Origin of the sequence: Halomonas dongshanensis (assembly GCF_024790395.1) — a bacterium.
Classification (GTDB): domain Bacteria; phylum Pseudomonadota; class Gammaproteobacteria; order Pseudomonadales; family Halomonadaceae; genus Vreelandella; species Vreelandella dongshanensis.
Genome location: NZ_JAJISC010000001.1, coordinates 682,229 through 739,093 on the forward strand (window position 1 = coordinate 682,229; position 56,865 = coordinate 739,093).

The following is a 56,865-nucleotide window of genomic DNA, read 5'->3' on the forward strand; positions in this document are numbered from 1 at the left end:
CCGATCGGCAAGCTCTCCGGCGGCAACCAGCAGAAGGTGATTCTCGCTCGCTGGCTCTCTGAAAAGATCGACCTGTTCGTCATGGATGAGCCGACCCGGGGCATCGACGTGGGCGCGCGGCGTGACATCTACGGCCTGCTCTACGACCTCGCCGAGCAAGGCAAGAGCGTGGTGGTGATCTCGAGCGACCTGGCCGAGGTGAGCTCGATTTGCGACCGCATCGCGGTGATGCGCGATGGCGCGCTGGTCGAGGTGGTGGAGCGCGCTGAGGCGACACCGGAGCGCCTGCTGGGGCTGGCGCTGCCGGCCTGAACCGATTCTTTCAAAGGGTTTGACGATGACAACGAACAAGGCCACCCCTTATCAAGAAGACGTCAGGGCGCCGGCGCGCCCCGCCGGCCGCCAGGGTTTGATCAAGCCGCTGCGCACGCTGCTGGATACCTCGGGACTGATCGCCATCTTTCTGTTGCTGTTCGTAGCGCTGGCAGTGTTCATTCCGGACTTCCTCACCGGGCGCAACATGGTCGGGCTTTTGCTCTCGATCACCCTGATCGGCAGCCTCGCCACCACCATGATGCTGGTACTGGCGCTGGGAGAAGTCGATCTTTCTGTAGCCTCCACCGTAGCCTTCGCAGGCGTGGTGGCGGCGGTGGTCACTTCCAGTACAGGTAGCGTTTTTATCGGCGTGATCGGTGGCATCGTGGCCGGTGGCGCTGTGGGCGCTTTCAATGGGTTGGTGATCGCTCGCTTCGGCATCAACTCGCTGATCGCCACGCTAGCAGCCATGGAGTTCGTACGCGGCCTGGCCTACATCACCTCCGGTGGTGATGCGGTGATGATCACCGTGCCGGGTTTTTTCGACCTGGGTAGCGCTTCGTTTCTGGGTCTGACGCTACCAGTCTGGACTATGCTGGCCTGCTTCGTGATTTTTGGCGTGGTGCTCAACATGACCGCGTTTGGGCGCAACGTGCTCGCCACCGGCGGTAATTCGGAGGCGGCGGCCCTGGCCGGAGTCAACGTGCGACGCCTCAAGATCATCGTCTTCGGTCTGCAGGGCGTGGTCGCAGGCGTCGTCGGGGTGCTGCTCGCCTCGCGCATGGGCTTGGGCGACCCCAACACCTCCATGGGGCTCGAGCTTGCGGTCATCTCCGCCTGCGTACTGGGCGGCGTCGCGCTCTCCGGCGGGGTGGCGACGATCACCGGCGTCGTGGTGGGGGTTTTGATCATGGGCTGCGTGCAGAACGCCATGGGGCTTCTCAACGTGCCCACCTTTTACCAGTACCTGGTACGTGGCGCGATCCTGCTGCTGGCCGTCATGTTCGACCGCTGGAAGCAGACCCGCCGACAGCGCGCCTAACACCGTTTTTCTTTCTACGACCGTTCCGGAGAGCCCTCATGTCCGATCAACAAAAAAAAGCCCCCCTACGCTCGGCTCAGTGGTTCGGCACCGCCGACAAGAACGGCTTCATGTATCGAAGCTGGATGAAGAATCAGGGCATTCCTGATCATGAATTCCAGGGCAAGCCGATCATCGGTATCTGCAACACCTGGTCGGAGCTGACCCCTTGCAACGCCCACTTTCGCAAGCTCGCCGAGCACGTGAAAAAAGGCGTGCTCGAGGCCGGCGGCTACCCGGTCGAGTTTCCGGTCTTCTCCAACGGCGAGTCCAATCTTCGCCCCACGGCGATGTTCACTCGCAACCTCGCGAGCATGGATGTGGAAGAAGCGATTCGCGGCAACCCGATCGATGCGGTGGTGCTATTGGTGGGCTGCGACAAGACCACCCCAGCGCTGCTGATGGGTGCGGCGAGCTGTGATATTCCGACCATCGTGGTCACCGGCGGGCCGATGCTCAACGGCAAGCACGAGGGCCGGGACATCGGCTCCGGCACTGTGGTCTGGAAGCTCTCCGAGCAGGTCAAGGCCGGCGAAATCTCGCTGCACGACTTCATGGCCGCCGAGGCGGGCATGTCGCGCTCGACGGGCACCTGCAACACCATGGGCACCGCCTCGACCATGGCCTGCATGGCGGAGTCACTCGGCGTGTCGCTGCCCCATAACGCGGCGATTCCGGCGGTGGATTCGCGCCGCTACGTGCTGGCGCATCTTTCGGGCAACCGCATCGTCGAGATGGTCCATGAGGATCTCAGACTCTCGAAGGTGCTCACGAAGGAAGCCTTCGACAACGCGATTCGTACCAACGCGGCGATCGGCGGTTCTACCAACGCGGTGATTCACCTCAAAGCCATTGCCGGACGTATCGGCGTGGATCTCACGCTCGATGACTGGAGCCGGGTCGGGCGTGGCACGCCCACGCTGGTCGACCTGCAGCCCTCCGGACGCTTTCTAATGGAAGAGTTCTACTACGCTGGGGGGCTGCCTGCGGTTCTCCGACGCCTGGGCGAAGCCGACCGGCTGCCGTTCAGGGACGCGCTCACCGTCAACGGCAAAACGCTCTGGGAGAACGTGCAGGACGCACCGCTCTACAACGACGCGGTGATCCGCCCGCTGGACAACCCGCTCACTGCGGACGGCGGCATCTGCATCCTGCGCGGCAACCTTGCCCCTAACGGTGCGGTGCTCAAGCCATCGGCGGCGACGCCCGCACTGATGCAGCACCGCGGCCGGGCGGTGGTGTTCGAGGACTTCGACGACTACAAGGCGCGGATCAACGACCCGGGTCTGGACGTCGAGGCGAGCGACATTCTGGTCATGAAGCACTGCGGCCCGCGTGGGTACCACGGCATGGCGGAGGTGGGCAATATGGGCCTACCGCCCAAGATTTTGGCGCAGGGCGTGACGGATATGGTGCGTATTTCGGATGCGCGCATGAGCGGGACGGCCTACGGCACGGTAGTGCTGCACGTGGCGCCGGAAGCGGCCGCCGGTGGCCCACTGGCCGCGGTACAAAACGGCGACTGGATCGAGCTCGACTGCCAGAGCGGGCGGCTGCATCTGGACGTGAGTGATGAGCAAATTGCCACGCGGCTGGCGAAGTGTGACGCCACGGCGGCATCGACGCTGATCGCCCGTCAGGGCGGCTACCGCCAGCTCTACATCGAGCGGGTGCTGCAGGCCGATGAAGGCTGTGACTTCGATTTTCTGGTGGGGTGTCGGGGCGCAGAGGTGCCGCGCCACTCGCATTGAGTCAACAAACGCCCCGCTGACACGGCCAGCGGGGCCCATGTGTCAAAGCGAAACAATAATGACTTCTGTTGAGCGTGCTGCGCGAACTGCGTTGGCACGCTTTTTATTTATTTAAGTTTCTGTTTTTATATGTTTTTTAATTTTTATGGCACGGCGTGGCATGGCCGGTGCAGTGTTCAGGGCAAGAACGCACAGGTAGGACAACCTTGACGTTCTTACTCCAGAAGTTGAAGTGTTAGTAGGACTTAAGCTTTAAACCGCTTTAAACGTAGTAAGAAAGTGAAGCCAATTAGGAGGCACGATCATGATGAAGAAGGACTCTCTCAAAAAGCTCGGTATCCTCGGCGTATCTTTCGGCCTGATGGCCAGCCCGCTCGCCTTCGCTGAAATGGAAGGTGGCACCGCGCCGCAAGAGCCGGCGCCTTACGATGAACCGCAAGATGATCAGGGCTCTTTCAACACCTACGAAACCGATGAAAACGTAGGCACCGAGTACGAAGAGGAAGAGCAAGAATACACCTACGAGGAAGAGGAAGAAGAGCAGGAGTGGGGCACCGCTGAAGAGGAAGACGACGCCCAGTGGTAAGACCCACGCAAAGGAACTGACCTCTTTCCGGCTCAAGGATGAGCCCCAAGATGCCCCGCTACCGGCGGGGCATCTTGCTGTGTGCGCTATCAACGGCACGTCTGTGGCTTCAACGCTATGTTAGGAGTAACTAACGCTACTCTTCGCCGACAAGGACGTGCCTATGGCATCTTTACTGATGCAGACTCCCCAGTTGCCCAAGGCCGAAGGCCGCATTGATGCTATCGACTTGGCCCGCGGTACCGCCATTGCCTTGATGATCGTAAGCCACGCCGTGAGCGGGCTTTTGGGTATACGCAACGTGCCCGATTGGGGCATGGTGCCTGTTCATTTTCTCACCAAGTTCTCCTCGTCGTTGTTCATTCTGGTGTTCGGTATTGCCTTGGCCGTCGCGTTCTTATCGCACACCCAAGATGAGGACTGGCCCCGGCGGCGGCTGAAGCTATGGCTGCGCGCGCTGGAAGTGTGGTTTTGGTACAAGGTGCTGGTGGTCGTCGAGATGCTGCCGTTCAACGCCCCCAGCGACATCGTCGATACCCTGATGTACCGCAACTACGCCATCTGGGTGGAGATTCTCGGCTTCTACGCCGTGGCTCTTTTGTGGGTACCGCTGCTGTTGCCTTTGTGGGCGCGCGCGCCGCTATGGAGCCGCGTGGCGATCATCATCGCGTTGGTGGGGCTATCTGCGTGGCTGCAAACCCTCACCTTTGGCGGCAATAATTTACTCAAGGCGTTTTTAGTCGACCATGAAGACTATTACGCCTGGGGGCAGATCAGCCGAGCCCCCTTGGTGCTGGTGGGGCTTTTGATCGGCGAAGCCGTTCTGCGCTGTTACTTCGATGCTAAACGCCGTTGGCAGCTGGTGGGTACGCTATTGGGCGTGGGGCTTTTGATGGTGGCGGCCTTCTTCGTCATGGCAGCGATCAAAGGTGACGTCGATGCCGCTATGATGGCGGTGGCCCAGAATGCAGGTAAACATCCGCCGGAGCTCATGTTCATGCTGTATAGCCTGGGTGGCGCCTTGGCGCTATTGGCGCTTGCGCTGGCGGGCGGTGCATTGGCCGCCAAGGCGCTCTTGCCCTTGACGCTGGTGGGCACGGACGCGTTAAAAGCCTTCATTTTCCATATCGTGGCCATCTTTCTGGTGCTGCGTTTTCTGCTCGAAGGCGAGGGCGCCTATACCTATCCACAGGCGCTTGGCGTCGGCGGGCTGTTGATACTGGGCGCGGCGCTATGGATCGTGGTGACCCGCTGGATGGCGGCGCGACGGTGAACGAGCGCTCTTCGCCGTAGTCTAGACCCTCGACTCTCAGACAGCGACATACCTCTTGAGAGCGACATACCTTGAGAACGTATATCTCGAGAAAGGAGCGGTCAGTCTTGAAGACGTGGTGTAGCGGTATGCGGACAGAAAGCAGTGCAAGCGTTAGAAACGTGATGGCGTTGATGGTTCTGGCGCTCTCCCTGATGCTGGCCTTGCCCGCCCATGCCGACTGGTATCGAGAGGTGGATAAGCAGAGCGCCTGGCAGGGAGACCTTCGCGCGCGGGTGGCGGCCATCGAGGAGGTGTTCGGCGGTACGCTGGGGCTTTACGTGTACGACATTGACGGCGGCGAAGCCTTCTCCTGGCGCGCCGATGATCCTTGGTACCTCGCTTCCTTGGTGAAGGTGCCGATTGCAGCCGAGGTGTTCGCCGAGCGCGATCAAGAGGAGTTGAGCCTGGATGAGCGCCTGGTGCTGCGCGATGAGGACTTCGTCGACGGCGCCGGGCCGACCATCTGGCACGACCCCGGAACGCCCATCTCGATTAACTACCTGCTCGAGCAGATGATCACCGTAAGCGACAACACCGCCTCCGACATGTTGATTCATCGCGTTGGGCTGGAAGCCGTCAACCGCCGCGCCCAGGCGCTGGTGACTGCAGGTGGCGGTGATGCGTCAACGCTTGGGCCGATCACTCGGCTGGTCGGCGTGCGCCAAGGCGTTTACGCCCAGATGCATCCCGAGGCGCGAGCGCTGACGGGGCGCGACTTCATCGCCCTGCGACAGCACCGCGTGGCTGACCGTCCTGGCGCGCTTGTCAGGCGGCTCGGCGTTAGCCCGAGTAGCTTCGATGCGCCCGACTATGACAGCGCCTTCGATGCCTATGAGGCCAGCGGTGAAAACAGCGCGCCGCTGCGCACCTACGGCGATTTGCTCGCGGGGCTACGTCAGGAAGCGCGCTTTGCCCCCGTCCTTTCGCTCATGCAGCACACCACATCGGGCGAGGGGCGGCTCAAGGCCGGGCTTGCCCTCTCGGCCGGAGCGGCGCGTTTTGCCCACAAGACCGGCACCCAGCACCGGCGTACCTGCGATGCAGGGATCGTCACGCGGGGCACTGCCGAAAGCGCGCGTGACGTCGTCGTGGTCGCCTGCAGCCGTGGGCCGGTTGCGCGCGGGCCGCACGAAAATGCGCTGGCGCGCGTCGGTGAAGCACTGCGTCGCAGTGGAGCGCTCGGCGAGCCGTGGTAAACTGTGCGGCTTGATTGTCCCCTTACTTGCTCGATTATTTTGGAGTTCTCTATGGCACGCGCAACCGCCCGCCACATTCTCGTCAACAGCGAAGAACAGTGTCTCGCGCTCAAGCAGGAAATCGAAAACGGCCGTGATTTCGCCGAGGTCGCCAAGCAGCACTCAAGTTGCCCCTCCGGCCGCCAGGGCGGTGATCTGGGCAGCTTTGGCCCGGGACAGATGGTGCCTGAGTTCGACAAGGTCGTGTTCAGCGGCGAGCTCAACCAGGTGCACGGCCCCGTGCGTACCCAGTTCGGCTACCACCTGCTCGAAATCACCAGCCGCAGCTAGCCGCCGCCAGCTCGCACCATGAACGACTCGACGCATCCGCCTGGGTGCGTCGAGGCCTTTCAGGAGTTCGTCTTGAACGACCCCATCATCGCCATCGACGGCGTCAAGAAAACCTTCGACGGTGGTTTTCACGCGCTAAAGCAGGTCGATCTACATATCCAGCGCGGCGAAATCTTTGCCCTGCTCGGCCCCAACGGGGCGGGCAAGACCACCTTGATCAGCATCGTCTGCGGGCTGGTCAGCGCCAGTGAAGGGCGCGTTACGGTCGATGGTTTCGATAACGTCAGCGACTACCGCAAAGCGCGCGAGCGTATTGGCCTCGTGCCTCAAGAGCTCACCAACGAAGCGTTCGAAACCGTTTGGAACACGGTCACTTTCAGTCGTGGTCTGTTCGGCAAGCCGCCGAATCCTGGGCACATTGAAAAGGTGCTCAAGGCGCTCTCGCTGTGGGAAAAACGCCATAATCGTTTGATGACGCTCTCCGGCGGCATGAAGCGGCGCGTGCTGATCGCCAAGGCGCTCTCCCACGAGCCCCGCGTGCTGTTTCTCGACGAACCCACCGCTGGGGTCGACGTGGAGCTTCGCCGCGACATGTGGAACGTGGTGCGCAGGCTTCGCGACGACGGCGTGACCATCATTCTCACCACCCACTACATCGAAGAAGCCGAGGAGATGGCCGACCGCATTGGCGTGATCAATCACGGCGAAATCGTACTGGTGGAGGAGAAGCACGCGCTGATGAAAAAGCTTGGCAGCAAGCAGCTCACCTTGCAGCTACACCGCCCGCTTGCCGCCATTCCCAACGCGCTGGGTGCGTACGATCTCACCTTGGCCGCCGAAGGCAGCGAGCTGGTCTACACCTACGATGGCCGCCAAGTGCCCGAAGGCCCCGGTATTTCGACGCTGCTCAACGCGCTGAACGCCGAAGGCATTAGCTACAAAGATTTGCACACCCGGCAGAGCTCTCTCGAGGATATCTTCGTCGATTTGGTCAAGGAGCGCGCATGAACCTCTACCCCATCCGAGCCATCTACATGGCTGAAATGGCGCGTATTCGGCGCACGCTGCTACAAAGCATCGTCTCGCCGGTGATCTCCACGTCGCTCTATTTCGTGGTGTTCGGCGCAGCGATTGGTTCGCGCATCACCGAAATAGAGGGCGTGAGCTACGGCGCCTTCATCGTGCCGGGCCTGATCATGCTGATGCTGCTCACCCAGAGCGTCTCCAACGCCTCGTTCGGCATCTTTTTTCCTAAGTTTTCCGGCAGCATCTACGAGCTGTTATCGGCGCCGATCTCCTATCTGGAAATTGTTATTGGCTATGTGGGCGCGGCGGCCTCCAAATCGATTCTGCTCGGGCTTATCATCCTGGGGACGGCGAGTCTTTTCGTGCCGCTACACATCGAGCACCCGCTGTGGATGCTGGTGTTTTTGGTGCTGACGGCCATCACCTTTAGCCTACTTGGGTTCATCATCGGCATCTGGGCCGATGGCTTCGACAAGCTCCAACTGGTGCCGCTTTTGGTCATCACCCCGCTGACCTTTCTGGGTGGAAGCTTCTACTCCATCGAGATGCTGCCGCCGTTTTGGCAAGGTGTGACGCTGTTCAATCCCGTGGTCTATTTGGTCAGCGGCTTTCGCTGGAGCTTCTATGGCATCAGCGACGTTAGCGTCGTGGCCAGCGTGGCCATGATTCTGGTGTTCTTGAGCCTGTGCCTGGCTGCCGTTGCCTGGATCTTTCGCACCGGCTACCGCTTAAAGCCGTAACCCCTCTCGTTTTAGGATGACGCCTTGCCATGCCGCTAGTGAATAGCCTCGTACACCGCCTGGACCCCACACTCGACGGGGAGCGCTTGCAGCTTACGCTCTCCCCCAGCCCCGCCTCGAGCGATGCCAGCATGAGTCAGTTGGTCAATGCGCTCAACGATACCTACAACACCAAGCCCAAGGGGTGGGGGCGCTTTGTCGAGGAGGGCGACGCGGCGGGGCCCTTCGCCGTATGGCTGCACGAATATCAGGACAGCACGCGCGACTTTGCCGCGTTGACCAGTGCTATGGCCGAGCGCCTGATCGCCACGCTGGGCGAGCAGCTTTCAGTCGGTGGTTATCTCGTCTTTGGCCACCTGCGCCAGGGCGACACCGATACCCTGTTCATGGCGCTGGCACATCAGCGCGAAGGGATCGGCATCGATGAAGGGCATCAGGCCGCGCCTGCAGTGCTGCTCAATACCAGCCAACTGACGCTGGCGCTACGCATCAACCTGAGCCAGTGGCAGGAAGGCGGCGCCAGCACCCAATACGTCTCGTTCTTGAAAGACCGGGGTGGCAAGAAGCTAGGCGAGGCGATGGCCGACTTTCTCGGCATGCAGGAGGGGATCGATGCCCCCGCCGAGACGCGCACGCTGCTCAAGGCGTTCAGCGATTACGTCGAAAAAGAGGAGTTCGACGAAGCCGCTAGCCGCGAGAAGACCGATACCCTCGTGGATTACGCCAGCGAGCAGCTCAAACGCGGTGAGCCCATCACCCTGGAAACGCTCTCCGAACTGGTCGATGAGAGCGCACCCAAGGCGTTCTATGACCACATCCGCAACCTCGACTACGGCCTTTCGCCGGAGATTCCGCCAGACAAAAAAACGCTCAGCCAGTTTCGCCGCTTCACCGGCCGCGCCGGAGGGGTGTCGATCAGCTTCGACTCGCACCTGCTCGGTTCGAGCATCGAGTACGACGAAAACCAGGACCGCTTGATCATCAAGCAGGTGCCCAAGCAGCTCAAAGAGCAGTTGGTGAAGCGCAAGTCGTAAAGGTTTCTTCTGGGGAAGCGTAGGGTTTAAAACAGGCGGTCTAGACGCGCTAGGCGCGGTCAGGGCACCAAGTGAAAAAAATGTAGTCCGACTATTTGACTACCCTTGATTCACTTGAGGAGAGCGACCGTGCTGGATACCATTGCCGATTTTTTTCATCGTACCCTGGCCGAGCCGCAGCGCCGCCCGCAGCCAGAACTGACCTTGGAACTGGCCGCAGCGGCGCTGTTATGCGAAGTGATGCGCGCCGATTACGACGTCTCCACCGCCGAGCGCCAAGCCGTTTGCGCGATGCTCACCAAGCGTTATTCGCTATCCCAAGGCGAGGTCGAGGAGCTGATCGCCCTGGCCGAAGAGGAAGTCGACCAAGCGGTGGGCTACTACCCCTTCGTCAGCCTAATCAACGCCCACTATGACTACCCCCAGCGCTGCGAACTCGTCACTCTCATGTGGCACCTCGCCTGGGCCGACGGCAGCCTCGACCCCCTGGAAGAGCACCGCATCCGCCGTCTCGCCAGCCTGCTCCACGTTAGCCACAGCGACTTCATTCATGCCAAGTTGAAGGTGGAGGGTGAGGAAGCGACGCTGAAGGCAGAATAGAGCCGCTAGTGCTCAGTGGCTTCTTTATCCAATAGCGCACTCACTAGCCGATGTAGCTCATGCTGAAACTGCCCACCGGGGGAGGGCGGGTTAGGGTCGGCCGTGATGGCGATCGTCAGCGCCCGCTCGGGAATCACGTAGAGTGCTTGGCCGCCAAAGCCTCGGCCGTAGTAGACGTCTTCGCCCGCCAAACGGGTAACGAACCAGCCATACCCATAGCCATCGCCGGTCCAGGGCGAGCGGCCCCTGGGTTGCCAGGAAGCCTCGACCCAGCCCTGTGGTAGCAGGCGCTCACCGTCAATCACGCCATCGTTACGATAGAGCTCTCCGATTTGGATCAACGCGCGTGGCGAAAGCTGCATGTCGTTACCGCCGAAGTAAATCCCCTGCGGGTCGCGAGGCCAAGCGGGTAGAGAGATATCAAGCGGCTCTGCCAGTAAACGCCGTGCCAGGGCTAACGTGCTCTCACCACTTGCCTGGGTCAAGAGTGCCGAAAGAATATGACTGCTACCCGTGGAGTAGAGCATTCGTCCGCCAGGTTCATCGACAAAAGGGCGCGCAAGGGCATCCTCCACCCAATTGTTGCTGGCAACCCAGGCGGCGTAATGGCTTCCTGAAGTGCGCTCGAGTCCCGCCTGCATCGAGAGCAAATTGCCAATGGTGAGTTCTTCGATGCGTGGGTCGGTTTGGTGCGCGGGAATGGGCAAAATAGACACCACACGCTGCTCGGGTGACTCAATGACCCCCGCCTGCACGGCCGCTCCCGCCAAGGCCGCCAGCACGGTCTTGGAGAGCGACTTGACGTTGGCTGGCACAGCTAGCCCCGGCCCGCCTTGATGTCGTTCGAAAACGATTTCACCCTCGTGGGCTACGACCACGCTATGTAGTCGCTCCAGTGCGCCAATATCCTCTCCCCACGCCTGTAGTGTGGAGGTCGAAATGGAGTGCGCATGGGCAGTGGAGTGAACGAAAAAGAACGCAGACAGCAAAAGAAAGCGAAGAGCGCGCATAATGGCTTCCGATGAGATGAAGGAGTCGGGTGCTTTCAGCCTAGGCGCTGGGAGGGTGAGGAGCGAATGGGAAGCGCATCTCAATGAAGCACCATTGCCACAATAAGCATTTTCGTTACAACTAAGAACGCAAAATTACGCAAAGCTGGTGAGCCCCTGCTAGGCTGAAGGTGTCGCATCGAAGGGAGCAACCCTTTGATTTCAAAAAAACGCCAAGTAACCTTCAAACCGCAACACGCAGAAAGCAAGGAGTGCCATCATGCGTAGCATCATCTATATCGTGGGTCTGGTCGTCGTGGTTCTGTTCATCCTCTCCATGCTTGGCCTGCGCTAAGCGCTGTCCTCGCCGCTTAAGCCGCCCCTAAAAAGCGCCGCCCGCCTCTGGTAGTAATATACCTGAGGCGGGCGGCGCTTTTATTGGATGTCTTTTCTCTTAAATATCTTTTCTCTTAAATAGAAAGGTCGCTAGCGAGTGTTTGGTTGGACATGCACCTAGGCACAGTCCGCCGCCCCCTCGCCGAGCATCTCGAACATTAGCTCGCGCCCCAAACCGGTTAGCACTAAGCGCTCCTCGGCGTTATAGGTTGCGGCACCACTCTCTTCCAGCACACGCTGGCAGCTTACCCACACCGCATTGGCTCGCAAGCCGCGCAAATCGCGACCGCTCAACCCTCGGCGCGAAAGCGTTAGGCTTTCGGGCACCAGCCCGTGTGCGTAAAGCAGCTCGGCAGCCGTCAACAAGCACTGGCGCAGGCTGCGTTGCATGGGGGCGGCGGCATCGGCGGGCATGAGGGCTCCTGCGGTAAAACGTAGGTGTTGGGTCTAATTACTGCGCTGCAGTATAGACGAAAGTATAGGGTCTTTGTAACTGATTATTTATACACTTTTTCACAGGAAATCGTTATTAATTCATATGTCTGTCGCATTTTTCTATTACGGTAAATTATGTGGTGATATATAAATGTGAGTAAAAATAGTTGAAAGTATGACAATTGAATGCTGTTATGCCGAAGTATCGTTTTCTATAAAAATTAACATAAGTTACGAAAAGTAATGCTGGTGTAATCTAATGTGAGTTTTTTTAAAACAAACAAGAAAAGCCAGTAGTGGCGTTGTGGGAACGACTTGGGGGGAAGTCTTCAACCACCTGATATATAAGATGCATTAGTAGGGGAGCATAAAGATATGAAGGGAACGAATAACCCATCTAAGCAACGCTCAACTAGCGCTGCCTGGGTTAACGACGATATCAGCCCGTGTAGCACGGCTCGCCGATACCTTGGGCTGGACGACAAACGAATGCCCAATCATAGCCAAAAGACGCTGCACGGCAGTGTCTCTCTAAGAAAAACACCTACCGTCGTGTCGCTTCAGTGGCAATATGAGCAGCTTAAGGCGCTGGAAACGTTAATGGAGCAGGTGAGCGGATATCTGGAAAGCCAGCGTAGCGGCCCATTTTGGTAGGAAAAATGGAGGCACCTGTAAAGAGGGCGTGCCTGCATCGAGATACTTTTTGACGCTGGCTGTATGGTCGGCGTGTCTCTGTCGTAGGGCTAAAGTTACTGGCAACGCTGCCGATAAGCCTGGAAATGGCTACTTTTCTTGAAGGTGAAGGATATGGCATCGATCTCCGCATTGGGTGTTGGCTCAGGGCTGGATTTATCCGGCTTAGTAGATCAACTTCGGGCTGCTGAGCGCCAAAAGCTTGTACCCGTTCTTGAGCAGCAAAGCGCTCAAAAAACCAAAATATCTGCTTATGGTCGTCTTCAATCTGCTATGGAGCGAGTACAGACAGCAGTTTCTTCGCTGAACGATACTGCAACATTCAAGCAGCAAAAAAGTACTGTTACGGGCGACGGTGTGTTGGCCAATGCAAGTCAGACAGCCAACCCAGGCCGTTACGAAATCAGTGTTACGCAGTTGGCTCGTGGCAGCAGTGTTGCCTCTCAAAGTGTTGCTTTGAATGACGAGTTGAGCGCAACTCCCACTACCTTGAAGCTCGAGTTTGCCTCTGGCAGTGCTATCGACATCGATATCGCAGCAGGTAGTACACTGTCCGATGTTCGCGACCAGATCAATGCAACAAAAGAGTCTGGAGTTACTGCGTCATTGATCAATGATGGCACGGGCTATCGATTGGCGCTCAGTTCAAAGGAGACCGGTAAAGAGGCTTCTTTAACCAAATTTTCTGGCCTCAACTCGCTTGAGATGGATGCCACCACCTTACGGGCTGGACAAGACGCTGAACTTGACGTCAACGGCATCTCTATAACCAGTAAAACTAATAGGGTTGAGGAAGCTATTCAAGGAGTTACTCTTGACCTTACTGAGGCGTCGGACAAGCCCGTGACGCTAGTCATCGAACGCGACCAGGAAGCTTTGCGCGGCGCCATCGATGAGTTCGTCAAGAACTATAACGAGATGAAGTCGACTGTAGGGCGCATGACGAAATTCAACGGAGAGGGTGAAATCTCCGGTGAGCTTATTGGTGATCGTACGGTGCGCACCATAGAGAACCGTCTTCGACAAGATGTGACTAGTGATCTTGGCGAAGGCGATATTCAGCGGCTCTCGCAGATCGGCATTTCTTTGGATAAGCAAGGGCGCCTGGAAGTCGACGACGATAAGCTGAATGAAGCGATCGCTAGTGACCCCGCGGCGTTGTCTGGTTTTTTTGCAGGCGATACCAAGGATGCTGGCTTTGCAGGCAGGTTGAATACGACCCTTGAGGCGATTACCAAAGAGGATGGCTTGATCCAGAGCTCCGTTGGGAGTGCTGAGTTGCGCGTCGATAGCCTTGAGCAGCGTAAGCTGCGCATGGAGAGTAGCATTGAGCGTAGCATGGAGCGCTATCGCAAGCAGTTCAGCCAGTTGGATGGAATGATCGCGCAGATGAATTCTATGAGCAGCTATCTGGGCCAGCAGTTCGACTTGCTGAGCAATATGCAGAAAGCCAAGTAGGCTGTTACATTATTTTACACAAAGGATGCGATTTTTCCTCAAGATTCTGGTCATCAGGCCGTTAATTAAAATAACGGCGACAAAAGCGCCGCCAAGCAGGCCAAAGGGCCGGTTAATCTTTCAGGAGAACTACCATGTCTGTCATCAACACCAACATCACTTCCATGATCGGCCAGAACAACCTGCGTTCTTCCCAGAGCATGCTGGCTCAAGCGCAAGAACGTCTTTCTTCTGGTCTACGCATCAATAGCGCTTCCGACGACGCTGCCGGTCAGGCCATCGCCAATAAGATGACTGCCCAGATCAAGGGTATGGACCAGGCGAGCCGCAACGCCAGCGACGGCATCTCTCTGGTACAAACCATGGAAGGCGGTCTGGATCAGATCAACGACAACCTGCAGCGCATTCGTGAACTGGCGGTACAGGGTGCCAGCGATACCAACACTGCTGAAGACCGCGCCGCGATCACTACCGAGATCAACGAGCGTATCGCCGAAATCGACCGTGTGGCGGGCAGCAACAACTTCAACGGTACCAACCTGCTGGCCAGTGGTGCTAGCACCGCGCTGAACATTCAGGTTGGCGCGAATATCACGGATAACGACACCATTATCGTGAATACCTTTGATGCGACCAGTAGCGCATTGGGTGTCAGTGGTTCTGCGGCGGCTCTGTCTGGTGCTGGTGCGACCAATGCTGCCTTCCAGACACTGATCGACAACGTTGATACTGCGTTGGAATCGCTGGACACTCAGCGTGCAACCCTGGGTGCCACTCTGAACCGTTTCGACTCGGTAATCGACAACCTGGCGACCACCACCACCAACCTGTCTGAAGCGCGCTCGCGCATCGAGGATGCCGACTACGCTGTGGAAGTCTCCAACATGACCCGTGCGAACATCTTGCAGCAGGCGGGTACTTCCATGCTGGCACAGGCCAACCAGACCCCGCAGTCCGTTCTTTCTCTGCTGGGCTAATACGTCGTATCGTCCTTGGACGAACGACGCTAGAGACGGGGCCGAAGGGCTCCGTTTTTTTGGTCGAAAGAATAATATTCCGCGTTGCCAAGCTTACGAGCGATCCCTTGATCCTGTCATCCAATCGCTACGTCATTGCCAGAATACCTGCTCAAACATGAGCGCATTCACCCCTTTAGTCTTCGAGTCGACACAGTAAACTAACGGCATGATTATTGTCGCTACGTGAGTCGTTTAATGGCTAAGCAAAAAGCGGTACCGGTGATCGAGAAACGCAAACCTCGTTTGCTGTGGGCAAACCCCTTCTGTCTGCTGGATACATCGAGCGGTGCCAGCATGAGCGTACGACAGATGCTGCGGCAACTGGCGGCCAACGGGTACGAAGTACAGATACTGGGGGCGACGATTTTCGATAACCCCAAAGGCGCTGGGCTGCTCAAAGAGCAGTTTCCCGACTTGAATCAACGCCTGCACCAGCTCATCGAGGCCAACGATGGACCGCTGATGCATCAAATGATCGTCAGTAACAGCTTCAACCGTAACCATTTAACGAGCCACGAAGAGAGTCTATGGTACAGCCAGTACCTTTACATGCTCGATTCGTTCAAGCCCGACGTCGTATGGTTCTACGGAGGTCAGACGCTGGATCTTCTGATCGCCGATGAAGCGCGGGATCGAGGTATCGCCGTCGCGTTTTACCTAGCCAATGGAAGCTATCAGTCGCCACGCTGGTGTCGCGACGTGGATCTGATCGTCACCGACAGTCAGGCCACGGCAAAAATGTATCAAGACAAGATCGGCTTCGTCTCGAAGCCAGTAGGCAAGTTCATCGATTCTACTCATTTCGTTGCCGAGCACCATGAACGGCGTCGAGTGCTCTTCGTCAATCCTAGCTGGCAAAAAGGAGTGAGCATCTTCGTTCAGCTCGCGGAGAAACTCGAGCGAGAGAGGCCGGATATCGAGCTCGAGGTCGTGGAAGCTCGAGCGGACTGGTCTGCGGTGCTGCGGGAAACGACTCAGCGCATGGGGCAGCAGCGCAGATCGCTTAAAAACGTTACGGTCACCGGCAATACCAGCGACATGCGGGGGCCCTACAGCCGTGCCCGCGTTCTGGTCGCTCCCAGCCTCTGGTGGGAGAGCTCCGGCCGTGTGCTGGCCGAGGCTATGCTCAACGGCATACCGGCGCTTATCACCAACCGGGGCGGAATGCCTGAAATGGTGGGCGATGCGGGCATTGCCTTCGATTTCCCGACTTCCTGCTATGAAGAGCCTTACCAGCACTTTCTCGATGACAAAGAGCTTCAGCCGCTGTTCGATGCGGTGGTGGCGTTTTACGACGACGACGCGCTTTATCAGCAGTATGTAGCGCGTGCCTTCCAGGTCGGCGAACAGAAACACCATATCGACCGCGCGACGGAAAGGTTGCTCAACGCCTTTGCCCCCTTAGTGCGTGAGCGCGCCGGCAACAAGGACTTTTCGATCAGCCAGAAGAAGCGTCATCGGCAGCGTCTTCCGAGCAGGGCAACGCGGCCTGAGCTGAAGGTGGATCGCTCCCTGGAACAGTTGATCAATGGCAAGAGCAAAGGCGTGCTGGGTAGCGATACTCAGACAACTACGCTGCACTTGGCCGAGAACTTTACCTGGCAGCTCAAGGGCAAGATCATCGTGCTGGATAACCGCGCCAGCCTGATCAAGCGCGGCCTGGCCGATCAGATGGCCGCAACCGGCGCCTTCGGCATCGTCGCTTTCGATCCAGCTAGCGAAATCAAGACGCCCAAGCAGTACGAAGGCAGCGATACGATCCAGCTTTTCCAGCATGCGCTGCTGGGCGACGGCCAGCCGACCACGCTTCATGCCTGTGTGGCGCCCGAGATGAGCAGCACACTGGCGCCGCTACCGGCAGAGCAACTGCCCGGGCGCTATCATTTAGGCACCCAGGAGATCGCCGAGCTTCCAATCAATACGGTAGCGCTGGACAGCATCACGGGGCTTGAAAGCCTCGATTGGCTCATTCTGGATGAGTTGAGCGATGCCATGGCGGTGCTGGAAAACGGCAAACAGTATCTTGAACAGACACTGCTGATTCAGGCACGCGTACCGTTTCAATTGACTCACGACAAACAGCCGAGCCTTGCCGAGTTGCAGTACTGGGCGAGCCGTAATGGATTCCGCTTCTATCGTTTTCACAACATCAGCCACTACAGTCATCTGCCCGAAAAGGTGAACGAGCGTTCGCCTTGCGCCAGCGAACAGGAAAGCGCAGATATACTGCTTTTGCCCGATGCAGAGCGCCTGGGAACCATCAGTAAAGAAAGAAAGGTCAAGCTGGCCTTCATCTTGAGCAGTGTGTTTGCTGCCCACGATATAGCCTTCGAACTGTTATCCGAGGTGGACCAGGATAAAGCCCTGGCCTTTCTGGAAGCCCGATCTCTTCTTCCCAGACTACCTGAGCAGCGTAACGTCAAATCCGTCATGCCCCCGGCAGGCCCTGTCGTCCTTCCGGAAGAGCATCACAATGGTAAACCCTTGGTCAGTGTCTTTTGTGCGACTTACAACCACGTAGATTTTCTAGAGGAGGCCATCCAAGGGATCATTGCCCAAAGAACTCGTTTTCCATTTGAAGTGATCATTCACGACGATGCTTCGACTGATGGCACGCAGGAGATCATCAGAAAATACGCATCCCAGTACCCCGACTTGATTAAGCCTGTCTATCAGGAGAAGAATTTATTCCGACAAGGTATAAAAGCGACGGATTTCTGCTTTCCCAGACTGCAAGGGAAGTACGTTGCGCTATGTGAAGGGGACGACTACTGGACGGATCCCGAAAAACTCCAGAAACAGTTCGACTTCATGGAAAGTAATGAAGAGGTAGTCATGTGTCATCATGACGCTTTCATCTTTGACAAGAATGGAGAAGTGGCTCCATCGAAATTGAGAGATGACTTCAAGAGAAGCTATACTCAGGAAGAAATGCTACGTAACAACTGTTTCATTTTAACGTTGAGCATGTTTTTCAGAAAGAAGTTTACTCATTTTCCTGAAGAAAAATCTTATGTCGGTAATGGGGACAGCTTCCTGATCGCTTTGCTGGGGCAGTACGGTAAAAGTCACTACATGGAGGATATAACGCCTGCAGCCTACAGGCTCCATGGCAATTCGATATGGTCGAGCAAAAGCGTAAAGGAAAAGAATAAGATGCAGGCCAATACGTTCAAGTGGATGTCGCGGTACTACAAGCGGATGAAGAAGAAGGATCTCGCGGATTATTATGCTTGGCAGGAAAGTAATTTCTTGAAAGAGAGCTAAAAGCTGCCTTTACAGTTCGTGAAAGCCCCCGCCGAATGGCGGGGCGCATTCATATATAGTGGGTGAAATGCTTGTGGATACTGGCGAGTACCTCAGACTGCAAGAAGGGAGCCGTTTTCTCACCACGACCCAGGAAGTAGTGATCGCCGGCTACCTTTTCGATCGAGATCGCAAGGGATGATAGCGCCTGACGATTCTTGTTGGTCATCATCGGGAACCCACTTGCTAGCCTCTCGGTTCTATGAAAGACGATCGATGTACTGGGATGGATAAAGCCAAGTGTGCACAAGTCTGCCAGATAGGTGCGTACATCCTTGTCATCGATGGGCGTTTGATCGTTTCTCAAGACTTCGATCGAAATTCTCGTGTCATCGGCCGCATTCAGTATTCGGGAGTAGTTGGTGACACGAAAAAAGTGATCAGGGCGATCGAGATTGTAAAAAAAGGCGAGTTCCGAGATCGGGGCATGGCTGAGTACCATATGAATGACATGGTGCTCGAGAGGGCGATCAAAACGAGATGTTTGTATATCGATGTTGAGCAAGTTTGCCGTTGCGAACGTGCTGGTGGCAAATGCCAGGGTATCGAACTCGAGCGTGTGGTTGTTTCCCCCGTGACGGACATCGATTCGATGATCATTGATCGTCATGATATTCGTGTTCATCCAGATCTTGACGCCTCTTTCCTGCAATCGACGAGCAATTCCATCGACGACAGAAAATGTACCTTTCTCCTTGGAATAAAATCTTCTTCTTGGATTCTTCAGTGTGTCCGGCATTTTGCGTTGATCAGGAAAAGCGACTAGAGAGGTGGCATTGGAAGCTTGTCGCCACTCTTTCTGGTCGAACGATAGAACACGATCTTGACCGATGATACTCAAAGCATTGAAACTCAATTCACATGCTTTTTTCTGAAAAATAGCTTCAGCCATTGGTATCGATATATGGTCTGAGTATGATGGTCCAAAAACACTTCGGCAATAGGTGCTCAAATTCGACATATCATGATCTGAAGATGCATTCTTCAGATATTGAACGGTTTCCTGTCTTACTTGAGCATTCTGAACTAGAGGGTAATGAGAATTTTCCTGTAATTTACCATTAAATACACATCCCGAATAGCCGTGGTCGGGAAGGTAGTAAAGAGCGCTCTCTGGCGGTACATGGGTCATGAAAGAGTCTATGTCGGCTATTCCACATTCACGAAATAAATGGGTTCCCTTATCAAAATAATAATCTTCGGGATAATGGTGGCCGTACAAAAGCCCCCCTACGTGGTCAGCTTTCTCGATGACTGTTATATCACGTTCAGGATCGGCCTTTAGCGCCATATGAGCCATGAAAAGGCCTGATATTCCACCGCCAATGATGACCAGGCTCATTCAAAGCTCCTTCACACGCGCGATGCAAAGCAATCGTTCACTTCGATGAAGTGCCAGCTTGCCAGAAATCTTGAAGCAAAGTTTCATCAGTACAGGATGCGCCATATCTTTCTTGATCAACCAATCTTCCCAGTGCCTCTTTTGCTTGCCTACGGGTATAATCTTGACATTGAGTCCGTGAGCTTCGAAGAGGGACTGAATTTCACGTTTCTTGAAGAACGTAATATCAAAAAGAGGATCTTCCTTCTTCTTCTCTTCGAAATAGTTCGAAAATTGCTCATTATGGCCATTATGCACGGTAAGAACGACGTATTCCTTTGTCACTCTAATCTGCTCACGAATCAAGGAGTGAATCGTTATTTCGTCGAACAAGCCGATGAAGCCATTGCTAAAAGAAATATCAAATGACTTGTCTGCAAATTCGAGATCGAGCGCGTTCATTCGATGAAACCGATCTTTTATATCGGGAAATTCCATTTTTGCCAAAGAAACCGACTCATCTGAAAAATCTATTCCATGACAAATATAACCAGCTCTATTGAGAAATGCGGTATCACGAAAACTGCCTGCGCCTATCTCGAGTATGGAAGCTTTTTTACTTGCGAAAATTGACTTGATGTAGTATCCGTGTCTCAAATCGTGTTGATAGTTTTTGAAAAGCAATTTCCACTGCTCGTCCCATGAGGTGCTGGTGCCCAGTACAGCGTTCTTCTTCATGATACGACTCTTTGATAAATGGTTTTATACGTTTTCGAAGAGTAATCTAAACGATGAGGTATTTCTTTATGTTGGAAGCATTGAAGATGGTACTTGGGTATATCGATGCCGGAAAGTACGGAAAACTCGATACCTGCCGAAGGACGTGGGTTTATATCCATCGCATAGTAAATACCATCTGATTCGAGATACTCTATGTTGATGGCTCCATGGATATCCAACTCATTCATTATTCTTTCGGTGATTTGTTCGAGCTGTTCATTGTATGCAACGGTGACTGCTAGGCCCGCACCGTTGCTCGTCCTAGTTATTTCTTCTCTACATACCGTAATGCAGTTGCCATAGAGGTCTCTAACAGCATCGACAACGTAGTGCTTTCCAATGATAAAAGGTTGAAAAACGTAGTTTTCATAGCGTTTGCTATGGCTAACCGAAAGGCGTGTTTCAGGATCCTTTATTATTAATAAACCTTGGCTGCTTCTTCCATTTCTAGGCTTGGCAACGACAGTCGAAGTTATGCTTGCAATATCTTCTTGTTCAAATGTGGGTATTGTTGAAAATCCTTTGTCTTTGAGATTTTGAGCCCAGTTCTTCTTGTCTCTAGATTGTAGTACTGCCTCTCTTCCAGGTATGCAAAAAGTGCTTTTGGTATTCAGTATGAACTCATCGTGAAGGCTGAGTATATCGATTTCTGGATCGGTTATCGGCAACACGTAATCGATATCATGGCGCTTTATCACGCTGGCTATGAAATCGAGATATCGGGTTGTGTTGCTGGAGTGAGGGGCTCTCTCAAAAAGATCGATATGCTCTGTACCTGCAAGATGAAGCTGGTCATTGATATCAGTAGCAACGATCTTTGCATGAAAATTTTTCTTTAGTGATGAAGCAAGACAGGAAGCCGAGAAAGAGCCAAAGGAGGTGATCAAAACGTTCACGGGTTACTCCACGCCTTGATAAGCTTTACGACTCTCATCGCACTATGGGGGTCCAAATCGCTGTAGATGGGCAAGCAGATGACTCTCTCGGAAGCCCATTGTGCAATTTCGGTATTGTAAGAGCGATCAATATGGCTATCTTTATAAATCATTTGTTGATTTATTGCGGGGTAGAAGTAGCGCCGTGCGTATATATTGTTGGCACGCAGTTGAGCATAGAGTTCGTCTCGTTTTAGTGGGTAACCATCTTCCACTACGATCGGAAAATATGAGTAATTGCTCTTGACTTGCGTCTTAGGACGAAGAAGTGTAATTCCTTCCATGCTTGCTAATTCAGCCCGGTACAGGCAATCGATCGACCGGCGTGCGCTCAACGCTTGATCGATGTATTTTAACTGAAGTAACCCGAAAGCGGCATTGATTTCGCTCATTTTACCATTGATACCTGCAGCTACGACGGTCACTTCATCCACAATGCCGAAGTTCTTGAGGTTATCAATATGCTTCTTGGTCTTCTTGTCGGGGCATATGATGGCTCCGCCTTCGAAGGTGTTGAAGACTTTGGTGGCATGGAAACTGATGACACTCAAGTCACCGTGTCTCAGGATACTACCTCCTTGGTCCGTTACCCCAAATGCATGTGCAGCGTCATAGATGACCTTGAGGTTATATTTATCAGCGATTTCTTGTATCGCATCGACGTCACAAGGAGTACCGTAGCAATGAACAGGCATGATTGCCGTCGTGCGCGGTGTAATCGCGGCTTCGATTTTTGCAGGATCCAGATTGAAACTGTCAGGCTCTATATCCACAAAAACGGGCGTTATATCGTTCCAGGTCAATGAATGTGCAGTGGCAACGAAGGAAAAGGGTGTCGTAATAACTTCTCCTGTGATACGTAGCGCTTGCAGTGCCGTCAACAAAGCAATAGTGCCATTATTGAATAATGCAATTTCCGGTACGTCTAAGTAGTTGCATAGCGCTTGCTCAAGCTTTTGATGCATCGGACCATTATTGGTCAAACGCTTGCTATCCCATATTTCTTCAAGATAAGGTATGAATTCTTCCAAGGGCGGTAAAAAAGGTTCAGTAACGAAAATAGGTTTATTGCTCATGTCTGTCTCTTAATCAAAATGAACCAGCCTTTGGATATTAAATCGAGATCTATGTTTCTTGTTTTGAGTCGAATGTGTTTCTAAATTTTAGATGAAAATTTATTCCCAATTTTTTTGATCGACATTATAAACGTTATCAACCTAGGCAAGGCCGCGATATGAGCTGTTTTTACCGTCTTTTTTTCTGAATTGCCTTGAGCAAGCTGCTCTGCAGTTATTTCCTATAATGGTTGTTTTTTTAAATCGCTAATACGCTTTGTTCATCACTTTTATATGTATTTACTACCTTGTTTTTAGTTGTTATAAAATTAAAAAATTAAACGAGTGAGAAGTCTTTGAAGCCTATATGGAGCGATTCTTGCCCGTTGACGTATATGCACGAACGCTCGAGCAGGAGAAGTTTCATTCCTACATGACGTCCACGCTGATATAGCTACTGACAACGGTGAAGGCAGCTCTAGAAAGGCCGCTCGAGAAGCCGCCTTTCTAGAGTGATCCACTTTAACTGGTTGACGGCTTGCTACTCGCAGGGGGGCGCGAGATCAATAACCTGAATGCGCGAGCGCCGGCGTCTGCCTCGCCTCACTCACCTTGAACCACCCCACCGTCTCGCCCATTTCTGATGCCTGCTCATCCAGTGCGCCGCTGGCGGTGGCTACTTCCTCGACCAGCGCAGCGTTGTGCTGGGTCACTTCATCGAGCTGGGCGAGCGCCTGGTTGATCTGCTCGATGCCGACGGACTGTTCGCTGGCGGCCGCCGAAATCTCGTTTACTAGGGCCGCTGTCTGCTGTGCGCGTTCGGCGATGGTAGTCAGCGCCTCGCCGGTGGCGTTCACCAGACTCGAGCCTTGAGTGATGCTCTCGACGTTGTACTCGATCAACTGGCGAACCTGCTTGGCTTCTTCCGCGCTGCGGCTGGCAAGATTACGCACTTCTGATGCGACCACGGCGAACCCGCGCCCCTGCTCGCCAGCGCGAGCGGCTTCCACCGAAGCATTGAGGGCCAGGATGTTGGTTTGAAAGGCGATACCGTCGATTGCTTCTATGATGGCGGTGACCTTCTGGTTGGCCGCGTGAATTCTCTCCATGGCCTGGCGTGCCTGCTCGGCAACCTGAGTGGCCTCGCTTGCCTGATCGGCCATGGCCTGGGTGGAGTGGCGCGCTTGCTGGGCGGTCTCTGTGCTCTGGCGCACGTTGGCGGTGATCTGCTCCATGCTGGAGGCGGTCTGTACCAGTGAGGAGGATTGCTCTTCGGTGCGCTGGGCGAGATCCGCGTTACCCTTAGCGATTTCTTGACTGGCAAGCGCCACCGACTGCGCGCTCTGTTTGATACCGGCGACCAGTTCTTCGGTCTTGGCGCTGGCGTCATTGAAGGCCCGGTAGAGTGTCGATAGCTCGTCGCTGCCCGGTACCGCCAGCCGCCGAGTGAGATCACCGCCACGGGTCTGGATATCTTCAAGCGCGGCTTGAAGTGGGCGTGTGATGCTGCGCACGATCAACCAGGAGAGCAGTAGGGCAAGCAGAGTGGCCGTCAGGGAGGCTGCAAGATAGAGCACTAGCCCTTCGATGGCATCGCCGCGCAGGCTTTGGGCCGTCTCAAGCAACTGGCGGGACGCTTGCTGGCTGATACCGTTCAAGCGGTCGATTAACTGGGTCTGCTGTTCGAACCAGGTCTGATGATTGACGCCGAAATTGCCATCGGTACCACGTTCGATGGCAATGTCTCGCATGCTCGTCAGCGTTTGAGCAAGCGGACTTGTGAGCACCTCGTACAGAGACTGCTTGAGCGAAGGGGCCGCCAGCCGCTCGAAGCTGTGTGCATAGGCATCGGAGCTGCCCGACAACGAAAGCACGTTGCCGTAGGCGGCGGGCGAGAGGGCATCGGTACTGAAGGCGGTGGTCAGCACCGCGCGCTCGATGCCGGCCAGTTCCTTGATGTTGAGTAGGTGGTAATAGGCATTGAGCTGGCGAACGATGTCGCCCTGCTCGACGCTGAACGTTAACTGACTTACCAGATCGATCAACAAGCCGTTGATAGTCGTGTAGTACGCGCTGGACTGGTCGCCCTGTAGGGCCTGTTGGTCAATTCGTTGACGTATGTTGCCCAGTTCGTCAAGCGCCTGGCGCGCTTGGGCAAGCCCTGACGCCAGCCCTGCAGGCGCCGTGCTCAGGCTCGGCTCGATGATATGAGCGTTAAACTCTTCAAGCTTTTGATCGGTCAGGCGGCGTTGATCGGGAAGCTCGCTACGAAAGTTCTGTCCGCCGCTCCCAAGAAAAGCGGCGGACATGCCGCGCTCGCGTTGAAGCTCGTGTACCAGATCTCCTGCGTATTGGCTCAAGTGCGTCATCCGCTCGAGCTCGCTCATGTTCGATACGACGTGGCTGCGCTCGGAAATGCCTGAGCTGGCAAGCCAAGCCAGCGTGACCAGAGGTAGAAAAAGGACTAAGGCGAATTTACGACCAACAGGCGTGCGATGCAGTAACTTTAACATCATGTGATCTCGTGAAAGGTTTGAAGAGTGTCCTTGGTCGCATTCTCTGCGATATTTTTTATAAGATATTCTACTTATCGCCCGAAATTAAAATTAGTTAAGTTTTTTTGTATGAGCGTTGTGATTTTTATTCAAACAAGATATTCGATTTAGTTATGAGAAAGGCTGCAACTGCACTGATCGAGCAAGTGCTTAGATAACCAACTTGCCTTTTATCCCTTCTCGCCGATACTGCTTGGTTCGAATCGATAAGAAAGAGGAGCATAGAGGAGCATGGAGGCGAAATGACTCCCCAAACACTAGCGCTCACCTTGGCCATTGGTGCGGGGTGGCTGAGTTTTAACTCGGTGGTGATCATCGGGTACTTCTTGCTCACCCGCCGTGAGGCGTTGGGGCTTACCCAGCCGCAAGGTGGCGCGTGGCTTAAGTGGCACCGGCAAAAGCGCCAAGCGCTGCCGCGCTCTGTGCCCTCCGTTGGCCACTCGCAAGATCTCGATAGGGAGGAGCCCCCCATCGAACAAGTGGTTGCGCCCGAGATAGCTCAGGTGGTGGCAGCGCCCACGGAAGAGGACCTTGGCTCCCATGCGCTGTTCGTGATTTTCGAGACACCAAGTGCTGGCATTAACCAACAGCTATACGCCCTGCTCAAAGCGTGGGAAGGTCACTTCGATGAAGCCCACCGCCTTTATGTGATATCGGGCGCCACGCCACAAAACCCCATCAAAATTGCCCACGCCTACCCGCCCGGCGAAATGCCCGGCCCCGAGGCGTTCACGGATGACGCAAGCTTCTTGAGCGGCGTGAGCCTGATGGTCAAACGCCCCAAACGCAAACGCGGCTTCGATAAAGTGCAGCTTGCCAAGCTGGTCGAGCTAAGCCAGGCGATAGCCGCGTTCGGCGGCAGCGTGCTGGATGAACAGCGCAAGCCCGTGACCCGCAAGGCGCTGAAGGCGATTACGGGGTAGCTTCTTATAGGCGTGTTATGCTCTAGCAAATGGTTTCACCACCGAGCGCCGTCATGACCCATCTTGAGCGTCAAAAACTGCCCATAGGTGTGCAGACCTTCACCGATATTCGTGAAGACAATTACTACTACGTCGATAAAACGCCGTTGTTGCATCGCTTGATCGACGAGGGCAAATACTATTTTCTCTCCCGCCCGCGCCGCTTCGGTAAAAGTCTGCTGCTCGATACCCTGCGCTGCCTCTTCGAAGGCCGCGAGGGCTTGTTCGACGGGCTCTATATTCAGGACAAGTGGGACTGGCAGAAGTCGCACCCGGTGATTCGGCTGAGCTTCGCTGATGGTCACCTGACCAGTCGCGATACCCTGGATGCCCATATTCGCTACCAGCTAGGCGCGCTCCGAAAGCGGTTAGGAATCGAGGGTGAGCGCCCAGAACTTATTTCCAGCGACTTTTCTGAATTGATCGAGCGAGCACACCAGCACTTTGGCGAGCGTGTGGTGGTACTGATCGACGAGTACGACAAGCCAATTCTGGATAACATCCTCGACGCCGAGCGCGCCCGCGAGCTGCGCGAAGGGCTCAAGAACCTTTATAGCGTACTTAAAGATGCCGACCCGCATCTGCGCTTTGTACTGCTAACGGGGGTCTCCAAATTCAGCAAGGTGAGCCTGTTTTCGGGGCTTAATAACCTCAACGACATTACCTTGGATGCTCCCTACGCGACGATTTGTGGCTATACCGATGCCGATATCGACCACGTTTTCGCGCCCGAATTGCCGGGGTTCGATCGGGCTCATATCCAGCGCTGGTATAACGGCTATCGCTGGGGCGGTCAGGACGTTACAGCGGTCTATAACCCCTTCGATGTCCTACTGCTATTTCAAAAGCGACAGTTCGGCCCCTATTGGTTCGAAAGCGCGACACCAACGTTCTTGGTGGATCTGCTAAAAGCGCGGGGTGTGTTTACGCCAGCGCTGGATCGGCTCGAAACGGAGGCAAGTTTGCTCAACCGCTTTGATGTTGACGATATCGCCAGCGAAGCGCTGCTCTTTCAGACCGGCTACCTGACCATTAAAGCGGTCGAGGAGCCACTGCTCGGCTACCGTCTCTATACGTTGGGCTTTCCTAATCAGAAGGTCGAAGTCAGCCTCAACCAGGCGCTCCTGCCTGCTCTAGGCGTTCGCCACAGCCCACGCGAGCGAAAGAGTCTGTTCACCCATTTGCATGCCCACGACCTCGCAGGCCTTGAAGCGCACCTGAAATCCCTCTACGCAGGTCTCCCCCACGATTGGTACCGCAATAACCCCATCGCCCAGTACGAGGACCACTACGCCAGCGTGTTCTACAGTCACTTTGCTGCCCTGGGCGTGGACGTAGTCGTAGAAGATGCCAGCCACCACGGCCGGGTGGACATGGCCGTCGAGGCGTTTGGGCACCGCTATCTGTTCGAGTTCAAGGTGGTCGAGCAGTTGCCCGAAGGGCGGGCGCTCGCGCAAATCAAGGCACGCGGCTACGCCGACAAATATAGAAGCCAGGGCCTGCCGATCCACTTGGTCGGCGTGGAGTTCTCCCGCGAGCAGCGTCAAATCGTTGGCTTCGAGGTCGAGACGCTGAAGGAGGGGCAATGATGTTGACCGAGCGTCAAAAACTACCCGTAGGCGTGCAGGCTTTCGACAAGCTGCGCACCGGCGGTTACTACTACGTGGATAAAACGCCGTTGCTGCACCAACTGGTGGAGGAGGGCGGCTACTACTTTCTCTCCCGGCCACGGCGCTTCGGCAAGAGCATGCTGCTCGATACCTTGCGCTGCCTCTTCGAGGGCCGTGAGGAGCTGTTCGACGGGCTCTATATTCAGGACAAGTGGGACTGGCAGAAAGCGCACCCGGTGATTCGGCTGAGCTTCGCCGATGGAGTGGTACACAACCGCGAAGCGCTGGACGTTCGCATTCGTGACCAACTGCTGATTCAGCGCGAGCGGCTGGGCCTAACTGAGCCGCGCCCATCCGATATCCCTGGGGAGTTCTCCGCGCTGATCCGCGAGGCGCATCAGCACTTTGGCGAGCGCGTAGTGGTACTGATCGACGAGTACGACAAGCCGATTCTGGATAACATCCTCGACGCCGAGCGTGCCCGCGAGCTGCGCGAAGGGCTCAAGAACCTTTATAGCGTGCTCAAAGATGCCGACCCGCACTTACGCTTTGTGCTGCTAACAGGGGTTTCCAAATTCAGTAAGGTGAGTCTGTTTTCGGGGCTTAATAACCTTCGTGATATCACGCTCTCCAGCACTTACGCGACGATTTGCGGCTATACCGATGCCGATATCGACCGCGTCTTCGCGCCCGAGTTGCCAGGGCTTGATCGCGCTAACATTCAGCGCTGGTATAACGGTTACCGCTGGGGTGGTCAGGAGGTCACAGCGGTCTATAACCCCTTCGATGTGCTGCTGCTATTCCAAGAGCGCCAGTTCGGGGCGTTCTGGTTCGAGAGCGCGACACCGACGTTTCTAATCGATCTCTTGAAACAGCGTGGCGTGTTTACCCCGCAGCTGAATCGCTTACAGGCAAAGGCGCAACTGCTTGGACGCTTCGATGTCGATGACATCACCACCGAAGGGCTGCTGTTCCAGACGGGCTACCTGACCATTAAAGCCGTGGAAGAGCCGCTGGTAGGCTACCAGCTCTATACGCTGGGCTTTCCCAATCAGGAGGTGGAAAGTAGCCTCAACGAACTATTGCTACCGGCGTTGGGCCTGCGCGACAGCGAACTTCAGCGCCACCAGTTGGGGTTGATCGACGTGCTGCGCCAGCACGACATCAAAGGCCTTGAAACGCATCTCAAAGCCCTCTACGCAGGCCTCCCCCACGACTGGTACCGCAATAACCCCATCGCCCAGTACGAGGGCCACTACGCCAGCGTGTTCTATAGCCACTTTGCCGCTCTAGGCGTCGGTGTCATCGTAGAAGATGCCAGCCACCATGGCCGAGTAGATATGACCGTCGAGGCGTTCGGGCATCGCTATCTGTTCGAGTTCAAAGTGGTCGAGCAACTGCCCGAAGGGCGGGCGCTCGCGCAGATCAAGGCACGCGGCTACGCCGACAAATATAGAAGCCAGGGCCTGCCGATCCACTTGGTGGGTGTGGAGTTCTCCCGAGAGCAGCGCCAGATCGTCGGCTTCGAGGTCGAGACGCTCTGCTGAGCAAGGTAGTTTGTAAACCTGAAATAAGAGTGGGGGCGTTAAGCCCCCGGTCTGCATGGTGTCAGAAAGACGTGTGCCAGTGATAAGTGCTTAGGCTAGGCGCTAGCCGCCTGCGGCGCTTCTTGCAGTAGCCGTTGGGAGAGGAACTGCCACTGGTCGTCCCAATATTCGGTGGGCAGACGTTTGAAGTCGCTGCGCACGTACTGAGAAATACGCCCCTCGGCCTGGGCGATCAGCAGATTGGCAGCGGCGGATGCAGGCAATGTAGGGCGGCGGCCTTCACGTAACTCGGCCTCGCGCAGTACCTGTTTGAGCTGCACTTCGAGGCGCTCGAAGAGTTGGTGCACGCGCAGCCGCAGCCGCGCGGTTTCACCGGTCAAGACGTCGCCGCCCATCACGCGGGCAAGTCCCGGGTTCTTCTCGGCAAAGCCCAACACCAAACGCAACAGCGTACCGCAGCGTTCGGTGGTTTCGGGCACCTCGTCCAGAATCCGCGTGATGCGGGCGAAAATGCTCTCCTCGATGAAATCGATGAGGCTTTCGAACATCCGCGCTTTGCTCGGAAAGTGGCGGTAGAGTGCGGCTTCCGAAACGCCGACCTGCTTGGCGAGTGCCGCCGTAGTGATGCGCTTGCCGCTATCCTCTTCGAGCATGATGGCCAGCGCCTGGAGAATCTGCTCGCGGCGGCGTGGTTTGCGTTCATCGCTCATGACAAAGCCCTCCTCGGCGCTCAGCTCGCATCGGTGATTAGAGTGCCCACACCGGCGTTGGTGAAGATCTCCAGCAGCACGGCATGCGGCACGCGGCCATCGACAATGTGCGCGCTCTTGACGCCGCCTTTCACCGCATCGAGCGCGCAGCCGATCTTGGGCAGCATGCCACCATAGATGGTGCCGTCGGCGATCAGCTCGTCGACCTGTGTCGTACTCAGGCCGGTGAGCACTTTACCTTCGGCGTTCATGAGTCCGGCGACGTTGGTCAGCAGCATCAGCTTTTCGGCGTTCAACGCCTCGGCGACTTTGCCCGCCACGAGGTCGGCATTGATGTTGTAGCTATGACCGTCGCTATCGACGCCGATGGGGGCGATGACGGGAATGAAGTCCCGCGCGGTCAGCATCTCGATCAGGTCGGTGGAGATCGACTCGACCTCACCTACGTGGCCAATGTCGATGATCTCGGGGGCGGTCATTTCCGGGCTCTTATGCTCGACCTTGAGCTGGCGCGCGCGGATCTGGGCGCCATCCTTACCGGTCAGGCCGATCGCTTTGCCGCCGCACTGGTTGATCAGGTTGACGATGCTCTTGTTGACCAGCCCGCCCAGTACCATCTCGACGACGTCCATGGTTTGAGCATCGGTGACGCGCATGCCGTTGACGAAGCGCGACTCGATGTTGAGCTTGCCCAGCAACTCGCCAATCTGCGGCCCGCCGCCATGTACCACTACCGGGTTGAGGCCGACTTCCTTCATCAACACGATATCGCGGGCGAAGGAGTCGATCAGGGTCGTTTCGGTCATGGCGTTACCGCCGTACTTGACGACTACGGTCTTGCCCGAGAACTGCTGGATATAGGGCAGGGCTTCGGAGAGTACCTCGACGACCACGTTGGGGTCGCGACTGGCTGCATTCATGGCGTTGTCCCTTACTGACTGACGAATGGCTTATGGCGAGTGGCGTTTTTAAGCTCTTGTCGCTATAGGCTTTTATATCCCGATTATGTCTCACACGAAGGCGCTGTTACCGCTTTTTTACCCCCGCTTTACTGCCGCTTATCCTGCTTTATGTCGCTGTGGTAATGCCCGTAGAATCTGCTTTTAGATCATGACCTGGATATCCGGCGCAACGGCTTCGAGCGCTTTGATGAAGCGCTGCTTGATACGCTCGAGGGCGGCCTGCGTCTCGCCCTCGAAGCGCAGCACGAGCATGGGCGTGGTGTTCGAAGCGCGGCAGAGCCCCCAGCCGTCGGCATAGTCGACGCGGATACCGTCCAGCGTGGTTTTGCTACCTTCGCCGAAGTCGCCCTCGCGGACAAGCGTTTCGATCAACGCGAACTTGCGCGCCTCATCGACTGGCACGTTGAGCTCCGGCGTGCTCACCGCGCGAGGGAAACACTCGAAGTAGGTGTCGGCATCGAGAGCCTGTCCGGCGAGAATCTCGAGCAACCGGGCGGCGGCGTAGAGGCCGTCGTCGAAGCCGTACCAGCGCTCCTTGAAGAAGATGTGCCCGCTCATCTCTCCCGCCAGCAGCGCGCCGGTCTGCTTCATGCGCGCTTTGACCAGCGAGTGCCCGGTGCGCCACATCTCGGGTTTGCCGCCCGCGTCGCGAATCACCTGGCTGAGCTTGCCGGTACATTTGATATCGAAGATGACGCCCGCCCCTGGCGCACGCGTGAGCAGGTCCCTGGCAAACGCCATGAGCAGCAGGTCGGGGTAGACGATCCAGCCCTTGGGTGTGACCACGCCAAGGCGGTCGCCGTCGCCATCGAAGGCGAGGCCAATATCGGCGTCGTGTGCGTTGACGGCCGCAATTAGGTCCTGAAGGTTTTCGGGCTTGCCAGGGTCAGGGTGGTGGTTCGGGAAGCGGCCGTCGATCTCGGCGTAGAGGGGCACGGTATCGACGCCCAAACGCTCGATCAGCGCGGGCCCGAGCTCACCGGCAACGCCATTGCCGCAATCGACCACCGCCTTGAGCGGGCGCGCGAGGTGGATGTCTCCAACAATGCGCTCAAGATACGCCGCGCGAAGGTCGTGAGCGCTGAGCGTGCCTTGGCCGCTATGCAAGTCGTCGTTCTCGATTCGCTCGAAAAGCGCGGTAATACGCTCGTTGGAGAGCGTTTCACCTTCGATCACGATCTTGAAGCCGTTGTAGTCGGGTGGGTTGTGGCTGCCAGTGAGCATGACGCCCGAGCGGGTATCGTCCAGCGTATGGGTAGCGAAGTAGAGCACCGGCGTCGGTACGCGGCCTAGATCGATCACATCGCAGCCCGAGGCGAGCAGGCCGCGCACCAGCGCCGCTTGAAGTCGCTCGCCCGAAAGGCGTCCGTCTCGCGCCACGGCTACGCGAGTCGTGCCGTGGACGATGACTTCGCTGCCAATGGCGCGGCCGATCCATTCGCTGGTTGCCTCGCTCAAGGTGTCATCGACGATGCCGCGAATGTCATAGGCGCGAAAGATCGACGCTGGCACGCGTGAAGACGCTGCAGGTGTCGCCATGGCAATAGGGCTCCTTTGCGAGATGCTCCTGCTTGAAATCAATACGCGCCGGTGCTGCCGAAGCCGCCGCTACCGCGCGCCGAGTCCTCGAAGCTATCGACGAGCGCAAGCTCGGCCTGCACTACCGGTACCAGCACGTACTGCGCCAGGCGCTCGAAGGGGGCGAGGGTGAACTCGCTCTGGCCGCGATTCCACACCGAAATCATCAACTCGCCCTGATAGTCGGAGTCGATCAGCCCGACCAGGTTGCCCAGCACGATGCCGTGCTTATGCCCAAGCCCCGAACGCGGCAAAATCATTCCCGCAAGGTTCGGGTCTGCGATATGGATCGCAAGCCCCGTGCGCACCAGTTGACAGTCGCCGGGGACAAGGGTGAGCGGTGCATCGAGCAGCGCGCGCAGGTCCATGCCCGCCGAGCCTTGAGTGGCGTAGTGGGGCAGATAATCGCGCAGGCGTTCATCCAGCAGTTTGCATTGAAGACGAGGACGAACGGACATCAGGAAGCTCCAGGAGGCGTGGGAGAAAGAGACATAGACGAAGAGGTATCGAGCAGGTCAAACGCGCGCTGGATGACGGTCTCGGCCAGAGCACTTTTGGGCTGAGGCGGCTGGGTATCGCTCTCCACGCCCTCTGGCGTGCGCCACAAAAGCCAAGCAGCGTTGTCGTCGCTACCAAAGCCGAGCCCTGCTTGCGACACGTCGTTGGCCACGATCATGTCGAGGCCTTTACGCGTGAGCTTATCGCGGGCGTAGTCTTGGGTGTCACGCGTCTCGGCGGCAAAGCCGACCACGAAGGGGCGCTTGGGTGCTGCTAGCGCCGCTACCTCGGCCACGATATCGGGATTTTTTACCAGCGTAAGCGTCAAGGTCTCGCTGTCGCCGCGCTTTTTCATCTTGTGCTCGGCAACGTGCTCGGCGCGGTAGTCGGCAACGGCGGCGCAGGCGATGAACAGATCGGCCGTGGGAGCTAAGCGCTGCGCTTCAGTATGCATGTCGAGCGCTGAGGTGACATCGATGCGCGTCACGCCGCTAGGCGTCGCCAGCGACACCGGCCCGCTGATCAACGTGACCTTCGCACCAGCGGCATGCGCGGCGGCGGCCAGAGCGTAGCCCATCTTGCCGGAGCTGTGATTGGAGAGGTAGCGCACCGGATCCAGGGCTTCGCGCGTGGGGCCTGCGGTGATGACCACATGACGATTACGCGTGTCCGCTGCGGTCATGGCCGACGATGCAAGGCGGTCGAAGAGCGAGGTGACGATCTCCTCGGGCTCGCTCATGCGTCCAGGGCCAACGTCGCCGCAGGCTTGGTCCCCCGCGCCGGGGCCGATCGGCTGCCAGCCATCTTCGGCGAGTAGCGCGATGTTGCGCTGGGTAGCGCGGTGACGCCACATGGCCTGGTTCATGGCGGGGGCGATCAGCTTGGGGGCTTCGCTGGCGAGGCACAGCGTGGTCAGCAGATCGTCGGCCATGCCGTTAACCAAACGCGCGATGAGGTCGGCCGTGGCGGGAGCAATCAAAATGGCATCGGCCCAGCGAGCGAGTTCGATATGGCCCATGCCCGCTTCGGCTTCTGGGTCGAGCAGTGAGGTGCGCACCGGCTCGCCCGAGAGCGCTTGAAGCGTTAGCGGCGTAATGAAGGCTTGTGCACCCTCGGTCATGACCACGCGTACTTCGCAGCCCGCCTGCTTGAGCAAGCGGACGATCAACGCACTCTTATAGGCGGCAATACCGGCGCTGATACCTAGCAGGATGCGCTTTCCGGCCAGCGTCGAAGAGGGAGTCGCCATCGTGTAGCCCGCACCGTCGTTCAATAAGGAGGCTTACCATACCATTCGCAGGCGCGATTTGGCATGCTGGGGGGAAGAATTCCAAGAGCGGTAAAAACGCCGAATGGGGAGCCACGATGGGGATCAACCACTGGCCGCAGGACGAGCGGCCACGCGAGAAACTACTTAGCCGCGGTGCCGAGGCGCTATCTGACGCGGAGCTTCTGGCCATCTTTTTGCGCGTGGGGGTACAGGGGCGCTCCGCCGTCGATCTGGCGCGTGACCTGCTCGCCCGCTTTGGCGGCCTGAGGCCGCTGCTCGAAGCCGACCAGCGCCATTTCTGCGCCGCCCACGGCCTCGGGGTAGCCAAGTTCGCTCAGCTTCAGGCCACGCTCGAACTGTCACGGCGCCACTTGGCAAGCCAACTGGCAAAAGGCAATGCCCTGACCTCGCCGTCGTTGGTGCGTCATTACCTAAGCGCGCAGATGCGCCACTTGGCTCATGAGGAGTTCGCCGTGCTGTTTTTGGATACCCAGCACCGCATCATCCGCTTTGAGTCGCTGTTTCGCGGCACCCTGGATAGCGCTGCCGTCTACCCCCGTGAGGTGGCCAAACGCGCCCTCGAACTCAACGCTGGCGCGCTGATTCTGGCGCACAACCACCCGTCAGGCGTGGCCGAGCCCAGCGATGCCGACCGGCGCATCACCGAGCGGCTGCGCGAGGCGTTGGGGCTTTTCGACGTGCGCGTGCTCGATCACTTCGTGGTCGGCGATGGCGACGTGGTATCGTTTGCCGAGCGCGGGTGGCTGTAAATGGGCGGTAAAACAATTTGCCGCCGCTAATCCTTGCCGCCACGATGGTGAACGGTATCCGCGTAAAAATGGCCTTTTTCGCCCTTTTTGGTTCGATTTACTTGCCGCTTTCTAGCCACTCTGGTATAAAGTGCCACCTTTGAACTTGGGTTGAATAACGGGCTTGGGTACACACAGGCGGTTAACTGCGTCAACGTCCTCCCTGCTCCGGTTTGCCCGACAGTTTTGAACAACTCGCCAGCGGTTGGAGGCTCTCATGTCCAAAGTATGTCAGGTTACCGGCAAGCGCCCGGTATCCGGTAACAATGTTTCTCACTCCCAGCGTAAGACGCGTCGTCGCTTCTTGCCGAACCTGCACACCCACCGTTTTTGGGTGGAGTCCGAAAACCGCTTCGTCAAGCTGCGCGTCTCTTCCAAGGGCATGCGTATCATCGACAAGAAAGGTATCGAGACGGTTCTGGCTGATATCCGCAAGCGCGGCGAAGCCATCTAAGACGCTGTCTTACTCACGCGACGCTGTCTGCATACACGTAATCGCTAATTCTGGGAGAGTTGAACCATGCGCGATAAGATCAAGTTGGTGTCCAGTGCCGGTACAGGTCACTTCTACACCACCGATAAGAACAAGCGGAACACTCCGGACAAGTTCGAGTTCAAGAAGTACGATCCGGTTGTCCGTAAGCACGTGATCTACAAGGAAGCCAAGATCAAGTAATCGCTCTGAGCGATGATCGGCTTTCACCGCAGGCTTGCCTGTCGAAAAACCCGGCTCTCGAAGCCGGGTTTTTGTTTGCGTGCTTTTTTGCGTATGCGCCTTTCGCTTATACAATGAGCGCTCACCTCTTTTGATGACTTACCGATAGCGAGCACGATGCCCGAGCTACCCGAAGTCGAAACTACCCGCCGCGGTATCGCCCCCTACGTCGAGGGGCAGGCGGTCACGCGAGTGAACGTTCATCAGCCCCGTCTGCGCGTGCCGGTGCCCGATGATCTTGCTGCGCAGCTGACCGGCGCGCGCATCGGCAGCATCGCGCGGCGGGCCAAGTACCTACAGATTCCCGTCGAGCGTGAGGCATCATCGCGTCTGCTGCTTTGGCATTTGGGCATGTCGGGGAGTTTGCGTATTGCCCGGGCTGAGGAGGCGCTCAAAAAGCACGACCACCTCGAGCTTGGGTTCGATAACGGCTATACGCTGCGCTACCACGATCCGCGCCGTTTCGGCTTCGTCGATTGGCAGCAGGGCGATGCGCTGAGTGACCCTCGCCTTGCTCATCTGGGGCCAGAGCCACTTTCGGAAGATTTCGACGGGGCGCTACTCTACGCGCTATCGCGGGGTAAGCGCGCCGCGATCAAGCCCTTTTTGATGGATAACAGCGTGGTCGTGGGCGTTGGCAATATTTACGCGTCTGAGGCGCTGTTCATGGCCGGTATCGACCCGCGCCGCGCGGCCGGGCGCGTCTCGCTTGCGCGCTACGAACGCTTGGCCCAGGCGGCCAAGGAAGTGCTCGCTGCCGCCATCGTTCAAGGTGGCACGACGCTTCGCGATTTCGTCAGCGGGCAGGGCGAGCCGGGCTATTTTGCCCAGCGCCTGTTTGTCTACGGGCGCGAAGGCCAGCCGTGCCAGCGCTGCGGTACCACGCTGCGCCGGGTGACGCTTGGCCAGCGTGCCAGTGTCTTCTGCCCTCAGTGCCAGCGCTAGGCTGGTGCTGCACCCTTTTTAGTTTTGTCGATCGTTTCGGAGATCAACGCTGTGACCCAACGCCTGCGTCTTAACAAGCATGCCGACCGCCGCCTCAAAGCGGGGCACCTGTGGATCTACTCCAATGAGGTGGATACCAAGGAAACGCCGCTGAAGGACTTCGCCCCCGGTGAAACGGCGTTGGTCGAAGCGGCCAACGGCAGGGCCCTTGGCGTCGCCTACGTCAATCCGCACTCGCTGATCTGCGCGCGGGTGATGTCGCGCGACCCCGACATGCGTCTGGATCGCTCACTTTTCGTCCACCGCTTCAATCAGGCGCTGGCACTGCGTGAACAGATGTTCGATAAGCCCTTCTACCGCCTGGTTCACGGTGAAGGCGACCTGCTGCCGGGGCTGATCATCGACCGCTTTGGTAGCGTGCTGGTCGTGCAGCTCAACACGGCCGGTATGCAGCACCTGGCCGACGCCATCGTCGATGCGCTGGAGAAAGTGGTCAAACCCGAGGTCATCGTCTTCCGTAACGATACCGGTGGGCGGCGTCAGGAAGGCCTGGAAGCCCAGGTCGAAGTGGTCAAGGGCGTGCTGCCCGACGAAGTGCTCATCGAAGAGAACGGCGTGCGCTTTGCGGTGCCGGTAATCGAAGGCCAGAAAACCGGCTGGTTCTTCGATCACCGCGTCAACCGTGAGTGGCTTAACCGCCAGGTGGCGGGCAAGCGCGTGCTCGACGTCTTCAGCTACATCGGCGGCTGGGGCGTGCAAGCGGCGGCCAATGGCGCCTCTGAGGTGCTGTGTATCGATGCCTCTAACACGGCGCTTGAGCGCGTGGCACGTAACGCCGAGCTCAACGGCCTACACGAGCAGGTCGCCATCGGCGAAGGTGACGCCTTTGAGGCACTGGCCGCGCTGAAAGCCGAGGGCGAGCAGTTCGACGTCATCGTCCTCGACCCGCCGGCGTTCATCAAAAAGCGTAAGGATATTCCCAACGGCGAGCGCGCCTACGCGCGACTCAATCGCGAGGCGATGCGACTGCTGGGGCGCGATGGCCTGCTGATCTCGGCCTCTTGCTCCATGCATCTCGCCCACGAGCGCTTGGTCGAGGTGGTGCGCGGGGCGGTACGCCACCAGGATCGCCACGGCCAGATCGTGTTCCAAGGCCACCAGGGGCCGGATCACCCGATCCACCCGGCGATTCCCGAAACCGCCTATCTCAAGGCGCTCGGGGTTCGCGTTTTCCGCGACTGATCGCGCTTGGCGCAGTCGGTCGATGACGCCGTATTTACCGCGAGGAGCAAGCGATGAGCTGGGTGCTGCCGGATCCTTACCGTATGGAGATCGTCGTCGATGAGGGCGCCATCGACGCCTATGGACACGTCAACAACGGTGAGTATCTGCGCTGGATCGAGCAGATCAGTTGGGCGCACTCCGAAGCGCTGGGACTATCGCTTGCGCGTTACCGCGAACTCGATCGAGCGATGGTCGTACAGCGCCACGAGATCGACTATCACGCCGCGGCCTTTGCCGGTGAGGCGCTGATACTTGCGACCTGGATCGTCGCCTGCGATGGCCGCTTCACCCTAACGCGGCGCTTTCAGCTACGCCGCCAGCGCGATGAACGCACCCTCATGACGGCGCGCACGCGCTTTGCCTGTGTCGCACTCAGCAGCGGGCGCCCCAAGCGGCTGCCCGACGAGTACCGGCGCCTCTACGGCGATGCCGTCGTGCCAGAGGCGTAGTACCTAGAGGCATTCGAAGGTTCAATAGTGGGGCGGCAACTCGTCTTCCGGGCGCGGCGTACGGCCCTGGTCTTGCAGCGTTTGATGCTGTTCGCGCAGGCGCTCGCGCATCAGCACGCTTAGCTGTTCGAGTTTTTCCAGGCGGCGCTCTTGCTGGGCCACCGCCTGATCCAGCGTATCCAGCCAGTGTTCCTGGTAAGCCAGTCGACTCTCCAGCGATTCAAGATGTTGCATTAGCTCGGCAGACGAAAAATCGTGGCTCATGGTACTATGTCACTCGGTGTGGTAGGCCCGGCGCCGGTAGTCGTCATTAAGGTGAAGTTGGCGCCGTTTGATGGGCCCGCTGCATGCAGGCAGGAACCCGTTTACCGGGTATTGTCTTCATCTGTCATCGATACAACAAGAGAGCTTTCATCATCTATGAACCCAAGAGTTGTTTTACGCTGTATTTTCATCAGTCTATTACTGGCAATGCCCATGCCGCTGGTACTTCTTGGCATGTTGCACCTCGTCAATGCGCCACTGGCCGAACTGTGGCTCATCGAGCTCGAGCTTAGCGGCGTTGGCCCGTCCTATGCGGCGGTGACGCTGGCTAGCTTCTTCGTGCTCTTCGCCGCGACGCTGGCGGCAGTGGCGCTGGCGCCTCAGGTGGTGGTGGCGGGCAATCTGGCGGCTCGCGCAGCCCCGGGTGCGCGCCCAACGCAAGCCCCGCCTGCGGATGTGGACGACGAGGAGGAGTTGGACGTTATCGATCCCAACGATGGACGCGAAGAGGGGGAGGTAAAGTGGTTCAACACCAATAAAGGCTATGGTTTCATCACCCGCGACAATGGCGAAGACGTCTTCGTGCATTTTCGCGCCATTCGCGGCCGAGGCCCGCGCATGCTCGCCGAAGGTCAGCTGGTTCGCTACCACGTGATCCGTAACGACCGCGGCCTGCAGGCAGACGACGTCAGCGTCATCGACTGATTTGCCGCTAAAGCTCGACTAAAAATCCGGCGCCCCTGGCAGGGCGCCGGATTTTTTTATCCCAACTTATGCGGTACGACCTCATGCCCCAGCGCCTTGTAGCGCTGCCAGCAGGCGCGTTTGGCGAGCAGAACTTCCTGGTGCTGGTTGATGATCTCGGCGATACGCGAAAAGCGCTCGATACCGTCGGGGATCTCAGGGTGCAGGTTGAGCAGAGCGCATTCGCCGTCGGGCGTGGGCAGCGTTTGCCAGCCCAGGGTGATCGGCACGCTCTCGGCAAGTTCGCTGTCTTCCAGGGCGTGAGGCAGGTAGGCGTCGGGACGAAAGCTCCACAGCGCTTGGTCGGCCTGCTCGGCCAGGGTGCGGTCTTCGCAGTGAAGGTGCAGCCGGTAGCCTTTGCGGTGGATGGTTTCCGCCAGCTTGCAGGCAAACGCCAAGCGCGCCTCGAGGGTGGTGTCAGGAAGGATGTAGAAGTCGATGCGCGCCATGTAACTCTCGTGCCCGCAAGCGCCCAAGGGCGGGCCTCGGGCGCTTGCGGGAAAAGCATTAGACCAGTCGAGTGAGCCAGCCGTGGGTGTCGTCGCTGCGGCCGTACTGCACGTCGAGCAGCTTGGTGCGAATACGCATAGCCACGTCGTTGCCGCCGTTGCCGTTCAGGCGAATGCGCTCGTGCTCGGTGATAAGCTCACCCACCGGGGTAATGACGGCAGCAGTACCGCAGGCGAACACCTCGGTGATCTCACCGGAAGCCGCCCCTTCGCGCCACTCGTCGATGCTGATGGGGCGCTCTTCGGGTGTCAGGCCTTCGTCTTTGGCCAGGGTGAGCACGGAGTTACGCGTCACACCTTCTAGGATGGTGTCGGTTAAACGCGGCGTGACCAGGCGGCCATCTTTGTAGACGAAGAAGAGGTTCATGCCGCCAAGCTCTTCGATCCACTTGCTCTCGGCGGCATCGAGGAAGGCGACCTGGCCGCAGCCGTGCTGCTCGGCCTCTTTCTGCGCCGCTAGAGAGGCAGCGTAGTTGCCGCCACACTTGGCAAAGCCCGTTCCACCAGGTGCGGCGCGCTTGTAGTGCGACGAAAGCCAGATGGAGACCGGCGCGATACCGCCCTTAAAGTAGGAGCCCGCAGGCGAGGCGATGACGTAGTAGTCGACCTCGTGGGCGGGGCGCACGCCGAGAAACGCTTCGGTGGCGATCATGAACGGGCGCAGGTAGAGGCTGCACTCGTCGGAATCGTTGGCGGGCGTCGGTACCCAGGCGTGATCCTGAGCGAGCAGCGCCTTCAGCGAGCCAACGAAGTCCTCATCGGAGAGTTCGGGCAGCGCCAGACGGTGGGCGCTTTTGCGAAAGCGCTCGGCGTTTTTCTCCGGTCGGAAGGTCCACACCGAACCATCGGCATGACGGTAAGCCTTGATGCCCTCGAAAATCTCCTGACCGTAGTGCAGCACCGAAGCGGCCGGGTCCAGCGTCAGCGGACCATAAGGGCGCACCGCGTGGCCGTGCCAGCCAGCATCCACTGTCCAGCGGACGTTGGCCATATGATCGCTGAAATGGCGACCGAAGCCGGGGTTTTTGAGGATGTTCTGACGCAGCTCGTCTGCCAGCGGCTGGTTGGACGGCAGGATATCGAAACTTGCAGTGGGCACGGCGTGTTTTCTCCGCTGAAACCAAGCCCCGGGGCGGGGCAGTGAATGGGGTAAGGCCCGAAGGCGCTGGGGCGCATAAATGGCGCCCCGATGTCCTCAGATGTAACGCTTGCGCCTTGGAAAGGCAACTGCTGATTGCTCAGTCCTTGAGATTGTCGGTGAGATTAGCGCGCTAGCTCTCTACGACCGCCTCGCCTTCGCGATCGAGCAAGTACTGGCTGAGCAAGCCAACCGGCCGACCGGTAGCGCCTTTCTGCTTGCCCGAGTGCCACGCAGTACCGGCGATATCCAGGTGCGCCCAGGGGAACTGATCGGCAAAGCGCGAGAGGAAACACGCCGCGGTGATGGTGCCCGCCGGACGGCCGCCGATGTTGGCCAGATCGGCGAAGTTGGAGTCGAGCTGCTCCTGGTACTCGTCCCACAGCGGCAGGTGCCAAGCGCGATCCCAGGCCGCTTCGCCTGCGTCGAGCAGGTCGAGCGCAAGGTCGTCGTCGTTGGACAAAAGCCCCGTGGCGTGGTGGCCAAGGCCAATGATGCAGGCGCCGGTGAGGGTGGCGATATCGACGACGCTTGCGGGCGTGAAGCGCTCGACGTAGGTGAGCGCGTCGCAGAGCACTAAGCGGCCCTCGGCGTCGGTATTGAGGACTTCGACGGTGAGGCCCTTGAGCGTTTTGAGAATATCGCCCGGCTTGGTGGCTTGACCATCGGGCATGTTCTCGGCGGCGGCAACCACGAAGACCAGGTTGAGCTTGGGCTTGATCGTCAGCATCGCCTTGACCGTGCCAAAAACGCTCGCCGCGCCGCACATGTCGAACTTCATCTCGTCCATGGCCTCGCCCGGCTTGAGCGAGATACCGCCGGTATCGAAGGTGATGCCCTTGCCGACCAAAACGTGAGGCGCGTCGTCGGCGCTTTCGGCACCTTGATACTTCATCACGATCAAGCACGAGGGCTCACGGCTGCCGCGACCCACGCTCAACAGCGAGTGGGCGCCAAGGCTTTCAAGGGCGGCTTCGTCGAGCACCTCGACATCCAGCGCGCCGCCTGAGTCACGCCCAAGCTCGCGGGCTTGTGCGGCCAAGTAGCTCGGCGTACAGACGTTACCCGGCAGGTTACCGAGCGTGCGCGTGTAGTTGATGCCCTGACCGATGGCGGCGCCGATCCTCGCACCTTCGCGCGCCGCTTCGGCGTCGTCACCGTCGCTCACGATCAGCGTAATATTGGCAAGGCGCGAAGCGGGCGCCGGCGATGACTTGAACTGATCGAAACGGTAGGTGGCGCGCTCGGCGGCTTCCAGCACTTTGCGGGCTTTCCAGGCGCTGTCGCGGGTGTCGATGGGAACGTCGGTGAAGGCGACGCTCGCGTCGTCGATGGGCAGTTTCACTAGCGCCGTCATGGCGGCGTCCAGCGCTTTCAGGAAAGCGGCTTCTTGGCACTTTTCGCGTTCACCCAACCCCACCAGCAAGAGCCGTTCGGCGCTGAGCCCAGGGGCGTAGGGCAGTAGCTGTACGCTGCCCAGGCTGCCGTCGACGTCGCCGCGTTCGAGTAACTGACCGATCAAGCGCTCGCTGGCATCGTCGAGCTTCTCCACGGTGGGCAGCAGCGCGCTATCCTTGAATACGGGAACGACCAGGCACGTCGTTTCGACCTTGGCCGGATTCGCGGTTTGAACGGAAAATTCCATGACGTCTCCAACAAGACAAGCATCGAGGGATTCGGGATAATGCCTCAGTGTACCCAAGGGCCGGGCGCATTGCATGGCATCCTGCACGATTAGCCGGAGAGCGCATTGATTTTATTTCGCTACTTGACGCGTGAAGTGTTGCTGACGATGGCGGCGGTGGCCGGCATCCTGCTGCTAGTGATCATGGGCAGCCGCTTCATTCGCTACTTTTCCGATGCCGCCGAAGGCGACATCCCCGTTACCATCCTGGGCAGCTTGATGGTCTTTCACCTGCCAGGGTTCATGGAGCTGATCCTGCCGCTGGCGTTCTTCCTGGGCATTTTGCTGGCCTATGGCCAGCTCTACATGAACAGCGAAATCACCGTGATGGTGGCCTGCGGCATGAGCCCGGTTCGCCTGCTGCGCGTAACGCTGTTACCCGCCGCCATCGTTGCCGTGCTGGTGGGGCTTTGCAGTTTGTGGCTGACCCCGGCCGGAGCGCTGCAAACGGCAGCGACGCTTGAAGAGCAGCGCAGCCGCCTGGATGTGTCCGTCATTGCGCCAGGGCGCTTTCAGGACTTTGGTGGCGGGCGCACCGCCTACATTGGGAGTTTCACCAGCGACGGCACCGAAATGCGCGATGTGCTGGTGCACGAGCAGGCACAAGCGGCGGGCGACGAGCACGTGCATAGTTACATTACCCGCGCTGCGTCTGGCTACCAGGAGACGCGGCTGGACACGGGTAGCCGCTTCTTGATTCTGGAAAACGGCGAGCGCTACGGCGTCACGCCCGGTATGCAAGCGGCCGAGCGGCTGACCTTCGAGCGCTATACCATGCGTATGAACCTGAGTCAGGATCGTCGTGAGCTCGACTCGCTCGAGTTCGCGACCACGCCCGAGCTCTGGCAGGATGACAGTCCCCGCGCCCAGGCGCAGTGGCAGTGGCGTGCCGGGCTTCCGCTGATGGTCTTCGTGCTGGCCCTGTTGGCCCAGCCGCTTTCGCGGGTCAACCCGCGCCAGGGGCGCTTTGCCAAGTTGCTACCGGCGGTATTTCTCTACGTGGCCTACTTGAGCCTGCTACTGGCAGCGGTGGATGCCGTGGGTAGCGGCGCGCTTGCCGTGGCGGTGGGCGTGTGGCCCGTGCACCTGCTGTTCTTGGGCTTGGGTATGTTGCTATTGTGGCGTTCGCAGCGCCGGGGGATGCGCTGATGCTTTTCGATCGTCTCGACCGCTACATCGCGCGCAACGTACTGGGCGCGATCATCGTCGTGCAGTGTGTGCTGTTGGGGTTGGATATCACCATTGCCTACATTGGCGATCTGCGCGACGTTCAGGGCGACTACACCGCGCTCGACGTCCTGCTCTATCTCGGTATGCGCACGCCGTGGCGATTTTATCAGTATGCGCCGGTGGCGGTGCTGATCGGTGCTTTGATTGGTCTTGGCAGCATGGCGTCGAGCAACGAGCTCACGGTGATGCGCGCCGCCGGACGTTCGCTGGCGCGAATCGTTTGGGGCGTCATGAAGCCGGTGCTTTTGGTGGTCGTCGTGGTACTGCTAGTGGCGGAGTACGTAAGCCCCCGCAGCGAGCAGTTCGCCGAAGTATGGCGCGTCGAGCAGCGCCAGGGCGAGAACGCTCAACCCATAAGCCGCAGCGGCTGGCAGTTCGAAGGCGATAGCGTCTACCGCTTTGGCGCCATTCGCGCCGATCACGTGGTGCTCGATGTGACCCGCTATCGCTTCGACGAGCGACGCCTGGTCGAGGCTACCCACGCCGCGCGCGCCCACTGGGAGGGAGATGCCTGGCGGCTCGAAAACGTCACCACCACGCGCATCTTTGATGACCATACCGAAGCCGCTTTCACCGACGAGGAGGTCTGGCCAACGGCGATCACGCCCGAGCAGCTCGAGCGTCTTTTGCGCCCTATCGAGAGCCAGTCGCCCAGCGAGCTGTGGGCTTATGCACAGTACCTCAGGGAGCAGGGGCTTCAGGCCGATCAACCGCTGCTCTATTTCTGGCAGAAGGTGCTGATGCCATTGACCATGGCGTCGCTGGTGTTGATCGCGGCCTCCTTCGTTTTCGGCCCGCTGCGCACCGTGGCGGCAGGTACGCGGGTTTTCTATGGCGTGGTGACTGGGCTTAGCTTCAAATACGTTCAGGACTTGCTCGCGCCCGCCTCGACGCTGTTCGGTTTTTCGCCCGTTTGGGCAGTGCTGGTGCCGACGCTGGTGTGCGCGGCCGTTGGCATTCACTTCTTGCGGCGTAACGGTTGACACTCAAACGCCTCTCCTCGCACGCGGGCCTTGCGCCCGCGTCGCTTCCCCGGCGCCTCGGCGCCATGCTCTACGATGGCATACTGCTCGCCGCCCTTTGGTTTGGCGTTGCCGTCGTGCACTTGGCTTTTTTCCGTTTGCTGCTAGGCGTCGAGCCCCGAACCGTGGGTGCGGATTCCCTACAGGTATGGAGCCTTCGCCTACTGCTGCTGATAGCCACAACGAGTTTTTTTCTCTATGCCTGGTCGCGAGGGGGAATGACCTTAGGCATGCAAGCGTGGCGGCTACGCGTACAGACCCCAGACGGTTATGCCATTACCCTGCGCCAGGGCCTTCTGCGCTGCGCGACGGCATGGCTATCGCTGGCGGCGCTAGGGGCGGGATATTGGTGGGTGTTGATCGATACAAAAAGGCGTAGCTGGCCGGATATCGTCTCGAAGACCACAACCGTGCACATCTTGGCGAGCTAGTACGTTAATTTTCGCTAATATAAATCTGACGTGTTTTCACTTGCATGAAGTCATGGGAATCATTTACATTCCTTCCATGAGTTTCATGAGGTGTTGCCATGTACGTGTGTGTGTGCAAAGGAGTGACCGATCATCAAATACGCCAACAGGTCAGCGACGGTGCGCGTAGCTGGCGCGAAGTGCGTGAAGCGACAGGGTGCGGTACTCAATGCGGCAAGTGTGCAAGCTTTGGTAAGAGCGTAATGCGTGAAGCCGTTCAAGCGACATCTTTCGAGTCGGATATGAGTCTTGCTTATGCATTATGATTTTCCAACTGTGACGCGAATCACTATTGTTGGTGTTATATTTAGCAAGTAATTGATTTGCTTGTATTTTTATTTATCCTCTCTATACTCCCGGGTTACTGGGAGTATGTCTTTACGTGTCTATGCTCCCTTGTTTCGTAACTGTCTGATCGAATTGAGTTTCGACCCACGACTAGAAAAAAGGTGACGGCATGAAAGGCGATCCTAAAGTAATTCAGCATCTCAACATCGCACTCGGTAACGAACTGATCGCGATCAATCAGTACTTCCTTCACGCCAAGATGTACAAAGACTGGGGCCTCAAGGCGCTGGCCAAGTGGGAGTACGATGAGTCCATCGAAGAGATGCAGCACGCCGACAAACTGATCGAGCGCATCCTGTTCCTCGAAGGTATTCCCAACCTGCAAGACCTTGGCAAGCTGCACATTGGCGAGAACGTCAAAGAGATGCTGGAAAGCGATCTCAAGATCGAGCACGACGGCCGTCGCGACTACATCGAAGCGATCACCTACTGCGAAAGCGTCAAAGACTATGTCTCCCGTGATCTGCTTCGCGATCTACTGGCCGATGAAGAAGAGCACATCGATCACATCGAAACCGAACTCCGTCTGATCGACCAAGTCGGCATCCAGAACTACATGCTGCGCCAAATGCAGCTGGCGGGCGACCACGAATAAGGCATTCGCCCAAGGCGTGTTCTTGAGGCCTTGAAACGCAAATCCCCCCGAGCTCGCTCGGGGGGATTTTTTTGCCTGCTTAGTAGGCTGGAAAGGGGCGATCAATGAGGATCGATCAGCGCCCCGCTGCCAAGCTTTCGTCGCTGAATGTCGCTGCGGGCTCGTCCACGGTGAAGGTGGCGCGGCTCAAACGGCGTACGCGTTTCATGAACAGCGCGATGCAGATCAGCGTGCCGAGGGTGGCGGCAGCGTAGCTCCACTGCAGCGGCAGGCCGAAGCCGATCGGCGCGTAGGCGATGTAGGTGAAAGTCGCCATGGTCATGAACACCGCCGGAATCGAGGTGATCAGGTAAGGCTTGCGCGAAAGCACAAGGTACATGGTCGCAACCCACAAGGCGATGACCGCAGTGGTCTGGTTGGCCCAAGAGAAGTAGCGCCACAGCAGGGTGAAGTCCATGTGCGTCAGGATATAGGACATGGCGAACAGCGGCAGGGCGATGACCAAGCGGCGAACGAAGGGACGCTGATCGATCTTCAGGTAGTCGGCGATGATCATGCGCGCGCTACGAAACGCGGTATCGCCCGAGGTGATCGGCAGGACGATAACGCCGAGAACCGCCAGGGTGCCGCCCACTGCGCCCAGCATGGTGGTTGCCACTTCGCTGACCACGGCCGCCGGGCCACCTGCTGCAAGCACGTCGGAGAGGCTTTGGTCGCCGTGGAACAGGCTCATGGCGGCAGCGGCCCAGATCATGGCGATGACACCCTCGGTGATCATCATGCCGTAGAAAATCTTACGCCCATTGGTTTCGTTCTTGGTGGTACGCGAGATGATCGGCGTTTGGGTGGCATGGAAGCCGGAAAGGGCACCGCACGAAATGGTCAAGAATAGTAGCGGGAAGATGGGGGCACCTTCCGGATGCATGTTCTGGAACGAAAGTTCAGGGATGGGCGCGCCGGTAACGATCAAGCCAATGCCGATGCCTGCCGCGCTGAACAGTAAAAGGGCGCCGAAGTAGGGGTAAATGCGTCCAATGATCTTGTCGATCGGCAGCAGCGTTGCCAGCAGATAGTAGGCGAAGATGGCCAGAATAATGACAGTCAGCGATATCGGCAGCATGTTCTGCAGAAGCGCGGCCGGTGAAGTCACGAACACCGTGCCCACGAGCAGCAGCAGCAGGATGGCAAAGCCGTTGACCACGTGCTTCATCATCTTGCCCAAAAACTTGCCCGCCAGCTGAGGCAGGTGGGCGCCGTGGTTGCGAATCGAGATCATGCCCGTCAAGTAGTCGTGCACGGCACCGGCGAAGATACAGCCCACGACGATCCAGACGAAGGCCACGGGGCCGTAAAGCGCTCCCAGAATGGGGCCGAAAATGGGCCCGACGCCCGCAATGTTGAGCAGCTGAATCAAAGAGTTGCGAGTAGTGTTCATAGGAACGTAGTCGATGTCGTCGCGCATGCTGAACGCCGGGGTTTGGCGCTTGCGGTCGGTGACGAACACCCGCTCTACGAACTTGCCGTAGGTAAAGTAGCCTACGATCAAAAGCGCGATCGAGACGATGAATGTGATCATTGGGCGCACCTGAAGATTCAGAGGGTAGGGGGTGAAGCGTGGTGCTAGCGAAAGCGGATGGTGCTCTCGTTTAGCGATACTGAATCTAACTAGAGTTGCTGCCCACTGCATCTAGACTTTAGTGGTTGATACGACGGTTTGAACAGCACCAGCAGCGCAAACGCAACGGGCAGCCATTTGGCTGCCCGTTGGTAATGGATAATCGTTAGGCTTAGCCCTCGATCACGCCGCAGGCCTGACGGCCACCGCCGCCGCCCAGGTGGGGCTCATCGCTATAAGTATCGCCGCCTTCGTGCACCATGAGGCTGTGGCCCGCCAGGTCGTCCATGCTCAGGCGTGGCGCCAGCATGGGCAGGTTGGCTTCGCCGTCTTCGTTGACGGTCAGCACCGGAAGATCGCCCAGGTGCCCGTCGCCATAGGGGCCTTGGTGCGTATCGGTATTGTCCGGGTCGTAGTGGTCGCCTGCCGCCTGCGCCGCCGTCATTTCGCCGTCATCGTTTTCGGCGGGTTCGCAACTTGGGTTCTCGTGCATATGAAAGCCATACACGCCCGGCTCAAGGCCGCTGAGCGAAGGCGTTAGCATAACGCCACCAAAATCGGATGCCTCGGCGGTAACGGTGCCAATCGACTCGCCGATACCCTCGGCGCTGACGCTGTGCATCTCGACCTCTATCGACTCGTTCGATTGCGCATGAGCAGCACCTGCGGCCAAAAGTAGCGCGGCGCTGACGCCAACGAGCGGTGTGGTTACATAACGCATGGTGTTTCTCCCTTCCTGATCCATGGAGGTCGTAAAACTTGTCACACTGCCCTGCGCCTTAAGCAGGGCGTTTCTTCAGCGTAGACACCCAGCCGCCTCGCTGCCAACGCAAGGGTGACACCTGCGCCGCTAGCCGCGACAATAGCGCCCTCTTCGATGGGAAAACGCATGACCGCACTCGACATACTCTATCGCGACGAACACCTCGTAGTGGTCAACAAGCCATCAGGGCTTCTGGTGCACCGCAGCGCTCTAGCGCGAGGAGAAACCGAGTTTCTCGTTCAGCGGCTGCGCAACCAGCTTGGCCAGCGGGTCTATCCGGTACATAGGCTGGATCGCCCGACCTCGGGAGTCATGGTGCTGGCGCTCTCGTCTGATGCGGCCCGCAAGCTCACCGATGCCTTTACCGAACGCCAGGTAGAGAAACGCTATCTTGCCGTGGTGCGCGGCCATGCACCCGAGGCAGAGCTATTAGACTACGCCCTGCGCGAAGAAGATGGCTCGCGGCCCAAAGCCGAGATGCCCGCGATGGCCGCCGCCACCGAAATACGCCGCCTGGATAGTGTCGAGCTGCCGGTGCAGGTCGACCGCTACCCCAAGGCGCGCTACTCGCTGGTCGAGGCGCGCCCGCTGACCGGGCGACGCCACCAGATCCGCCGTCACCTTTCACGGCGCGGCTACCCCATCATCGGCGATGCCAAACATGGCAAGAGCGTGCACAACCGCTTTTTCGCCGAACGGCTTGGCGCGCCGCGCTTGCTTCTGGCGGCCACGCAGCTAGCCTTCGCGCACCCCGCGGGCGGTGAGTATCTAGCCGTCACCTGCGCGCTCGATGATGTCATGACCCAGCTCTTTCACCATTTAGGCTGGGCGGGCCACCTGCCGGTGAATGGCGTGAGCGCGACAGATAACATCGTCGAACCAGTGATAGCTAAATAGAACCACTAAATAGTTAATAGAAACGTTAATAGAACCTTTGATAGCAGAGAGCATCATGCCCCCGAGTGATTACGACCTGCGTTTTGGCGGTATTCGCCGCCTGTACGGCCAGCGCGCCGTCGAGGCTTTCCAGCGCGCCCACGTGGTCGTGGTTGGCGTGGGCGGCGTGGGCAGCTGGGCGGCGGAGGCGCTGGCGCGCTCAGGGATAGCCAAGCTCACGCTGATCGATCTCGACGATGTTTGCGTCTCCAACGTCAACCGTCAGCTTCATGCTCTGGATGGCACGGTGGGGCGGCCTAAGGTCGATGTGTTGGCCGAGCGCTGTCGGCTGATCAATCCCGAGATCGAGATCATTGCCGATGCCGCCTTCGTCACCCCAACGAATCTAGCCGAGCGCATTCCGGAAGACGTTGATCATGTGGTCGACGCCATCGATAGCGTTATTGCCAAGGCCGCGCTGATTGCCTGGTGCAAGCGGCGCAAGATTTCGATCACCGTGACCGGTGCGGCGGGTGGGCAGACCGACCCTACGCGGATTCAAGTGGCGGATCTCACCCGCACCGAGCACGACCCGCTTCTGGCCAAGGTGCGCTCGCGCCTGCGCCGCGACTATAATTTCTCGCGTAACCCCAAGCGCCGCTTCTCGGTGGAGTGCGTCTACTCCGACGAGCAGTTGGTCTACCCTGGCAGCGATGGCGAAGTGTGCCTGCAAAAGCCTGGCAGCGGAGAAGCCACTCGGCTCGACTGCGCCTCGGGCTTTGGTGCCGCCACCTTCGTCACCGGCACCTTCGGCTTCGTCGCTGCCTCTAAAGTACTCGAGCGACTGGCCAGGAAGGCGCAGCGCACCGAGTGATCCTCTCTTTTGACGTTTCAGGCACGCTGCGATAGCGCGCTAGAGACCGAAGGGCAGCCCCAGGGCGTACCAGACAAAGTAGAGCAGTGTCCAACCCGACAGGATCGCCAGCGAGTAGGGCATAGCGACCGTGAGCAGGTGGCCCAGGGTGAACGAGCGGTTGTAGAGGTGGATCACTGCCAGGATCAGTGGCAAGTAAGGGTTAATCGGTGAGATCGGGTTGGTAGCAGAGTCGGCAATGCGATACGCCGCCTGGATCGCCTCGGGCGCGAGGCCCAAGAGCATCAGCATCGGCATGAAGATCGGCGCCATCAGCGCCCACTGGGCCGAACCGCTATAGAAAAACAGGTTCACCACCGCCGCCAGCAAAATGAAGCCCAGTAGCGCGACCATGGGTGGCATGTTGATGCCCAAGAGCCAATCGGCGCCGTTGACGGCGGTGACGATCGCCAGATTCGACCAGTTAAAGATAGCGATGAACTGGGCCACCATGAACACGATCACGATAAAGCCACACATGTCGCGCACCGCCTCCTCCATCAACCGTGGCACGTCACTTGGCCTTGAGATCTTGCCCACCGTTACGCCATAGACGATGCCGCACAGGATGAAGAAGATCATGATGAAGGGCACCAGCCCACTCATGAACGGCGATGGCAGAAGTCCGCCTTCGGCGTTTCTGAGCCCGGAGCCTTCCGGCATGATCAGAAGCAGCACCGCCGCGATATAGGCCAGCGCCGAAAGACCCGTGTAGCGCAGCGCCCGACGCTCGGCCGCGCTAAGTGAGGTGCTTTGCGAGGCGTCGGTGACATCCTGCTGTGGGCGAAAGCGCTCGAGCATCGGCTCGGTATAGCGGTCGTTCATCACCGTGATGATCAGGGTGATCAAGGGCACCGAGGCGCACATGAAGAACCAGTTTGCGACTACGCTCACTTCATAGCCCGGACGCACACTCTGCACGACTTCGGTCGAGATGCCTGAAAGCAGCAAGTCGGTGCCAGCGATGAAGAAATTGGCGCTGAAGCCGGCAAAGATCGAGACGAAAGCCACGATGATGCCTGCCACTGGGTTGCGACCCACCGTCTTGAACATGATGGCAGCCAAGGGCGGGATGAGAAATACCGCCGCATCGGACACTAGATTGCCGATGATCGAGGTGAAAATCACCGCTGGAGTGATATAGCGCGGCGCCACGTTGCTGAGCATACGCTTGATCGCCGCGTCGGCCAGACCGGTTTTCTGAATCAAGCCAAGGGCCAGCACCATCACCAGTACCAGGCCTAGCGGGCGAAAGCTTGTAAAGTTGGTCACTGCGCCGGTCACCATGAAACGAAGGCCGTCCCAGCTCAGTAGCGAACGAACTTGAATCAGCTCCTGAGTCGCCGGGTCGATGACTGGATCGAGCCATAGACTCATCACTGCCGATAACCCGAGCGTTGCAACGAATAGCGCGAAGAACATGATAAAAGGATGGGGAAGCGCATCGGCCAGACGCGCGACATGGTGCATCACGCCGGTGGTTTGCCCGGCATGAGCATTGGCTTGATTTTTCATTGTCGTCTTCCGAAGGGTAAGGGCGCTTAGCGCACCGCCAGTTCGCGTTGCACCATGGCCACGAAGAATGACGCCCCGGTGGGGATGATCGCGTCGTTGAAGTCATACAGCGGATGATGAACGCTTACCCCGCCTTTCTCGCCCTCGAGACCGTTACCCAAGAACAGGTAGCAGCCCGGCACGGCGCGCAGCATGAACGAGAAGTCCTCGCTGCCGGAGAGCGGCTGGCAGTCGGTGTTGACCTTCTCCTCGCCGACCAGGCCCTTGGCCACATCGCAGGCGAGCTCGAAGGCATCGGCGTCGTTGATCGTGGCCGGGTAGCTGCCGGGGCGAATGGTCAGAGTGGCGCGGGCGCCATAGGCCTCGGCGCTGCTTTCCACCAGCGTCTTCAAGCGCGCCAGCGCGTGCTGACGAACGCCTTCGTCGAAGGTGCGCAGGCACCCCATCATGCGCGCCTCACCGGGAATGACATTGAAGGTTCCTGAGCCCGCGTGCAGGTCGGTGAACGACAGCACCGCAGACGCCAGCGGCGAGGTATTGCGGCTGACGACGGTCTGGGCGCTGGTGATGATGGACGCGATTACTGGCATCGGGTCGACGGTGTGCTGGGGCATGGCGGCGTGCCCCCCCTTGCCCTGGATGTCGATGACGAAGCGATCCGAGCCCGCCAGCAGGGCGCCGTTGCGCACCCACAGCTCGCCGGCGGGAATGCCCGGCATGTTGTGAAGCCCGTAGACGCGATCGCAGGGGAAGCGCTCGAACAGACCGTCGTCGATCATCACCTGGGCGCCGGCCAGCCCCTCTTCCGCTGGCTGGAAGATGAAGTGCACGGTGCCGGCGAAATCCCGGTGCTCGGCCAGGTACCAGGCCGCCGCCAGTAGCATGGTGGTGTGGCCATCGTGGCCGCAGCCGTGCATTCGGCCTTCGGTTTGGGAGGCGTAATCGAAGGTGTTTTGCTCGGTCATCGTCAACGCGTCCATGTCCGCGCGCAGGCCGATGGTGCGTGTGCCTGGCTTGCTTCCGCGCAATACTCCGACCACGCCGGTACCGCCAATGCCGGTGTGGACTTCATCGAAGCCCCAGGCGGTCAGCTTGTCGACCACCAGTTGGGCGGTGCGCTGCTCTTCGAAGCCCAGTTCTGGGTGGCGATGAATATCCTGGCGCCAGCGGGTGAATTCGTCATTATTGGCGATGAGGGCATCTATCATGAGGAAGGTTTCCTGAATTCTATTTTGTAATGGCTGAGTCGTTTCTAAAAGCGCCATGGCGCTTTTTTAGGCCACCCAAAACTTTATACCGGCGCTTCGAACGGTTTATAGTGACTTGTCACTATCACTCCATGAGTAAATGTTATGGCCCACCGCGGCTTCACCGATGCCCAGATCGAGGCCTTCCTATGGATCATGAAAACCTCGAGCGCCACCGAGGCGGCCAACCGAATGCTGATCTCCCAGCCCGCCATCAGCCGCATGATCAAACAGCTCGAAACCCGGCTGGGATTTGCGCTGTTCGAGCGCCACCATAACCGGCTCTTGCCGACCCGGCGCGGCACGCTGTTTTATGATGAGGTGGAGCGGGTTCACCTGGGGCTGAATCATTTGCGTCAGTTCGCCGAGCGGCTCAAACATCGCGCCGCCGGGCAGTTGCGCATCGTCAGTATGCCCTCCTTCGCGATGGCGGTGTTTCCGGCGGTTTCCGCCGCCCTGGCCGAGCAGTTTCCCGAGCTCGAGATCAGTCTCTACTCGTTTCGCTCCCAGCAGATTCCCGAGGAGATGATCGCCCAGCGCTTCGACATCGGCATCACCACCGACACGCGTCCCGACCCGCGCTACCAGAGCCGCTACTATCGACTGCCTGGCATATGCTTGATACCTCGGGGCCACCCCTTGAGTGCCAAAACAGTGATCGATATTCAAGATCTCGAGAACGAGACCCTAATCTGTGGTGAGCCTGATGAGCAGAGTCGGCGACTTATCACGCAGAAACTCGATGAACACGGTGTCAAGCCGGGTAAGATATGGACCGTTTCGTTAGGAGAAATGGCTGCCAGGCTCGTGGCCAACGGCACAGGTCTTTCCATTCTTAGCAGCGTAGCAGCACTCGATGCTCGTCGTGCTGAGATTGAGGTGCGACCTTTAAGCTTCTCTATCGACTATACCCTTCAGATCATCCTGCCCCTCGAAAAACACGCCGAGCCCATGGTCGTCGATATCAATAACGTATTGATCGAGTTGATCGAAGCGAAGATCGAACAGAGCTATCATGCTGCCAACGTGATCGACTCCCGTTTAACCGCACTCCGAAGAGAAAAATCATGACGCTTCCGGTTCCTGGTATTTATCGCCACTACAAAGGCGCCCTGTACGAAGTGCTCGGCACCTCCCTGCACAGCGAAACCGAGGAATACCTCGTGGTTTACCGGGCCCTTTACGGCGAATATGGCCTTTGGGTGCGCCCATTGGAGATGTTCGTCGAAGCCGTCACGGTCGGCGATACGCTACAGGCGCGCTTTGCGTTGGAAAAGGCGTTTTAAAGCGTAAAACTCGTCCCACGTTCGCTATGAAAAACGCCCCGGCCAATAACCCGGCTGGGGCGCTCAGAAATGATTACTAGCACAGGCAAACCGTACTGTCTTGCCAGTGTGGCGATATCAATTGCAGCCACTTAGTCCCAGGCCGGGAACGGATCCGTCAGCGTTTTCCACGCGTCGGCGCCCTGGATGAGTTCGTCGTCGCTCAGCAGGCAGTCGTTCAGCGCTTCACACATCCGCGCTTGATCCATGTTCTGACCGATGAATACCAGTTCCTGGCGCATATCGCCGAAGGGCTCTTCCCATTTTTCCTCGATGAAGCTGCGATACTCCGGATCCATAGGCCAGCGCGATTCGGGAATCGCTTTCCAGAACATGCCCGCGACGCCGTGATGAGCGATGCCGCCCGCCTGGCTCCACTGACCGGCCCACTGTGGGCGCGTTGCCAGCCAGAAGAAGCCTTTGGAGCGTAGAAGCCCTTTGCCGAACCACGCCGAGTGCAGCAGATCGTAAAACTTCTGCGGGTGGAAGGGGCGACGTGCGTGATAGGCGAAGCTGCCGATACCGTACTCTTCGGTTTCTGGCACGTGCTCGCCGCGCATCTCTTTGAGCCAGCCCGGTGCGAGTTGAGCGCGTTCGAAGTCGAACTTGCCGGTATCCAGCACTTTATCCAGCGGTACGCCGCCTTTGCTGATAGGGACGATTTCGGCGTCGCGGTTGAGCGAGCGCAAAATGGCCTTGAGCGATGCCAACTCCTCATCAGAGATCAGATCGGTCTTGCTGATCAGGATCACGTCGCAGAACTCGATTTGATCGACCAGTAGGTCGGCGACGTTGCGCTCGTCCTCTTCACCCAGGCTTTCGCCTGCTTCGGCAATGCTTTGCGCCTCGCGGTACTGGGTCAAAAAGTTAGCGCCATCGACCACGGTCACCAGCGTATCGAGCCGCGCTACGTGAGAAAGGCTTTGGCCATCCTCGTCTTCGAAGGTGAAGGTTTCGGCCACCGGCAGCGGCTCGGAAATACCCGTCGATTCGATCACCAGGTAGTCGAATTTGCCTTCCCGAGCGAGCTGGCCGACCTCGACGAGTAGATCTTCGCGCAGCGTGCAGCAGATGCAGCCGTTGCTCATCTCGACCAGGCGCTCTTCCGAGCGGTTGAGCGCGACGTCATTGTCATGCGTCGACTCGCCAGGGCCGCCGCGCACCAGCGCGGCGTCGATGTTGACCTCGCTCATGTCGTTGACGATGACCGCCACGCGGCGACCCTCGCGGTTAGCCAATATGTGGTTCAGTACGGTGGTCTTGCCCGCACCGAGAAAGCCCGACAGCACGGTGACGGGCAGGGGTGTGAAGGACGTCATTGCTAGGACCTCTAAATGGGTTTTGAAATGTAATATTATAACAATATTGAGTGTTGAGAAAAGGTGGATGAAAAGATGGCTTTCTGACAGCAGTGCTGTTCGCAAGCAGCCAGCGATAGCGCACAGAGGAGGTAGGCTAGAAAAAGCGAAGAGAGAGGACTACAAGCCAGTACTGATAGGAGGGCGTGGCCAGCCTGCCCAAAGCGCCTATGTAGACGCCTTGGGCGGCGTCATTTCATCAAGACTGCGACAGTGACTCTTTGCCACTACGCAGCTTTTTCCGCGACAGCCCCCACCAGCGCAGTGCATCGACCACCGCGAAGGCGAGAAGGCTCACGCCCATGACCGGTAGCGCAAAGCCGAGGGCGATGGCGATGAGGGCGGTAACCAGCTTGATACCCAGCGGTAGCTTGAGCCAGGGCTCGCTAACGGTGGGAAAGCGCTGACCGCTCGCGGCATTCAAACGCCGCCATGCCATGCGGTAGCCCCAGAAGATGAGCGTCACGAGGCCCAGCGCGATCATTGCCAGTACCAGCTGGTTGGCGAGGCCAAACATCACGCCCATGTGCAGATCCACTCCCCAGCGGGTCAGCTTGGCCGCCAATGGAAAGGTGGTGAAGTCGGTTTGATCGAGCACGGCCATGCTTTGCGGGTGCAGCGCTACCTGATCGACCTGGGTGGGCCAGCGGCGATCGATTTCGGCTACGCGCCAGGCTTGGCCACTGGCGGCGGGAGGCGCGAGCTGGATACGTGTAGCGTCGAGCCCAGCGGCGCGTGCAGCACCCAAAGCGCGGTCGAAGTCAGTCAGCGCAAACGAAGATGCCATGGCCATAGGAGCGGCGCTGTGCCCGGCATGGTTATGCTCGGCGTGTGGGTCTGACGTCTCTGTCGTAGCCTGTTCGAGAGAGGTAGAGACGCTGGGCGTGCCCCAGTTCATTGCGCTGCGCAGCTCGCCGATATTGCCCCCGGCCCACTTGGACCACGTAAGTCCCGTGGCCGAAAAGAACAAAAGCCCCACAGCAATGACGGCGCC

The 56,865-nt window shown here is 58.1% G+C and carries 55 protein-coding genes (2 of these 55 only partly in view); 33 read left to right on the top strand and 22 right to left on the bottom strand.

Features of this window, described 5'->3' with window-relative positions; translation table 11 throughout:
- The 11 genes from araG to LLY24_RS03190 all read left to right on the top strand — a co-directional run.
- Positions 1-312: the 3' portion of an L-arabinose ABC transporter ATP-binding protein AraG gene (gene araG / locus LLY24_RS03140; protein ID WP_259034901.1), read on the top strand. Its footprint begins 1,182 nt before the window's first position; the window shows 312 of its 1,494 coding nt (coding positions 1,183-1,494); its start codon lies off the left edge, out of view; it ends in the stop codon at positions 310-312.
- A gap of 25 nt (positions 313-337) precedes the next feature.
- Complete coding sequence (araH, locus tag LLY24_RS03145) at positions 338-1,357, top strand: L-arabinose ABC transporter permease AraH (RefSeq protein ID WP_259034801.1); 1,020 nt, start codon at positions 338-340, stop codon at positions 1,355-1,357.
- Between the two features lie 38 nt (positions 1,358-1,395).
- Positions 1,396-3,147, top strand: a complete 1,752-nt coding sequence (locus tag LLY24_RS03150; protein WP_259034802.1) for an IlvD/Edd family dehydratase — start codon at positions 1,396-1,398, stop codon at positions 3,145-3,147.
- Positions 3,148-3,454: 307 nt separating this feature from the next.
- Positions 3,455-3,733 (top strand): hypothetical protein, encoded by a 279-nt coding sequence (locus LLY24_RS03155; RefSeq protein WP_259034902.1) that lies wholly within the window; start codon positions 3,455-3,457, stop codon positions 3,731-3,733.
- A 163-nt stretch (positions 3,734-3,896) separates the two neighbouring features.
- Positions 3,897-5,006: a DUF1624 domain-containing protein gene (locus LLY24_RS03160; protein ID WP_259034803.1), complete on the top strand. Its 1,110-nt coding sequence runs from the start codon at positions 3,897-3,899 to the stop codon at positions 5,004-5,006.
- 107 nt (positions 5,007-5,113) lie between these two features.
- The gene (locus LLY24_RS03165) at positions 5,114-6,244 is read left to right on the top strand and encodes a serine hydrolase (RefSeq protein ID WP_345799634.1); all 1,131 of its coding nucleotides are present in this window, start codon (positions 5,114-5,116) and stop codon (positions 6,242-6,244) included.
- A 51-nt stretch (positions 6,245-6,295) separates the two neighbouring features.
- Positions 6,296-6,574: a peptidylprolyl isomerase gene (locus tag LLY24_RS03170; RefSeq protein WP_259034804.1), complete on the top strand. Its 279-nt coding sequence runs from the start codon at positions 6,296-6,298 to the stop codon at positions 6,572-6,574.
- A 72-nt stretch (positions 6,575-6,646) separates the two neighbouring features.
- Entirely contained in the window at positions 6,647-7,582 is a 936-nt protein-coding gene (locus LLY24_RS03175; protein ID WP_259034904.1) for an ABC transporter ATP-binding protein, read from the top strand.
- Positions 7,579-8,340, top strand: a complete 762-nt coding sequence (locus LLY24_RS03180) for an ABC transporter permease (protein ID WP_259034805.1) — start codon at positions 7,579-7,581, stop codon at positions 8,338-8,340. Before LLY24_RS03175 ends, LLY24_RS03180 begins: the two co-directional genes overlap by 4 nt.
- Before the next feature lie 29 nt (positions 8,341-8,369).
- Entirely contained in the window at positions 8,370-9,374 is a 1,005-nt protein-coding gene (locus LLY24_RS03185) for a nucleoid-associated protein (RefSeq protein WP_259034806.1), read from the top strand.
- Positions 9,375-9,503: 129 nt separating this feature from the next.
- On the top strand, positions 9,504-9,974 hold the full coding sequence (locus LLY24_RS03190; RefSeq protein WP_259034807.1) for a tellurite resistance TerB family protein: 471 nt from the start codon (positions 9,504-9,506) through the stop codon (positions 9,972-9,974).
- A 5-nt stretch (positions 9,975-9,979) separates the two neighbouring features.
- On the opposite strand, the gene LLY24_RS03195 is transcribed toward LLY24_RS03190, so the two are convergent.
- Together LLY24_RS03195 and LLY24_RS03200 are read right to left on the bottom strand one after the other, a co-directional pair.
- On the bottom strand, positions 9,980-10,984 hold the full coding sequence (locus LLY24_RS03195; protein ID WP_259034808.1) for a serine hydrolase domain-containing protein: 1,005 nt from the start codon (positions 10,982-10,984) through the stop codon (positions 9,980-9,982).
- 492 nt (positions 10,985-11,476) lie between these two features.
- The gene (locus LLY24_RS03200; RefSeq protein ID WP_259034809.1) at positions 11,477-11,773 is read right to left on the bottom strand and encodes a hypothetical protein; all 297 of its coding nucleotides are present in this window, start codon (positions 11,771-11,773) and stop codon (positions 11,477-11,479) included.
- Positions 11,774-12,601: 828 nt separating this feature from the next.
- Here LLY24_RS03200 and fliD point away from each other — a divergent pair.
- The 3 genes from fliD to LLY24_RS03215 all read left to right on the top strand — a co-directional run bounded on the left by fliD (position 12,602) and on the right by LLY24_RS03215 (position 18,231).
- Entirely contained in the window at positions 12,602-13,945 is a 1,344-nt protein-coding gene (fliD, locus tag LLY24_RS03205; protein WP_259034810.1) for a flagellar filament capping protein FliD, read from the top strand.
- A gap of 134 nt (positions 13,946-14,079) precedes the next feature.
- The gene (locus LLY24_RS03210; protein ID WP_259034811.1) at positions 14,080-14,922 is read left to right on the top strand and encodes a flagellin N-terminal helical domain-containing protein; all 843 of its coding nucleotides are present in this window, start codon (positions 14,080-14,082) and stop codon (positions 14,920-14,922) included.
- 237 nt (positions 14,923-15,159) lie between these two features.
- Positions 15,160-18,231: a glycosyltransferase gene (locus LLY24_RS03215; RefSeq protein ID WP_259034812.1), complete on the top strand. Its 3,072-nt coding sequence runs from the start codon at positions 15,160-15,162 to the stop codon at positions 18,229-18,231.
- Positions 18,232-18,280: 49 nt separating this feature from the next.
- Here LLY24_RS03215 and LLY24_RS03220 read toward each other — a convergent pair whose 3' ends face one another.
- The 5 genes from LLY24_RS03220 to LLY24_RS03240 all read right to left on the bottom strand — a co-directional run bounded on the left by LLY24_RS03220 (position 18,281) and on the right by LLY24_RS03240 (position 24,877).
- The gene (locus LLY24_RS03220) at positions 18,281-19,612 is read right to left on the bottom strand and encodes an NAD(P)-binding protein (RefSeq protein ID WP_259034813.1); all 1,332 of its coding nucleotides are present in this window, start codon (positions 19,610-19,612) and stop codon (positions 18,281-18,283) included.
- Entirely contained in the window at positions 19,613-20,329 is a 717-nt protein-coding gene (locus LLY24_RS03225; protein WP_259034814.1) for a class I SAM-dependent methyltransferase, read from the bottom strand.
- A complete protein-coding gene (locus tag LLY24_RS03230) occupies positions 20,326-21,267 on the bottom strand; it encodes an ATP-grasp domain-containing protein (protein ID WP_259034815.1) in 942 nt (313 codons plus the stop codon). Before LLY24_RS03230 ends, LLY24_RS03225 begins: the two co-directional genes overlap by 4 nt.
- Positions 21,264-22,382, bottom strand: a complete 1,119-nt coding sequence (locus LLY24_RS03235) for a DegT/DnrJ/EryC1/StrS family aminotransferase (protein ID WP_259034816.1) — start codon at positions 22,380-22,382, stop codon at positions 21,264-21,266. Before LLY24_RS03235 ends, LLY24_RS03230 begins: the two co-directional genes overlap by 4 nt.
- 542 nt (positions 22,383-22,924) lie before the next feature.
- On the bottom strand, positions 22,925-24,877 hold the full coding sequence (locus tag LLY24_RS03240) for a methyl-accepting chemotaxis protein (protein WP_259034817.1): 1,953 nt from the start codon (positions 24,875-24,877) through the stop codon (positions 22,925-22,927).
- A 281-nt stretch (positions 24,878-25,158) separates the two neighbouring features.
- Here LLY24_RS03240 and LLY24_RS03245 point away from each other — a divergent pair, with 281 nt between their 5' ends.
- From LLY24_RS03245 to LLY24_RS03255, 3 genes are read left to right on the top strand one after another with little or no spacing between them, the layout of a single operon-like run.
- Complete coding sequence (locus tag LLY24_RS03245) at positions 25,159-25,839, top strand: hypothetical protein (RefSeq protein ID WP_259034818.1); 681 nt, start codon at positions 25,159-25,161, stop codon at positions 25,837-25,839.
- A 53-nt stretch (positions 25,840-25,892) separates the two neighbouring features.
- A complete protein-coding gene (locus LLY24_RS03250) occupies positions 25,893-27,467 on the top strand; it encodes an ATP-binding protein (protein WP_259034819.1) in 1,575 nt (524 codons plus the stop codon).
- Positions 27,464-29,035, top strand: a complete 1,572-nt coding sequence (locus tag LLY24_RS03255) for an ATP-binding protein (protein ID WP_259034820.1) — start codon at positions 27,464-27,466, stop codon at positions 29,033-29,035. Before LLY24_RS03250 ends, LLY24_RS03255 begins: the two co-directional genes overlap by 4 nt.
- Positions 29,036-29,130: 95 nt before the next feature.
- Here LLY24_RS03255 and slmA read toward each other — a convergent pair whose 3' ends face one another.
- From slmA to coaBC, 5 genes are all read right to left on the bottom strand, one after another.
- Positions 29,131-29,745: a nucleoid occlusion factor SlmA gene (slmA, locus tag LLY24_RS03260; protein ID WP_259034821.1), complete on the bottom strand. Its 615-nt coding sequence runs from the start codon at positions 29,743-29,745 to the stop codon at positions 29,131-29,133.
- 20 nt (positions 29,746-29,765) lie between these two features.
- Complete coding sequence (gene argB, locus LLY24_RS03265) at positions 29,766-30,665, bottom strand: acetylglutamate kinase (protein WP_259034822.1); 900 nt, start codon at positions 30,663-30,665, stop codon at positions 29,766-29,768.
- A 183-nt stretch (positions 30,666-30,848) separates the two neighbouring features.
- A complete protein-coding gene (locus tag LLY24_RS03270; protein WP_259034823.1) occupies positions 30,849-32,246 on the bottom strand; it encodes a phosphomannomutase/phosphoglucomutase in 1,398 nt (465 codons plus the stop codon).
- Between the two features lie 38 nt (positions 32,247-32,284).
- Positions 32,285-32,743, bottom strand: coding sequence for a dUTP diphosphatase (gene dut / locus LLY24_RS03275; protein ID WP_259034824.1), 459 nt, complete (start codon positions 32,741-32,743; stop codon positions 32,285-32,287).
- Positions 32,743-34,032 carry a bifunctional phosphopantothenoylcysteine decarboxylase/phosphopantothenate--cysteine ligase CoaBC gene (gene coaBC / locus LLY24_RS03280; RefSeq protein ID WP_259034825.1) on the bottom strand — a complete coding sequence of 430 codons (1,290 nt, stop codon included), beginning with the start codon at positions 34,030-34,032 and terminating at the stop codon, positions 32,743-32,745. Before coaBC ends, dut begins: the two co-directional genes overlap by 1 nt.
- Before the next feature lie 116 nt (positions 34,033-34,148).
- Here coaBC and radC point away from each other — a divergent pair, with 116 nt between their 5' ends.
- The 6 genes from radC (at position 34,149) to LLY24_RS03310 (ending at position 38,255) form a co-directional block, all read left to right on the top strand.
- A complete protein-coding gene (gene radC / locus LLY24_RS03285; RefSeq protein ID WP_259034826.1) occupies positions 34,149-34,823 on the top strand; it encodes a RadC family protein in 675 nt (224 codons plus the stop codon).
- 256 nt (positions 34,824-35,079) lie between these two features.
- A complete protein-coding gene (gene rpmB / locus LLY24_RS03290) occupies positions 35,080-35,316 on the top strand; it encodes a 50S ribosomal protein L28 (protein ID WP_259034827.1) in 237 nt (78 codons plus the stop codon).
- Positions 35,317-35,382: 66 nt separating this feature from the next.
- A complete protein-coding gene (gene rpmG / locus LLY24_RS03295) occupies positions 35,383-35,538 on the top strand; it encodes a 50S ribosomal protein L33 (RefSeq protein WP_009098622.1) in 156 nt (51 codons plus the stop codon).
- Between the two features lie 156 nt (positions 35,539-35,694).
- Complete coding sequence (gene mutM / locus LLY24_RS03300) at positions 35,695-36,522, top strand: bifunctional DNA-formamidopyrimidine glycosylase/DNA-(apurinic or apyrimidinic site) lyase (protein WP_259034828.1); 828 nt, start codon at positions 35,695-35,697, stop codon at positions 36,520-36,522.
- A 51-nt stretch (positions 36,523-36,573) separates the two neighbouring features.
- Complete coding sequence (locus tag LLY24_RS03305; RefSeq protein WP_259034829.1) at positions 36,574-37,764, top strand: class I SAM-dependent rRNA methyltransferase; 1,191 nt, start codon at positions 36,574-36,576, stop codon at positions 37,762-37,764.
- A 53-nt stretch (positions 37,765-37,817) separates the two neighbouring features.
- Complete coding sequence (locus LLY24_RS03310) at positions 37,818-38,255, top strand: acyl-CoA thioesterase (RefSeq protein ID WP_259034830.1); 438 nt, start codon at positions 37,818-37,820, stop codon at positions 38,253-38,255.
- Positions 38,256-38,276: 21 nt separating this feature from the next.
- Here LLY24_RS03310 and LLY24_RS03315 read toward each other — a convergent pair whose 3' ends face one another.
- Entirely contained in the window at positions 38,277-38,519 is a 243-nt protein-coding gene (locus LLY24_RS03315; RefSeq protein WP_259034831.1) for a SlyX family protein, read from the bottom strand.
- Positions 38,520-38,675: 156 nt separating this feature from the next.
- Between LLY24_RS03315 and LLY24_RS18290 the strand changes: the two genes are divergently transcribed.
- On the top strand, positions 38,676-39,224 hold the full coding sequence (locus tag LLY24_RS18290; RefSeq protein WP_282563376.1) for a cold-shock protein: 549 nt from the start codon (positions 38,676-38,678) through the stop codon (positions 39,222-39,224).
- Between the two features lie 56 nt (positions 39,225-39,280).
- Here LLY24_RS18290 and LLY24_RS03325 read toward each other — a convergent pair whose 3' ends face one another.
- The 3 genes from LLY24_RS03325 to LLY24_RS03335 all read right to left on the bottom strand — a co-directional run bounded on the left by LLY24_RS03325 (position 39,281) and on the right by LLY24_RS03335 (position 42,555).
- On the bottom strand, positions 39,281-39,712 hold the full coding sequence (locus LLY24_RS03325) for a DNA polymerase III subunit chi (RefSeq protein WP_259034832.1): 432 nt from the start codon (positions 39,710-39,712) through the stop codon (positions 39,281-39,283).
- A 58-nt stretch (positions 39,713-39,770) separates the two neighbouring features.
- On the bottom strand, positions 39,771-40,871 hold the full coding sequence (locus LLY24_RS03330; RefSeq protein ID WP_259034833.1) for a branched-chain amino acid aminotransferase: 1,101 nt from the start codon (positions 40,869-40,871) through the stop codon (positions 39,771-39,773).
- A 172-nt stretch (positions 40,872-41,043) separates the two neighbouring features.
- Positions 41,044-42,555 (bottom strand): leucyl aminopeptidase, encoded by a 1,512-nt coding sequence (locus LLY24_RS03335; protein WP_259034834.1) that lies wholly within the window; start codon positions 42,553-42,555, stop codon positions 41,044-41,046.
- Positions 42,556-42,660: 105 nt separating this feature from the next.
- On the opposite strand from LLY24_RS03335, the gene lptF reads away from it, so the two are divergent.
- From lptF to bfr, 5 genes are all read left to right on the top strand, one after another.
- Positions 42,661-43,743: an LPS export ABC transporter permease LptF gene (lptF, locus tag LLY24_RS03340; RefSeq protein WP_259034835.1), complete on the top strand. Its 1,083-nt coding sequence runs from the start codon at positions 42,661-42,663 to the stop codon at positions 43,741-43,743.
- The gene (lptG, locus tag LLY24_RS03345; protein WP_259034836.1) at positions 43,743-44,807 is read left to right on the top strand and encodes an LPS export ABC transporter permease LptG; all 1,065 of its coding nucleotides are present in this window, start codon (positions 43,743-43,745) and stop codon (positions 44,805-44,807) included. Before lptF ends, lptG begins: the two co-directional genes overlap by 1 nt.
- Positions 44,804-45,277, top strand: a complete 474-nt coding sequence (locus LLY24_RS03350) for an RDD family protein (RefSeq protein ID WP_259034837.1) — start codon at positions 44,804-44,806, stop codon at positions 45,275-45,277. Before lptG ends, LLY24_RS03350 begins: the two co-directional genes overlap by 4 nt.
- Positions 45,278-45,375: 98 nt before the next feature.
- The gene (locus LLY24_RS03355; protein WP_259034838.1) at positions 45,376-45,582 is read left to right on the top strand and encodes a bacterioferritin-associated ferredoxin; all 207 of its coding nucleotides are present in this window, start codon (positions 45,376-45,378) and stop codon (positions 45,580-45,582) included.
- Positions 45,583-45,773: 191 nt separating this feature from the next.
- On the top strand, positions 45,774-46,259 hold the full coding sequence (gene bfr, locus LLY24_RS03360; RefSeq protein WP_259034839.1) for a bacterioferritin: 486 nt from the start codon (positions 45,774-45,776) through the stop codon (positions 46,257-46,259).
- 115 nt (positions 46,260-46,374) lie between these two features.
- Here bfr and LLY24_RS03365 read toward each other — a convergent pair whose 3' ends face one another.
- Positions 46,375-47,835: a carbon starvation CstA family protein gene (locus tag LLY24_RS03365; protein WP_259034840.1), complete on the bottom strand. Its 1,461-nt coding sequence runs from the start codon at positions 47,833-47,835 to the stop codon at positions 46,375-46,377.
- Between the two features lie 211 nt (positions 47,836-48,046).
- Entirely contained in the window at positions 48,047-48,595 is a 549-nt protein-coding gene (sodC, locus tag LLY24_RS03370; protein ID WP_259034841.1) for a superoxide dismutase [Cu-Zn] SodC, read from the bottom strand.
- Positions 48,596-48,763: 168 nt separating this feature from the next.
- Between sodC and LLY24_RS03375 the strand changes: the two genes are divergently transcribed.
- Positions 48,764-49,534, top strand: coding sequence for a pseudouridine synthase (locus LLY24_RS03375; protein ID WP_259034842.1), 771 nt, complete (start codon positions 48,764-48,766; stop codon positions 49,532-49,534).
- A 55-nt stretch (positions 49,535-49,589) separates the two neighbouring features.
- Positions 49,590-50,387, top strand: coding sequence for a tRNA cyclic N6-threonylcarbamoyladenosine(37) synthase TcdA (gene tcdA / locus LLY24_RS03380; protein ID WP_259034843.1), 798 nt, complete (start codon positions 49,590-49,592; stop codon positions 50,385-50,387).
- Positions 50,388-50,426: 39 nt separating this feature from the next.
- Here the strand turns inward: tcdA and LLY24_RS03385 are convergent, their stop codons facing one another.
- Together LLY24_RS03385 and LLY24_RS03390 are read right to left on the bottom strand one after the other, a co-directional pair.
- Complete coding sequence (locus LLY24_RS03385) at positions 50,427-51,941, bottom strand: AbgT family transporter (RefSeq protein ID WP_259034844.1); 1,515 nt, start codon at positions 51,939-51,941, stop codon at positions 50,427-50,429.
- A 26-nt stretch (positions 51,942-51,967) separates the two neighbouring features.
- Positions 51,968-53,149: a M20 aminoacylase family protein gene (locus LLY24_RS03390; protein ID WP_259034845.1), complete on the bottom strand. Its 1,182-nt coding sequence runs from the start codon at positions 53,147-53,149 to the stop codon at positions 51,968-51,970.
- Positions 53,150-53,293: 144 nt separating this feature from the next.
- On the opposite strand from LLY24_RS03390, the gene LLY24_RS03395 reads away from it, so the two are divergent.
- Positions 53,294-54,259, top strand: a complete 966-nt coding sequence (locus LLY24_RS03395; protein ID WP_259034846.1) for a LysR substrate-binding domain-containing protein — start codon at positions 53,294-53,296, stop codon at positions 54,257-54,259.
- Entirely contained in the window at positions 54,256-54,474 is a 219-nt protein-coding gene (locus LLY24_RS03400) for a DUF1653 domain-containing protein (protein ID WP_259034847.1), read from the top strand. Before LLY24_RS03395 ends, LLY24_RS03400 begins: the two co-directional genes overlap by 4 nt.
- Before the next feature lie 131 nt (positions 54,475-54,605).
- Here LLY24_RS03400 and zigA read toward each other — a convergent pair whose 3' ends face one another.
- Together zigA and LLY24_RS03410 are read right to left on the bottom strand one after the other, a co-directional pair.
- Positions 54,606-55,832: a zinc metallochaperone GTPase ZigA gene (zigA, locus tag LLY24_RS03405; RefSeq protein WP_259034848.1), complete on the bottom strand. Its 1,227-nt coding sequence runs from the start codon at positions 55,830-55,832 to the stop codon at positions 54,606-54,608.
- A gap of 238 nt (positions 55,833-56,070) precedes the next feature.
- On the bottom strand, positions 56,071-56,865 hold the 3' portion of the coding sequence (locus LLY24_RS03410) for a PepSY-associated TM helix domain-containing protein (protein ID WP_259034849.1). 597 nt of this gene lie beyond the right edge of the window; only the last 795 of its 1,392 coding nucleotides appear in the window; the start codon falls outside the window, past its right edge; it ends in the stop codon at positions 56,071-56,073.

Bases quoted from the DNA above. Each gene is read 5' to 3' on its own strand.
- LLY24_RS03160 (WP_259034803.1), top strand. From the start codon at position 3,897: ATGGCATCTTTACTGATGCAGACTCCCCAGTTGCCCAAGGCCGAAGGC.
- LLY24_RS03385 (WP_259034844.1), bottom strand. From the start codon at position 51,941: ATGAAAAATCAAGCCAATGCTCATGCCGGGCAAACCACCGGCGTGATG.
- LLY24_RS03355 (WP_259034838.1), top strand. From the start codon at position 45,376: ATGTACGTGTGTGTGTGCAAAGGAGTGACCGATCATCAAATACGCCAA.
- LLY24_RS03325 (WP_259034832.1), bottom strand. From the start codon at position 39,712: ATGGCGCGCATCGACTTCTACATCCTTCCTGACACCACCCTCGAGGCG.
- LLY24_RS03315 (WP_259034831.1), bottom strand. From the start codon at position 38,519: ATGAGCCACGATTTTTCGTCTGCCGAGCTAATGCAACATCTTGAATCG.
- zigA (WP_259034848.1), bottom strand. From the start codon at position 55,832: ATGACGTCCTTCACACCCCTGCCCGTCACCGTGCTGTCGGGCTTTCTC.
- LLY24_RS03215 (WP_259034812.1), top strand. From the start codon at position 15,160: ATGGCTAAGCAAAAAGCGGTACCGGTGATCGAGAAACGCAAACCTCGT.
- LLY24_RS03210 (WP_259034811.1), top strand. From the start codon at position 14,080: ATGTCTGTCATCAACACCAACATCACTTCCATGATCGGCCAGAACAAC.
- LLY24_RS03375 (WP_259034842.1), top strand. From the start codon at position 48,764: ATGACCGCACTCGACATACTCTATCGCGACGAACACCTCGTAGTGGTC.
- sodC (WP_259034841.1), bottom strand. From the start codon at position 48,595: ATGCGTTATGTAACCACACCGCTCGTTGGCGTCAGCGCCGCGCTACTT.
- slmA (WP_259034821.1), bottom strand. From the start codon at position 29,745: ATGAGCGATGAACGCAAACCACGCCGCCGCGAGCAGATTCTCCAGGCG.
- bfr (WP_259034839.1), top strand. From the start codon at position 45,774: ATGAAAGGCGATCCTAAAGTAATTCAGCATCTCAACATCGCACTCGGT.
- rpmG (WP_009098622.1), top strand. From the start codon at position 35,383: ATGCGCGATAAGATCAAGTTGGTGTCCAGTGCCGGTACAGGTCACTTC.
- LLY24_RS03240 (WP_259034817.1), bottom strand. From the start codon at position 24,877: ATGATGTTAAAGTTACTGCATCGCACGCCTGTTGGTCGTAAATTCGCC.
- LLY24_RS03400 (WP_259034847.1), top strand. From the start codon at position 54,256: ATGACGCTTCCGGTTCCTGGTATTTATCGCCACTACAAAGGCGCCCTG.
- mutM (WP_259034828.1), top strand. From the start codon at position 35,695: ATGCCCGAGCTACCCGAAGTCGAAACTACCCGCCGCGGTATCGCCCCC.
- argB (WP_259034822.1), bottom strand. From the start codon at position 30,665: ATGAATGCAGCCAGTCGCGACCCCAACGTGGTCGTCGAGGTACTCTCC.
- LLY24_RS03335 (WP_259034834.1), bottom strand. From the start codon at position 42,555: ATGGAATTTTCCGTTCAAACCGCGAATCCGGCCAAGGTCGAAACGACG.
- dut (WP_259034824.1), bottom strand. From the start codon at position 32,743: ATGTCCGTTCGTCCTCGTCTTCAATGCAAACTGCTGGATGAACGCCTG.
- LLY24_RS03245 (WP_259034818.1), top strand. From the start codon at position 25,159: ATGACTCCCCAAACACTAGCGCTCACCTTGGCCATTGGTGCGGGGTGG.
- LLY24_RS03310 (WP_259034830.1), top strand. From the start codon at position 37,818: ATGAGCTGGGTGCTGCCGGATCCTTACCGTATGGAGATCGTCGTCGAT.
- LLY24_RS03180 (WP_259034805.1), top strand. From the start codon at position 7,579: ATGAACCTCTACCCCATCCGAGCCATCTACATGGCTGAAATGGCGCGT.
- LLY24_RS03225 (WP_259034814.1), bottom strand. From the start codon at position 20,329: ATGAAGAAGAACGCTGTACTGGGCACCAGCACCTCATGGGACGAGCAG.
- LLY24_RS03250 (WP_259034819.1), top strand. From the start codon at position 25,893: ATGACCCATCTTGAGCGTCAAAAACTGCCCATAGGTGTGCAGACCTTC.
- radC (WP_259034826.1), top strand. From the start codon at position 34,149: ATGGGGATCAACCACTGGCCGCAGGACGAGCGGCCACGCGAGAAACTA.
- LLY24_RS03365 (WP_259034840.1), bottom strand. From the start codon at position 47,835: ATGATCACATTCATCGTCTCGATCGCGCTTTTGATCGTAGGCTACTTT.
- fliD (WP_259034810.1), top strand. From the start codon at position 12,602: ATGGCATCGATCTCCGCATTGGGTGTTGGCTCAGGGCTGGATTTATCC.
- rpmB (WP_259034827.1), top strand. From the start codon at position 35,080: ATGTCCAAAGTATGTCAGGTTACCGGCAAGCGCCCGGTATCCGGTAAC.
- LLY24_RS03255 (WP_259034820.1), top strand. From the start codon at position 27,464: ATGATGTTGACCGAGCGTCAAAAACTACCCGTAGGCGTGCAGGCTTTC.
- LLY24_RS03150 (WP_259034802.1), top strand. From the start codon at position 1,396: ATGTCCGATCAACAAAAAAAAGCCCCCCTACGCTCGGCTCAGTGGTTC.
- LLY24_RS03220 (WP_259034813.1), bottom strand. From the start codon at position 19,612: ATGAGCCTGGTCATCATTGGCGGTGGAATATCAGGCCTTTTCATGGCT.
- tcdA (WP_259034843.1), top strand. From the start codon at position 49,590: ATGCCCCCGAGTGATTACGACCTGCGTTTTGGCGGTATTCGCCGCCTG.
- LLY24_RS03185 (WP_259034806.1), top strand. From the start codon at position 8,370: ATGCCGCTAGTGAATAGCCTCGTACACCGCCTGGACCCCACACTCGAC.
- LLY24_RS03390 (WP_259034845.1), bottom strand. From the start codon at position 53,149: ATGATAGATGCCCTCATCGCCAATAATGACGAATTCACCCGCTGGCGC.
- coaBC (WP_259034825.1), bottom strand. From the start codon at position 34,032: ATGGCGACTCCCTCTTCGACGCTGGCCGGAAAGCGCATCCTGCTAGGT.
- LLY24_RS03170 (WP_259034804.1), top strand. From the start codon at position 6,296: ATGGCACGCGCAACCGCCCGCCACATTCTCGTCAACAGCGAAGAACAG.
- LLY24_RS03395 (WP_259034846.1), top strand. From the start codon at position 53,294: ATGGCCCACCGCGGCTTCACCGATGCCCAGATCGAGGCCTTCCTATGG.
- lptG (WP_259034836.1), top strand. From the start codon at position 43,743: ATGCTTTTCGATCGTCTCGACCGCTACATCGCGCGCAACGTACTGGGC.
- LLY24_RS03270 (WP_259034823.1), bottom strand. From the start codon at position 32,246: ATGGCGACACCTGCAGCGTCTTCACGCGTGCCAGCGTCGATCTTTCGC.
- LLY24_RS18290 (WP_282563376.1), top strand. From the start codon at position 38,676: ATGAACCCAAGAGTTGTTTTACGCTGTATTTTCATCAGTCTATTACTG.
- LLY24_RS03235 (WP_259034816.1), bottom strand. From the start codon at position 22,382: ATGAGCAATAAACCTATTTTCGTTACTGAACCTTTTTTACCGCCCTTG.
- LLY24_RS03195 (WP_259034808.1), bottom strand. From the start codon at position 10,984: ATGCGCGCTCTTCGCTTTCTTTTGCTGTCTGCGTTCTTTTTCGTTCAC.
- araH (WP_259034801.1), top strand. From the start codon at position 338: ATGACAACGAACAAGGCCACCCCTTATCAAGAAGACGTCAGGGCGCCG.
- LLY24_RS03200 (WP_259034809.1), bottom strand. From the start codon at position 11,773: ATGCCCGCCGATGCCGCCGCCCCCATGCAACGCAGCCTGCGCCAGTGC.
- LLY24_RS03155 (WP_259034902.1), top strand. From the start codon at position 3,455: ATGAAGAAGGACTCTCTCAAAAAGCTCGGTATCCTCGGCGTATCTTTC.